Origin of the sequence: Blastococcus sp. URHD0036 (assembly GCF_000701365.1) — a bacterium.
GTDB lineage: Bacteria > Actinomycetota > Actinomycetes > Mycobacteriales > Geodermatophilaceae > Trujillonella.
On the sequence record NZ_JNIK01000016.1, the window covers coordinates 1 to 57,671 of the forward strand.

The window sequence follows — 57,671 nt, forward strand, 5'->3', positions numbered from 1 at the left end:
ATGATCAGCTACGGGCTCTCCGAGCGGGAGGCCGGCTCCGACGCCGCCGCGATGAAGACCCGCGCCCGGCGCGAGGGCGAGAGCTGGGTGCTCAACGGCACCAAGGCCTGGATCACCAACTCGGGGATCTCCGAGTGGTACACGGTCATGGCCGTCACCGACCCGGAGAAGCGGGCCAACGGCATCTCCGCGTTCGTCGTGCACCGCGACGACCCGGGCTTCGAGGTGGGCCCGAAGGAGAAGAAGATGGGCATCAAGGGCTCGCCCACCTGCGAGCTCTACTTCACCGACTGCACCATCCCGGCCGACCGGATCATCGGGGCCGAGGGCACCGGCTTCAAGACCGCGCTGCGGACGCTGGACTTCACCCGCCCGACCATCGGCGCGCAGGCCGTGGGCGTCGCGCAGGGCGCGCTGGACGCCGCCGTGGAGTACACCCGCGAGCGGAAGCAGTTCGGCCGCGCGGTCAGCGACAACCAGGGCGTGCAGTTCATGCTCGCCGACATGTCCATCCAGATCGAGGCCGCCCGGCACCTGGTCTACGTGGCCGCCGCTCGCGGCGAGGCCGCCCACGACGGCGGCAAGGTCGACCCCGACCTCGGCCGTCTCTGCGCCGCCGCGAAGTCCTTCGCCTCCGACGTCGCCATGAAGGTGACCACCGACGCCGTCCAGCTGTTCGGCGGCGCCGGCTACACCCAGGACTTCCCGGTCGAGCGGATGATGCGCGACGCCAAGATCACCCAGATCTACGAGGGCACCAACCAGATCCAGCGCATGGTGGTCGCCCGGAGCCTGCTGAGGTAGCCGTCCCGCACACTGGGCGGATGACCGACCTGCTCGCGCTCAGCAGCGACCTGCCCGTGGCCGACGTGTCCCCGGGCACGGCGCTGATCGAGGAAGGCACCCGGCCGGGTCGGATGTTCGTGCTGGCCTCCGGCGAGGTGGTCGTCGAGCACGACGGCGTCCCGTTCGCCCGGATCGACACCCCGGGGGCGGTCTTCGGTGAGATGTCCGTGGTGCTCGACCGCGCCGCGACGGCGACCGTGCGTGCGGCCGGCGACGTGCGCGTGCACGTGGTCGACGACCCCACCCGCTTCCTCACCGACACGCCCGGGGCCGCCCTCGCGGTGCTGCGCACGACGGCGTCCCGGCTCGACGGGATGACGCACTACCTCGTGGACGTCAAACGGCAGTTCGCCGACCACGGCGGGCACCTCGGCCTGGTCGACCGGATCCTCGACACCCTCCTGCACCACCAGGGGCCGCGGGCCCGGACGGGTTCGGCGCGCGACCCGGAGGGCGACCACGTCCACGACGAGGAGTGACCGGCGCCCGGTCGCCTCCTGCCGCGTCAGCCGAGGTCGATCGTCTGCGACCCGAAGGTGCCGAACCAGTGGGCGGTCCCGGCGTCCGTGTCGAGCGTGATGTGCGGCGGCACCGGGCCGATCTGCTTCCCGGCGTTGAACGCCCACGTGTCGCCGAGCCGCGCGTTCCACGAGCCGCCGGACGCCCACGGGGCCTGGTGGATGTGCCCGCACAGCACCACGTCCGGCCGGTGCAGCGCGATCCAGTCCGCCAGTTCCTGATCCGGGAAGGTGCGGCGTCCGTCGAAGCACAACGCCGTCCCCGCGGGCGGTGCGTGGTAGAGCCACACCCATCGCGACGGCCGGTCGACGGCCGCGGTCGACAGTTGCGCAGCGACCTCGTCGCGGGTCACCGGTCCGTCCCACCACGGGCACAGCGTGAACCGCGTGTCCCCGATGTCGACGCTGGCGCCGTCCACGTGCAGCGCCGCACGGTCCGGTCCGTGCAGCCAGGTCGCCACCTGCTCGCCGTGCTCGCCCGGCCCGTCCAGGTCGTGGTTGCCGGACGAGGCGAGCACCACGGCGCGCTCGGCCAGTCGCTCGAGGTACGTCGACAGCACCACCGTCTGCACCTCGTGCGGCACCGGGCTGACGACGTCGGCGAGGTCGCCCACGATCGCCACCACGTCCACCTCGGCCGCCGCGTCCACCAGCCAGTCCCAGTGCGGGAGCCGGTAGTGGAGGTCGGAGACGGCCAGGATCTTCATGCCGCATGATCGCCCACCGGCGAGGATCCTGCGGTCGGCCGGCGCGTCACCTGGTGCGGGCGAGGGCGACCGTCGGCACGAGGGTCAGGACGGCGATGCCCGCGCCCACCACGACCGGACCGGTCGCGCCGAGCCCCGAGTCGAGGGTGGCGCCGGCGACCCCGGAGCCGACCGCGGTACCCAGGTTGTAGGCCGCGACCGACAGCGCGACCCCGAGCGTGGGGGCCACCCCCGCGAACCGCACCGCGAGCGCCGACAGCACCGGGTTCGCGCTGAGCCCGAGCAGCCCGAGTAGGACCACCAGCGCCACCGTGGGGACGGCGGAGCCCGAGACGAGGCAGAGAGCGACCAGCACGACCGTCGTCGACGCGGCGACGGCGATGGTCGTCGCGTGCGGGCGGACGTCGCCGAGGCGGCCGCCCAGGACCGTCCCGATCAGCGACCCGACGCCGAAGCCGACGAGCACCAGCGGTACCAGGCCCACCGGGATGCCGGCCCGGTCGGTGAGCAACGGGGAGATGTAGGAGTAGGCCGAGAGCACGCCGCCGGTCGTGGTCGCGCAGGCGGCCAGCACCAGCCACAGCGGAACGGACCGCATCGCGCCCAGCTCCGACCGCACCGAGGTCGCCGGCCCGGCGCCGTCGTCCCGCGGGACGTACCGGGCGACCAGCGGGACCGCGACCAGCGCCAGCGCGGCCAGGGCCCAGAAGGGGCCGCGCCAGCCCGACAGCTGGCCGGCGAACGCCCCGATCGGCACCCCGACGACGTTGGCGAGCATGCCCCCGGCGCCGACGAGGCCCAGGGCGCGGGCGCCGGAACCGGGGCCGGCGGCCCGGGTGGCGACGACCGACGCCACCGACCAGAAGGCGCCCGTCGCGAAGGCCGTGACGAACCGCGCGCCGAGCAGCAGCGGGAGGCTGCTCCCGACCGCGACGACGACGTGCCCGGCCGCGAACACTGCCAGCGCGAGCAGCAGCGTCGTCCGGGGAGGCAGCCCGCGGGTGAGCAGCGCCATCGCCGGCGAGCCGACGATCATCCCGGCCGCGAACACCGTGATGAGCAGTCCCGCCTGGGCCACGCCGACCCGCAGGTCGCCGGCGATCTCCGGCAGCAGGCCGGCGACCACGAACTCGGTCGTGAGCATGAGGAACGTGCCGACGGCCAGCACGTAGACGACGAGCGGCAGCCGGGCCGGGGCGGCGACCGACGTCGCCGCCCCGGTCTCGAGCGTCAGGGAGTCCGCGGTCACCGCAGGGTCGCGGCGTCGATCACGAACCGGTAGCGGGCGTCGGAGGCGAGGACCCGCTCGTAGGCCTCGTTGACCCGCTCGGCGGCGATGACCTCGACCTCGGCGCCGATGCCGTGCGCGGCGCAGAAGTCGAGCATCTCCTGGGTCTCGGCGATGCCACCGATCATCGAGCCGGCGAAGGTCCGGCGGCCGCCGATCAGCGACATGGCGTTCACCGCGAACGGGTCGGCCGGTGCGCCGACGTTGACCAGCGCGCCGTCGACGGTCAGCAGCGAGAGGTAGGCGTTCACGTCGATCGAGGCGCTGACGGTGTTGACGATGAGGTCGAAGCGGCCGGCCAGCTCGTCGAAGGTGGCCGGGTCGCCGGTGGCGAAGTAGGCGTCGGCGCCCAGGCGCAGACCGTCCTCCTGCTTCTTCAGCGACTGCGACAGCACGGTCACCTCGGCGCCCATCGCGTGCGCCAGCTTGACCGCCATGTGGCCCAGTCCGCCCAGGCCCACGACCGCGACCCGCCGGCCGGGGCCGGCGCCCCAACGGCGCAGCGGCGAGTAGGTGGTGATGCCGGCGCACAGCAGCGGCGCGGCCGCCGCGGGGTCGATGCCCTCGGGCACCCGCAGGACGAACCCGGCGTCGACGACGACGTGCGTGGAGTAGCCGCCCTGGGTGGTGGTGCCATCCCGGTCGGTGGCGGCGTAGGTGCCGACCATGCCCTGCAGGCAGTACTGCTCGTCGCCGTTGCGGCAGTTGGTGCACTCGCCGCAGCTGTTCACCATGCAGCCGACGCCGACCCGGTCGCCGACGCGATGGGTGCTGACGGCGGAGCCGACCTCGGCGACGACGCCGACGATCTCGTGGCCCGGGACGACCGGGAAGGGCTGCGGCCCCCAGTCGCCGTTGACGGTGTGGATGTCGGAGTGGCAGATGCCGGCGAACTCGATCTCGATGAGGACGTCGTTCGTGCCGACGTCCCGGCGCTCGACGGTGGTGGGGGCGAGGGGGCGGCCCGCGGCGGGGGCGGCATAGGCGTTGACGCGCATGGACCCACCGAACGCCGCCGAGCGCGGGCGTGGGAGGGCGGGTTTGTGGGGGGTAGCGGCTCGACCCCCCTCCCGCGGCGGGCCGTCGTAGCGTCGAGGTCGTGGACAACCGCGCGGACATCCGTGACTTCCTCGCCAGCCGGCGGGCCCGGATCACCCCCGAGCAGGCCGGCCTGCTGCCGGGCGGCGGACGGCGGCGGGTGCCGGGACTGCGCCGGGAGGAGGTCGCCGTCCTCGCCGGGGTGAGCACCGACTGGTACACCCGGCTGGAGAAGGGGCACATCGCCGGCGTCTCCGAGGACGTCCTGGAGGCCGTCGCCCGCGCGCTGCAGCTGGACGAGGCCGAGCGGACCCACTTGTTCAACCTGGCGCGGGCCGCCAGCCGGCCGGCCCGCGCGCCGCAGCGTCGCAGCAGGCCGCAGATCCAGCCCCCGGTGCAGTGGATGCTCGACTCGATGACCGGCTCGGCGGCCTTCGTCGCCAACGGCCGCCTGGACATCCTGGCGACGAACGCGCTGGGCTGGGCGCTGCACTCGCCCCTCTTCGCCGACCCCAGGCGCGCGGCGAACTTCGCCCGATTCCAGTTCCTGGACCCGCAGGCGCACGACTTCTACGCCGACTGGGAGGCCGCGGCGAACGTGACCGTCGCCCTGCTCCGCGCCGAGGCCGGCCGCCGACCGCACGACGCGCAGCTGCGGGAGCTCGTCGGCGAGCTGTCGACCGTCAGCGCGGACTTCCGGACGCGCTGGGCCGCCCACGACGTCCGCATCCACCACGACGGCGTCAAGCACTTCCGGCACCCCGTGGTCGGCGACCTCGACCTGAGCTACCGCACCCTCGAGCTGCCCGCCGGCGACGCCTCGGACCTGCGCCTGACCATCTACACCGCCGAGCCGGGATCGGCGTCGGAGGACGGACTGAAGCTCCTGGCCAGCTGGGCGGCGACCCACGGCGCGCCCGCTCCTGCCGCGCCGGCCACCCCGACGACCGACCGCGGCTGACCCGCGGGGGAGAGACACCCTCGGCCACGGTGACCAACGCCACCCGACCGGTTCGGGTGGGTTACCGACCGATCCGGTCGGTCGGCGCCTACCGTCGACGCCATGGCGCGACCGTTCCGGCAGCAGGTGGACGAGGGCATCCTCGACCGTGCCGCCGCGCTGTTCGCCCGCCGTGGCTTCGCCAAGACGTCGGTGCAGGACGTCGCCGTCGCGGTCGGCCTGTCCAAGGCCGGTCTGCTGCACCACTTCCCCAGCAAGGACGTCCTGTACGCGGCGGTCCTCGCGCACGCCGAGGACATCGGCTCCCGGGTGCTCCGCGAGGTCGCGGCGCTGCCCCTGGGTGCCGACCGCGACCGGCGGGCGATCGAGGCGCTGGTCGACGTCGCGCTGGCCCATCCCGGCATCGTCGCGCTGCTGCTGGCGCCCGCCGCGCAGCTCGGCGGGAACGCCGACGACCCGCCCCCGGCCCAGTCGGAGGCGGCGCTGCTGGCTTTCGGGGTCACCGCCGAGGACGCCGACGAGGAGCGGCTCGTCCGCGTCATCGGCGCGCTGTCCGCGATCGCGGTGCTGACCCTCACCGCCTCCGCCGAGGGCCGCGCCACGGCGTGGCGGCGGTACATCGTGAGCACCTGTCTCGACGCGCTCGGCCACCGCCGCCCCGACGCCGTTCTCCCTCATCCCCACCCGGTGGAGGCCTGATCCGCATGGCAGTCCTGTTGTCCCGACTCGGGGCCTTCTCGCACCGGCACCGGTTGCCCGTGGTGCTCGTCTGGCTCGCCGTGCTGGTGGGCGGCGGCGTCGGAGCCGTCACCCTCTCCGGCGAGACCGCCAGCAGCTTCTCCATCCCCGGCCAGGAGTCGACGACCGCCCTCGAGCGGATCGACGAGGAGTTCGGCTCCGCGGCCGGTGGCGCCACGGCCCGCGTCGTCTTCGCCTCCCCGGACGGCGGGGTCCTCGACCCCGCCGCGGTGCAGGGCGTGGTGGGGGAGCTCGCGGAACTGCCCGGCGTCGCGGCGGCCACGAACCCGTTCGACCCGGCGAACCCGGGGGTGAACTCGGCGCAGCCGACCATCGCCTACAGCACGGTCGTCTTCGACGCCCAGCGCGGCGAGGTGCCCGCGGCGCAGCAGGACGCGCTGCTGGCCGCGGTGGAGGAGGCGGACTCCGCCGACCTCACCGTCGAGGTCGGCGGTGAGGCGGTGCAGGCCCCGCCGCACGTGGGCGGCCCCGCCGAGGTCATCGGCGTCGTCGTCGCCCTGGTCGTGCTGGCGGTGACCTTCGGCTCGCTGCTCGTCGCCGGGATGAACCTGCTGACCGCGGTGGTCGGCGTGGGCATCGGCGTCATGGGCGTCACGATCGCCACGGGCTTCACCGAGCTCTCCTCGACGACGCCGATCCTCGCCGCGATGCTCGGCCTGGCCGTGGGCATCGACTACGCGCTGTTCATCATCACGCGGTACCGGCAGGAACTGCGCCGCGGCTCCGACGTCGGCACCGCGGTGAGCACCGCCGTCGGCACGGCCGGCTCGGCCGTGGTCACCGCCGGCCTCACCGTGGTCATCGCGCTGGCCGGCCTGTCGATCGTCGGCATCCCCTTCCTCACGCAGATGGGCGTCGCCGCGGCCGCGACGATCGTGGTCGCCGTCCTCGTCGCGCTCACGCTCGTCCCCGCCGTGCTCGGCTTCCTCGGCCCGCGGGCCCTTCCCCGCAGCAAGCGCGCCGTCCCGGCCGAGGTGCCGGCCGCGCCGCGGGACGGCGGGTGGCTCGTCCGCTGGGTGGGCGCCGTGACCCGGCACCGGGTGCTGTCGCTGCTGCTGGCCGTGGTGGCGCTCGGCGTCGTCGCCATCCCGTTCGCGTCGCTGCAGACCACGCTGGTGCAGGACCCGCCCGACGGCAGCACCGAGGCCCGCGCCCAGGCGCTGCTCGCCGAGGGCTTCGGTCCGGGCTTCAACGGCCCGCTCGTCGTCCTCTTCGAGGGGGACGGCGCCGCGGACGCCGCCCAGCAGGCCGCCGGCACGGTCGGCGACGTCGGCGACGTGGCGCGCGCCGTCCCGGGGGAGGCGAACGCCGACGGCACGGTCGCCACGCTCAACGTCATCCCGGAGTCCGGGCCCGCCGACCCCGCCACCGAGCAGCTGGTCGGCGACCTGCGCGCCGAGTTCGGCGACCTGGACGGCATCGAGGTGTCGGTGACCGGCCAGACCGCCGTCAGCGTCGACGTCGCGCAGGCCCTCGACGACGCCCTGCCGGTCTACCTCGTGCTGGTCGTCGGCCTCGCCCTGGTGCTGCTCGTGCTGGTGTTCCGCTCGCTGCTGGTGCCGCTGGTCGGCGTCCTCGGCTTCCTGCTCACCGTGGGCTCCGCGCTGGGCGCCACCGTGGCGGTCTTCCAGTGGGGCTGGCTGGGCGGGCTGGTCAACCTCGAGGACACCGGGCCGCTGATCAGCCTGGCGCCGATCCTGGTGATCGGGATCCTCTTCGGCCTGGCGATGGACTACCAGATCTTCCTGGTCTCGCGGATGCACGAGGCGCACACCCGGGGCGCGGAGCCGCTCGCGGCCATCCGCACCGGCTTCCGCCAGGCCGCCCCGGTCGTCGTCGCCGCCGCGCTGATCATGTTCGCGGTGTTCGCCGGCTTCGTCCCGGCCGGTGAGGCGACGATCAAGATGATCGCGTTCGCCCTCGCGACGGGCATCGTGTTCGACGCCTTCGTCGTGCGGATGGTCCTGGTCCCGGCCGCGATGGCGCTGCTGGGGGAGCGGGCCTGGTGGCTGCCCCGCTGGCTCGGCTGGCTGCCGCGGGTCGACGTCGAGGGCGCGGCCCTGGACGCGGGCGCGGCGGCTCCGCAGGACACCCCGGTCGGCGCCGGGGCGCGCTGACACGGCTCAGTCCGGGGACGGCCCCGGACCTGCGCCGGGCCACCACCCCCACCCGCCCACCACGCGGGTGTCGTGCACCAGCTCGTACCCGTCCTGGGCCAGCCGCGGGTCCCAGTGCACGAGGTTGCCCCACGTCGTGTACGGCGAGACCCCGGGCGTGAACCCCACGTACGTGGTCACGTCGCTGACCTCCGGGGCGGTCGAGTAGCTGCCACCGCCGTCGATCACCGTCAGCGGCGGGGTGTCGGCGAAGGTGATGCTCTGCACCAGCCACTCGACCGGCTCCACCATGCCGTCGGCGATCCGCGGCGGCTCCTGGCAGGGCATGGCGAAGCCCAGCGGCCAGTCGACGACGACCGGCTCGTCCTCGGGGAGCAGGTCGCTGAGCGTGCGGCCGACCATCCGGTAGGGCTCGGTCCCGGCCAGCCACCGCTGCCCGGGATCGCCGACCCCGAGGGCGTCGTCGGCGTCGACCAGGCGCAGCCGGACGAGGTCCGTCCCGGCGGGCAGCTCGACCGCCGGACCCAGCAGGACGCGGTTCCACTCCGGCGCTCCGCCGGCCGCGGGGAGGTCGACCGGCCGGGACTCCAGGACCCGCGGTTCTCCGCCGGGAACGGCCGCGGCCAGGTCGACCACCGCCTGGGTGCCGGGGCCCGGGACGCCCGCGACGGTGACCGCGAGGACGTCGCGCTCGGTCAGGCCGGCCGTCTCCCGCCACGGGGTGGCGACCTCGGTGACGGCGGGGTCCGCCGGCGAGGCCTGCCACGTCGACAGCACGGAGACCCCCGCGGGCGCCGTCCCGTCGAGCCGGTCGCCGTCCAGCCCCGGGGGGAGCGTGCCGGCCGCGGGAGGAGGAGCGTCCCCGCCCAGCGGGTCGAGCCGCTCTGCGCCGGTCAGTGCCACCGCGGAGTCGGCGAAGCCGCAGCTCCCGCCCCCGGTCAGGGTGTCGACGGCGTCCCCCGCCATCGACCAGGTGTCCCGCAGCCGCCAGTTCGCCAGCGTGGCACTGCCGACCTGGATCACCAGGCTCGTGACGAGCACCGCGCCCAGGGCGCCGACGACCGCCTCCGGCCAGCGCCAGGCGACGCGATCGGCCCCCGCGGCCCGACGCCGGCGGCGGAACGTGACCGCGGCCGACACGGCGAGCCCGGCGGCGAGCCACAGCGCCGGGTTCCCGAGGACCGCGGGCAGCACCCGGTCCACGCCGTAGGCCGAGTACTCCACCTGGTCGTTCCCGCCGTGGAAGCCCACCGCGGCGGTCACGGCGACCGCGGCGAGCAGGACCACGGACGCCCACCGGTCCGGCCGGCGGCGCACCAGCACCGCCACCCCCACCGTCAGCGCGAGCGCGCCGGCACCGGCCAGGGCACCGAAGTGGTGGCTCCACTTGGTCGGCGTCGGGACGAGCGCGGCGTTGACCGCGAGGAACGCGAGGGCCGGGACCGCCCAGGAGATGCGGCCCGAGGCCCGCCGCGTGACCCGCAGGAGGGCGATCGAGAGCCCGACGACCACGGCGAGGGTGGTGAGCACGACGACCTGGCGGGCGAAGTTCCGCTGGTTGGGGTCGTTGCCGAGCATCAGGTACCAGTAGCGGATCGGCTCCGTCCACCACGGCGTCTGCGGCCCGACCTCGCGGTGCACCCGCAGCGCGGCCAGCGCCGAGGCCAGGCTCGAGTCGGCGAAGACGACCGCCACGGGGATGCTGCCGCAGGCGACCACCAGGGCCGAGGTGGCCCAGACCCCCCACCGGGACGCCGCGAGCACGGGCCACAGCCGGGGGAGCAGGACCACGAGGGTCGCGGCGCAGGCCAGCCCGGACGCGGTGACGGTGACGGCGAGGCCGGCCACCACGGCGGCGAGTCCCACCAGAAGCGGACGGCGGCGGCGGATCGCCTCCAGCGCGAGGACGAGGGTGACGGTCCAGGCCAGGGCGACGAAGGCCTCGGGGCGCGTGCTGGTGTTCCACGGCAGCCACCAGGCGAGCAGCGCGATGCCGGCGACTCCCCGCAGGGCGGGGTGCGGACGCTCGACGAGGAGGGGGACGAGCCGCCGGGTGAGCAGCCACCAGACCGCCAGCCCGGCGAGCAGCGAGGGCAGCCGCAGGACCAGCGGCGCCGCCGAGAGGTGGGCCAGCGGGGCCAGCAGCAGTTGGGTGAGGACGAACGGCACCTCGGGGACGTCGAAGTACCGCACCTGGTTGCCGACGAAGCCGGCCGAGTCGAGGGTCCGCGCCTCGAGGCTGTAGTAGAAGTCGTCGGTCTGGATCGGGGCGATGACCGTCCAGCCCACGAGGGTGAGCACGACGACGGCGTCGGCGAGCCCGGCGACCAGCCGCCACCGGCCCCGGGCGGACGCGGGGGAGCCGGGCAGCGGGTTCCGGTCGGGATCCGGGCCGTCGCGCGGGCGGGCGGCGGCCGGGACGGACCGGGAGAGCAGCCAGAGGCAGCCGGCCAGGGCGGCCAGGTGCGCGACGAGCAGCGCGATCTTGACCGGCGTCGGGGACGACTGGAAGCGGGCGTCGGGATGGGCGACCACCGTGGGGGCGGCACCGTCGGCGGGGACGACGTCGGTGGTGAAGGCGACCACCTCGGGGACCGGGGCCCCGGGGACGTCGGCCAGCACCGTCTCCGCGGCGCCGTCGGAGGCCGTCGACACCCGCGAGCCGGACTGGTCGGCCTGCACGGTCAGCCGGCAGCCGGACCCGGTGGGCACGGGGCCGCTCCACAGCTCGCGGCCCGAGGAGAGCACGCGGACCGAGCCGTCGGCGACCGACACGAACAGCGAGCGGTCGCGTCCCCGTCCGGAGTCGGGCAGCGCCGTGCCGAGCACGACGGCCACGTCCGAGGACTCCTGCCGGTCGGCGACCGAGGCGAGGGTGGCGCACGGGACGGCGACGGCGAGGTCGATCGGCCGGTAGGGCATGAACAGCGCCGTCGTCGACCGCGGGTCGTCCGGGTCGGCCGGCCACCGGACCTCGGGGGTGTCGACGACGATCGGAGCCAGGGGCAGCGCGGCGGCCAGGCCGAGGGTGAGGAGGGCCAGCAGCCACGGCAGCCAGCGCGGCCCGGTCCTCGAGCCGGAGGGCTGCGGGGCGCCCTCAGCAGCGGCCACGGACACCCCGGTCACAGCTGGTCACTCCTTGGGGGCGGCCGGTCACGCGAGGGAGTGTAGGTGCGCTCCCCTCCGGTCACGGGCCGCCGTCAGTCCAGCAGCCGGGAGACCCCCGCCAGGCGCTGGTCACCGGCCATGGCGGCCAGCCAGGCGGCCCAGTCCGGCCGCGCCCGCATCGACTCCAGCGCCGTCCGGGCGGCGGCCCGGTCGCCGCGCCGGGAGGCCGCCAACGCCGCGTAGAGGTCGCGGGAGCCCTCGGGGGCGAACACCGCGAGGGTGTCGTAGTCCCGCTCGGCGTAGGCGCGCTGCAGGTTGCGCAGCATGCGCAGCTGGGCCACCGGATCGGCGGAGTCGTCGACCCGCAGGTCGGCCCGCACGCCGTCGTCCTCCTCGGTCTCCGGCTCGCCCGAGACCACGAGCAGTGCCGCGGACTGTCGTCCGCGCAGGTCACCGCCGGCGGCCTGACCGGCCGAGAGCGCGGCGAGCAGCCGGTCTGCGAGGGCGCCCGCGGTCACGGTGAAGGCGTGCAGCATCGCCGGGAGCACCTCGTCGGAGGCGAGCATGTTGCCCTGCACGCTGACGGCCTCGGCCACGATCTGGCCGCTCACCGGGAAGGCGCCGGGGCCGGTGTCGGCGGCGACGGCCCCGGTCGAGGACAGGACGGCGAGCTGCCGGTCGCCGTCGTCGGCCGCGTGCGCCGCCCGGCGGACCAGGTCGGCCGGGGGAGTGCCGTCGGCGAGGCCCGCCAGCAGCACCCCGCCGATCCCGCGCGGGCTGCGCGCCTGCACGGCCACCACGCCGACCCCCGGCCGGGCGCGGGGGACCGCCCGCCCGACGGCGAGGATGCAGGACGAGACGGCGATCCCCATCTCACCGCTGGCCGGATCGCGGGCGACGATCGAGAAGGTCACCGGGCGCGGGTCAGGCGGTGGCGGGCAGCGACATCGGGCGCACGTCGTCGGCGACGGTCAGCGGCGCACCGGTGGCGGCGACGACCTCGTCGACCTCGACGCCGGGGGCGGTCTCGCGAAGCACGAACCCGGCCGGGGTGACGTCGACGACGGCCAGGTCGGTGATGATCCGGTCGACGCAGGCCTTGCCGGTCAGCGGCAGGGTGCACTCCTGGACCAGCTTCGGGGACCCGTCGCGGGCGACGTGCTCCATCATGATGATCACCTGGCGGGCGCCGTGGACGAGGTCCATCGCGCCGCCCATCCCGTTGACCATCTTCCCGGGGATGAGCCAGTTGGCCAGGTCGCCGCGGGGGTTGACCTGCATGGCGCCGAGGACGGCGACGTCGAGGTGCTTGCCGCGGATCATCCCGAAGCTGGCCGAGGAGTCGAAGAAGCTGGCGCCCGGCAGGATCGTCACCGTCTCCTTGCCGGCGTTGATCAGGTCCGGGTCCTCCTCGCCCTCGAAGGGGTAGGGGCCGACGCCGAGCACGCCGTTCTCCGAGTGCAGCACCACGTGCACGCCGTCGGGCACGAAGTTGGGCACCAGGGTGGGCATGCCGATGCCGAGGTTGACGTAGGAGCCGTCGGTCAGCTCCTGGGCCACGCGGGCGGCGAGCTGGTCGCGGGTCAGGGTCATGCGTCAGGCCCCCTGCGGAGTGGTGGACGGGCGGGGGCGGGTGGTGCGCTTCTCGATGCCCTTGCCGGCGGTGCCGACCTCGACGACCCGGTCGACGAAGACGCCGGGCAGGTGCACGCGGGCGGGGTCGATCTCGCCGGGCTCGACCAGCTCCTCGACCTCGGCGATCGTGATCCGCCCGGCCATGCCGGCCAGCGGGTTGAAGTTCGCGGCGGACTGGTTGAACACCAGGTTGCCGTGCCGGTCGCCGACCGCGGCACGGACGAGGCCGAAGTCGGCGGTGAGCGCGGTCTCCAGCACGAACTGCTGGCCGTCGAACTCCCGGACCTCCTTGGGCTTCGACGTCTGCACGACGGTGCCGTCGGCGTCGTAGCGCACCGGGATCCCGCCGTCGGCGACCATCGTGCCGACGCCGGTGGGCGTGTAGAAGGCGGGGATGCCGACGCCGCCCGCGCGCAGCCGCTCGGCCAGCGACCCCTGCGGGGTGAGCTCGACCTCCAGCTGACCGGACAGGTACAGCCGCGCGAGCTCCTTGTTGCCGCCGACGAACGAGCTGATCGTCTTCCGGATCCGCCCGGCGTACAGCAGCACGCCCAGCGCCTGGTCGTCGACGCCGCAGTTGTTGGAGATCGTGGTGAGGTCCCGGACGCCGGACTCCAGCAGCGCGTCGATCAGGGTGATCGGCACCCCGCAGAGGCCGAACCCACCCACCGCCAGCGTGGCGCCGTCGCCGACGTCCGCCACGGCCTCGCGCGCCGAGGCCACCACCTTGTCCATGCAGGAACCCACCGTCCGTCGCGTGCGGCCGGCCGGCGCCCGCGTCAGGCGGGGCGGCCCAGCTCGCGGATGCCCTCGATCCGGAGGCCGAGCGTAGCCGTGACCCGTTCGTCGGCCGCGCGCCGCGGCAGCCGGGACGGGTCGGCCCCGGTGACCAGGACCATCGAGGCACCGGCGGCCAGCGGCGCCAGGAGCCAGGCGACCGGGCCGGCCTCGGTCGCGGTGCGCGCGTCGACCAGCACCCGGTCCCCGGCCGCGATCCCGAGCTGCCCGGCCAGGGCCGTCGCCGTCTCCACCAGGCCCTCGAGCGTGAGCTCCAGCCCGCCGAGCACCAGCCCGGTCCCGGCCGGGTCCGGCGGCTGCCAGGCGGTGAAGACGTCACCGTGGGTGCGCACCTCGACGGCGAAGTCGCGGGCCGGCCCGGAGTACCCGGTCATGCCCATGCCCAGCGGGTGGAGCGACAGCCCGAGGAGCTCGGGCAGGTCGAGCTCCGCCAGCGGCTCCAGCCGGTCCTGGTCGGCCAGCACCAGGTCGGCGTCGGCGAGGGCGCCGTCGTCCTCGGCGGCGGCCTCGACCACCGTGGCGCCGCAGCTCCAGGCGGCGAGCAGCACCGCGGCGGTCTGCCAGTGGACGGGCAGCACCACCGCGACGCGGCTGCCCGGGGCCACGTCGAACTCCTCCTGCAGCAGGTTCGCGGTCTTGGCGACCCAGTTCGCGAACGTCGTGGCCGACAGCTCCACGCGGGAGGCGGCGACGTCGTCGTAGGCGGTGATCAGCGGGGCGGCCGGAGCGCGGCGCAGCGCCTCGCGCAGGAGGTCGGCAGGGGTGGCGGAGCCGGGAGTACGCACCCGACAAGAGTGCACGTCCGCCCGGGGACCATCCCGTCGAGTGGTTCCGTCGCGGAGCGGGCGGCACGCATCACGGCGCGGTTACAGTTCCCCCCGATGACTTCGACCCATGGTGGCCCCGGCTCCCGGCTGATCCGGGCCGACCACGCGCTGTTGCGTTCCACGCGGCGCACCCTGGGCTCGACCCCCGCCGTCCCGGTGGCCCGCGGCCTCTCGCACCTCGGCGAGCACGCGCTCGGCTGGATCGCCCTGGGGGCCGCCGGCTGGGCATCCGGCCGGCGCCGCCGGGAGTGGGCCGCGGGCACCGTGGGCGTGGTGGCGGCCCACGCCGCCGGCGTCATCGTCAAGCGGGTCGTGCGCCGGGTGCGCCCGCAGCTGGACGACGTCCCCGCGCTCGTCCGGACCCCGAGCCGGCTCTCCTTCCCCAGCGCGCACAGCTGCTCGACGGCCGCGGCCGCGGTGGGCTTCTCGCCCATGGTCGGGCGCCTCCCGATGGCCGGGTTGACCGGCGCGATGCTGGTGTCGCGGGTGCTGCTGGGCGTGCACTACCCCTCCGACGTGCTGTCCGGAGCGGCGCTCGGGGCCGGAACGGCCGTTCTCGTCCGCCGCCGGCTGGTCGGCTCCGACGGCAGGAAGGCGTTCGCGTGACGATCTCCCAGCCGGGCACCCCGGGGTCGGCGGCGCCGTCGCCGGACCCGGGGCCCTCGGTCCCCCAGGTCCTGACCGGGCCGCCGACCGCCCCGCAGCCGGTGCCGGCGGCGCCACCTGCGCTGCCCCCCGTGCCGCCGGCGGCAGCCGTGCCCGCGTCGCCGCCGGCGTCCCCGCCCCTCGCCCCCCGCCTCCCCGGATGGCGGGGCACCTTCGCCTGGGGACTGGTCCGGGCCCTGCGCCCCCGTCAGTGGGCGAAGAACGTCCTCGTCCTGGCCGCGCCGCTGGCCGCCGGGAAGGTGTTCGACCCCGACGTCATCGGCCCGACGGCCGTCGCCTTCCTGCTCTTCTGCCTGGCCGCGTCCGGTGTCTACCTCGTCAACGACACGATCGACGTCGAGGAGGACCGCCGGCACCCGCGCAAGCGGTACCGGCCGATCGCCGCGGGGATCGTGCCCCGGGGGCTCGCCGTCGGCATGGCGGTGGTCCTCTTCGCCGTCGCCCTGGTCGTGGCCGTGCTGCTCACCCGGCCGGCGCTGGCCTGGGTGCTGGGCAGCTACGTGGTGATCCAGCTCGGGTACTGCCTCTTCCTCAAGAACCAGCCGGTCATCGACCTCGCGGTCGTCGCGTCCGGCTTCCTGCTGCGCGGCATCGCCGGCGGTGTGGCCGCCGGCCTCGCGCTGTCGCAGTGGTTCCTGCTCGTCGCGGCGTTCGGCTCGATGTTCATGGTGGCCGGCAAGCGGTACTCCGAGCTCGTGCTCATCGGTGACGCCGCCGCCACCCGCAAGACGCTGCAGGAGTACTCGGCCAGCTACCTGCGCTTCGTGTGGAGCCTGTCGGCCGCGGTGACCGTGACCGCCTACAGCCTGTGGGCGTTCGAGATGGGCGAGGCCCAGGACGGCGTGCCGTGGTCGCTGATCTCGATCGCCCCGTTCGTGCTGGCGATCCTGTTGTACGCCCGGGACGTCGACAAGGGCGAGGCCGGCGCCCCGGAGGACATCGTCCTCGGCGACCGGGTGCTGCTCTGCCTCGGCGTCCTGTGGGCCGTCGCGATGGGTCTGGGGGTCCTGAGTGCCTGACGGAACGACCGCACAGCTCACCGGGTGGGGGCGCACCGCGCCGACCCCGGCACTGCTGGAGAGGGTCCGCGACGAGGCCGACGTCCGGAAGGTCCTCGCCGAGTCGCGGGGGCGCGGGGTCGTCGCGCGCGGCCTGGCCCGCAGCTACGGCGACGCGGCGCAGAACGCCGGCGGGCACGTGCTGGACATGACCGGCGCGGACCGGGTCCTGGACGTCGACCTCGCCGCCGCCGAGGTGGAGGTGGAGGCCGGCATCTCGCTGGACCGGCTGATGAACCTCTTCGTGCCGCTGGGGATGTTCGTCCCGGTCACCCCCGGCACCCGCTACGTCACCGTCGGCGGCGCGATCGCCGCGGACATCCACGGCAAGAACCACCACGTCGCGGGCAGCTTCGCCCAGCACGTGCGCTGGCTGGACCTGCTCACCGCCGACGGCCAGGTGCGCCGCGTGGGCCCGGACGCCGACGCCGACCTGTTCTGGGCCACGGCCGGCGGCATGGGCCTGACCGGCGTGATCCTGCGTGCCCGCGTCCGGATGAAGCCGATCGAGACCTCGCAGACGCTGGTCGACACCGACCGGACGCCGGACCTCGACGCGCTCCTGACGATGCTGAGCGAGGGCGACCACCTCTACGACTACTCGGTGGCCTGGATCGACTGCGTCACCAAGGGCGCCCGCATGGGCCGTTCGGTCCTCACCCGAGGCCGGTTCGCCCGCCGCGACGAGCTGCCGGCGCGCAAGCAGGCCGACCCGCTGCGCTACGGCCAGTCGGTCAAGGTCTCGGTGCCCGACGTCTTCCCGCCGGGGCTGCTCAACGTCGCCACCGTCTCGGCGTTCAACGAGCTCTGGTACCGCAAGGCCCCCAAGCGCAAGCGCGACCAGTTGCAGAGCATCCCGACGTTCTTCCACCCGCTCGACGGGGTCGGCGCCTGGAACCGCATCTACGGCCCCCGCGGCTTCGTGCAGTGGCAGGTGACCGTGCCCTTCGGCTCCGAGGAGACGCTGCGGCACGTCCTCGAGCGGATCAGCTCCTCGGGCCACGCCTCCTTCCTGGCGGTGCTCAAGCGCTTCGGGGAGGGGAACCCGGGCATGCTGTCCTACCCCTCGCCGGGCTGGACGCTGGCGCTGGACATCCCGGTGGTCTCCGGCCTCGCCCGGCTGCTCGACGAGCTCGACGAGCCCGTGGTCGACGTCGGCGGGCGCACCTACCTGGCCAAGGACTCCCGCGTGCGGCCGGAGGTCTTCGCCCGCATGTACCCGCGACTCGACGACTTCCGCGCCGTCCGTGCCCGCGTCGACCCCGACGGCGTCTTCACCTCCGACCTGGCCCGCCGACTGGAACTGTGAGGCTCTCCCTGTGATCGACGCGCTCGGCTCGGTGGGTTCCCTGCTCCTGGTGGGGGGGACGTCGGACATCGCCGTCGCCACCGCCCACCGCTACCTGCAGGAGCGGCCGCTGCGTGTCGTCCTGGCCGCGCGGGACAGCGCCCGGCGCGCCACCGTGGCCGAGGAGCTGCGGGCCGCCGGCGCGACCGTGGAGGTCGTCGACTTCGACGCCGAGGACCCGGCGTCGCCGGAGCGGATGGTCGCCGCGGCCACCGCCGGCGGGGACGTCGACGTGGCCGTGGTCGCGTTCGGGCAGCTCGGGGAGCAGGAGCAGCTCGCGCACGACCCGGCTGCCGTCGCCGCACTGGCCCGGGTCAACTACGTGGCGCCCGTCGTCGTCGGGACCGTCCTGGCCGAGCGCATGCGCGCCCAGGGCCACGGGTCGATCGTCGCGTTGTCCTCCGTGGCGGGGGAGCGGGCCCGGGCGTCGAACTTCGTCTACGGCTCGACCAAGGCCGGGATCGACGCCTTCTACAGCGGCCTGGCGGACTCGCTGGCCGGCAGCGGCGTCTCCGTGCTCGTGGTCCGGCCGGGCTTCGTCCGGTCGAAGATGACCGAGGGCCTGCCCGACGCGCCCCTGGCGACGACCCCCGAGGCCGTGGCCGAGGCCATCGTCACCGGCGTCCGCAAGGGCCGGCACACCGTGTGGGTGCCCGGCGCCATGCGCTGGGTCATGAGCGGCCTGCGGCACACCCCGCGAGCCATCTTCCGGAAGCTCCCCATCTGACTTCCGCCCGTCGGCCCCCTCGCAGGGGCCCGCGCCGAGCCTGCGAGGCGTGGGGGGCGAGGGGGTCCTTCGTCAGTTGATGCAGGTCTGGTCCTGGGCGGTGCGCACGTCCTCACCGGCCACCTGGGCCGGCGGCGGCTGGACGGTGGTGGCGACGCCGACGCCGTTGAAGTCCGAGCCCAGGATCAGCTGCACGGTGCCCGAGGTGAGCGTGTCGTCGACCTCGACCGTCGCGCCGGGGATCTGGGCGGCCACGGTCGCGGCGAGGGCCTCGTCGCCGGCGGCGTGCCGGACGACGGTCTGGGAGTAGTCGCTGTTGTCGGCGTTGCCGGTCTCGGCGACGACGAACCGGGCGGCCGTCAGCTCCTCCGCGGCGCTCCGCGCCAGGCCCGACGTCCCGGAGCCGTTGAGCACGTCGACGGTCACCACGGCGGGGTCGACGGTCGCCGGCGGCGCGGGGGCCTCCTCGGCCGGCGCCTCGGGCTCGGCCGACAGCTGCGCGAAGAACTGGTGCAGCACGTCCTCGTCCTCGAGCCGGATGATCGAGCGGCCCTGGTCGTCGCGGTCGTCGGCGTCGACGTACGGGATGGTCTGGAACACCACGTTGTCCAGCTCCACCGCCTGCATCTGCTGGGCGAGCTGGAACAGGTCCAGCCCCTGGTCCACGGTCAGGGCGCTGGAGGCGGCCTCGACGAGCTCGCGCTGCCGGCCGGGGTTCAGGAGCACGTCGTTGGACAGCATGTTGCGCAGCACGCCGGCGATGAAGACCTGCTGGCGCTTGATCCGGTCGAAGTCGGTGCTCGTGTTGCCGATGTTGTGCCGCTGGCGGACGAACTTCAGCGCGTCCGCGCCGCTGATCGTCTGCACGCCCGCGGGGAAGAAGGCGCCGGACCACTGGCGGTCGTCGACGGCCTGGCACAGGTTGACCTCGACGCCGCCGACGACGTTGGTCAGCTCGAAGAAGCCCAGCAGGTCGACCTCGGCGTAGTGGTCGATCTGCAGGCCGGTGAGGTCGTGGATGGTCTGGACGAGCAGCTGCGCCCCGCCCGCCTGGCGCTCGCTCTCGGGGAGGCTGTCGTCGACCTCCTGGTAGCCGTAGGCGTAGGCGGCGTTCAGCTTGTCCCACCCGTACCCGGGGATCTCCACGTAGGAGTCGCGCGGGAAGGAGACGAAGGACGCGCCCGACCCGTCGGCGGGGACGTGCACCAGCATGACGGTGTCGGTGTTGAGGCCGGAGTCCTCGCCCGCGTTCAGCTCGACGAGCTGTTCGGGGGTCAGGTCCGCGCGGCTGTCGCTGCCGACCAGCAGCATGTTCATCGCCTCGCCGCCGTTGCCCTCGTCCTCGTTCCCGCTGTCGGGGATGGCGTCGGTGCGGTTGACCGACGCCTCCGCGAGCTGGCCGAGGTACCAGCCCCAGCCGGTGGTGGCGAGCAGGACGGCGGAGACGATGCCGGCGACCACGCGGGCCAGGACGGTGCCGCGGTGCGTGCGGCGTCCGGGGGGACGGGTGCCGCCCCGCCGCTCGTCGGCCGGTCGGTCCGACCGGGACGTGCGACCGGAGCCGGGCCGGCCCAGCCGGGGGTCCAGGCGGGCCGGCAGCTGCCGGTCGCCGGGCTCGCCGGGTGGAACGGGGTTCTTGGGGCTCACGGAGGCGTCCTTCCCTTTCAGGCCACGCGCGCTGTCGGTGGCTGCCCCTGCGTGGGGACCCCTCCGTCACCTGGCGCGGCCGTCGGCCACCCCGGGGGCGCATCTGCGAGGGTAGGTCGTCGGGCCGGTCGGGCCACGGAGGCGACGGACCGACACGAGGCGGGTGGGACGAACGGGACCTGGCTGCTCAGCGGGGAACCCGGGGCCCGCCGGCCGTCCTCGCGGCGGACCTCCACCGCGTCCCCCCTTCTCTACAGTGCACCGCAGACACCGGCCCGGCGAGGGGGGAGACAGGAGTGAGCACCGACACCGGCTCCCGTCCCGTCCGCGACCGGACGGTGCCGGCCGATCCCGCGCAGCCGGACCCGGGGGCGTCCCGCCCCCGTGCGGCAGGACCGCGGGAGGGTCGCTGGCTGCTGGGCGGGCTGGCCGCCGTCGTCCTCGCCGTGCTCGTCAGCGTCGCGGTCCAGGTGGTGGTCGACCGGGTGCCGGTCTCCCCGAACACGAACGTGCCGGTGGCGCTGATGGACTGGGCGACGGTGGCCGGGCTCGCCGTCGCCGCGGTGCTGCTCCTCCGGACCCGGATGCCGGCGCTGGTCCGCGAGGGTCTGGCGGTGGCGGTGCTGGCCGCCCTGGGGACGACGGCCGTCGCGCTGTCCCTGACGGCGACGGACTACTACCTGATGGGACTCAGCGAGGACCAGCTGTTCCGGACGCAGTACCTCACCCGGCTGACCGACAGCGCCGCCCTCGCCGACATCAACTACGCCGACATCTCGCCCTTCTACCCGCCGGGCTGGTTCTGGCTGGGGGGCCGCCTGGCGGACCTGTTCGGCGTACCGGCGTGGCTGTTCTACAAGCCGTGGGCCCTCACCACGCTGGGCGTGGTCCCCGTGGCGGCCTACTGGGTGTGGCGCCGGCTGGTCGGACCCCGGCTGGCGCTGTGCATCGGGCTCGTCGTCGTCGCCGCGGGCCTGGGCGAGGCCGCCACCGAGCCGTACTCCTGGGCGATCGCCGCCCTGCTGCCCGCCGCCGTCGTCGTCTTCTGGCGGTCGGTCGCCCCGGGGGCCCGCCGGCGGTGGCCGCACCTGGTGGGGCTGGGCGTGTTCATCGGCGCGTCGCTCAGCGTCTACACCCTGCTCGGCGGCTTCGCCGCCGCCGTGCTCGCCGGGCTCGCGGTCGCCGGCGCGTGGCTGGACGGGCCGGGGAACCGGCGGGCGGGCCTCGCCCGGACGCTCCCGGCGCTGGCCGTGGTGGCGGGAACGGCTGCGGTGGTGGCCGCGCCGGCCTGGGCGCGCTACGTCCTCGCGGTGCTCCAGGGCGAGGGCGGGGACAACGCGGCGGCGCGCTTCCTCCCGCTGCAGGGCGCCCAGCTGCCCGCGCCCATGCTGGAGCCCTCCGTCTGGGGGGCGTTCCTGGCGGTCGGACTGGTCTACGTGGTGTGGCAGGGGGTCGTCGGGACGGGTCGCGACGCCGCGATCTGCCGGCCCCTCGCGCTCCTGGTGGGCGGCGTCTACGCCTGGTTCGGCCTGTCCACCCTCGCGCTGGGCCTCGACACGACCCTGCTGGCCTTCCGCACGGAGCCGGTGCTGGAGACGGCGCTGGCCGCGGCCGCGGTCCTCGCGCTCCGGCGCGCCTGGGAGCTCGCCCGGCGCCGGTGGCCCGTCCGGTCCGACGGGCAGGTCCGCGGTGTGTTCGCCGTGCTCACGGTCCTGGGGATCCTGCTGGGCACCGTCACGCTCCGGGACAACGTCCGCGAGCTCGACCCCCAGGTGGCGGTGGCCCACAACGACCCCTACCCGAGTGGGCTCAACGCGCGGGGCCTGGCCGTCCCCGACGCCGACGAGGGGTGGATCGACGGCCTGGCCGCAGCGATCGACACGGGGACCGGACAGCCGGCCGACGAGCTGGTGGTCCTCACCACGAACTACCCCCTGCTGGCCGTGTACCCCTACCGCGGCTTCCAGGCCAACGCCCCCCACTACGCCAACCCGCTGGCCGACTACACGGAGCGGTCGCAGTTCGTCGAGACGCTCGCGACGAGCTCCTCGCAGGCGGAGTTCCTGGCCCGGCTGGACGCCGCCCCGTGGCGGGCTCCCACGGTCTTCGTGCTGCGTCCGGAGGACGACGGGCTGCACCTCGAGCTGCGGTCCGACACCTTCCCCGGCAGCCCGAACATCCACCTCTACGACGTCGTCTTCGACCCCGCGGTGTTCGCGGGCTGGTACCGCCAGGACGTCGGACCGTTCGCCGTCCTCGTCCGCCCCGGGAGCTGAGGACCGGCGTCCTCCCGCCCCTCCCGGGAGGCGCGCGGCGAGGTCGGTGGGACTCGTGTGGGCGACGGGAACAGGGGGGCGGCGGACCGGACCGGTTCACCCCGTGCGCCTGGCGCCGTGGTTACAGTCGATCCCGCTCGACCCGCCGATCACGACCCCGGCCCGGACCCGGGAACGCGGCGTCGGTGCCGGGGCCCGGTCGGCATGACTGTCCTCGTCGGACGAGACCGAGAAGGCCGCCTCCTCCATGACCGCATCCACCGGCTCGCGTGCCGCCGTCCTCGACCGGGATGCCGAGCCGCGGGTCGACGCCTCCGCTCCCGCCGGCGCCCCGTCCCGGGCCCGCCGCGGGGTGCGCGGCATCGCCCTCGCCTTCGGCGCCTACCTGCTCGTGCAATGCCTCCAGCTGCTGCTGGTCCGGCACTGGGCGCCGCGCTTCTTCTGGTTCGACGACTCGCAGGCGCAGTTCGGCCCCATGACGTGGTGGCTGGGCGGCAACGCCGACGGCGGCCGGCCCCCGCTCATGGACCCGGACCTGGGCATGGGCGGGAACTTCGTCGCCGACATGCAGTACGGCGTGCTCGACCCCCTGCACTGGCTGGCCCAGGCGCTCCTGTCGCGCTCGGACGACTTCCTCTTCATCTCCTGGGCCTACGGCGCCGGGATGGTCCTCGTGCTCGGCGCGGGCGCGCTGGCCGTGCTGCTGCAGCACCGCGTCGCGCCGGCGCTCGCGGTGGCCGGCGCCGTCGGCATCGGCTCCAGCGGCTTCCTCCTCTGGTACGGCAGCTCCTGGTGGCCGCTGCTGTGGGCGACCGCCTGCCTGCCCTGGCTGTGGTTCGGGCTGCGCAGCCGCTCCGCGGCCGGCGTCCTGGTGACCGGCCTGGCCACCTGGGCGCTGCTGACCTCGGGCAACCCGTACGCCTTCCCCTTCGCCGCCCTGCTGATCGTCGGGCAGCTGCTGGAGTACCGGGCGGAGGCCGGCTCCTGGCGGGCCGCGCTGCTCACCCCTCGGGCGCTGTCCCGGGCGGCGGCCTGCGTCGGCGGCCTCGTCGTCGCCCTGCCGACCTTCCTCTCCACCCTGCAGATGTCGGCGGTCATGGGCCGGCCCGAGGCCGACCCGCTGGTCGGCAACGCCGGCTTCGCCGTGCCGAACCTCGCCGACGTCCTCCTCGGCGGCACCACCCTGCTCGGCCAGACGAACGCCTGGACCGGTGACATCGGCCTCGCCCCGGCGCTGGCCACCGCGCTCGTCGCCCTGCCCGCGGCGGCCCTGGTCGACTGGCGCACCGCATGGCGCCGGCCCGGGGTCGTCACCGCCGGCCTGGTCTGGCTGGCCGCGGTGGTGGCCACCCAGCTGCCGACGACGGTAGCGGTGTTCCGCTACCCGCTGCGCTACGTCGTCTACGTCGAGGTCTTCCTGCCTCTGCTCGTGCTCATCGCGCTGACGGTGGCGCCCCTGCTCACCCGGCGCCGGGTGATCGCCGCCGCGGGCATCGCCGGCGCCCAGGCGGCGCTGTCGCTCTCCCGCGCCCCGGCGCTCGTCGGCTGGCACGTCCTGGGGCTGATCGTCAGCCTCGTCGCCCTGGCCGCCCTCGTGGTCGTGCTCCGGTCCCGTCCCGCCCCGGTCGCCGCCGACGGCCCGCCGTCCGACGACGACCGGCAGCCGGACCCGCCGCAGGAGTCCGCTGTGCCGCCCCGGGCGGACGCCGTCCCCGGGCGGCTGCGGGCGCTCCCCTCGCTGGCCGGGGCCCTCCTCGTGCTGGCCGTCGCCACCGGCTTCCCGATCGGCGAGCAGATGATGGTCGCCGTCCAGGACCGGGACGAGGCGATCAAGGCGCAGCCCGACGCGAACGGCGCCCCGCTGCGCGCCCTGGACCCGGGCCGCGACGTCGGCACGACGGTCCAGGCCTACCGCGACCGGTCCGTCGCCCCGGACGAGACGCTCACGGTCGTCACCTGGGGCTTCGACGCCGATCGCGGCTGGGCCGACGGCGTCGTCAACGGCAGCGGCAACGTCGTCGCCGGGATGAAGCCCGGTTTCGCCTCGCTGGCCGTCTGGCAGTCCGCGCTCAACGACCACTGGTGCCGCACCGTGTGGGGCGCCACGTGCTCCGGACCCGAGCAGCTGCTCGCCGAGGCGGGCGACACCGGGGTGACCTGGCTGGACCTGATGTCGGCGGACACGGTGCTGCTGTCGGCGGACGCGCCCGAGGAGGTGCGCCTGCACCTCGAGGAGAACTGGCGACAGGTCGCCGGCAACGACACCTGGCTGCGGTTCGAGCGCGGCGACGCGCTGCCCGGCCGGGTCACGGCCGTCACCGGCGACGTCACGGTGTCGCCCGAGGACTGGACCTCCGGTCTGGCGCGGGCCGGCGAGCCGATGGACCGCTACGTCGTCTCCACCGGGGACGCCGGCGGCACGCTGGCCACGCGCATCCCGTACTACCCGGGCATGACCGCGACGCTGGACGGCGCGGAGGTGCCCGTCACCTCCGTGGACGGTGCGGCGCTCGCGGTGGACCTGCCCGGTGGCGTGGACGGCGGCCGGCTCGAGCTCGCCTACGCCCCGGCCGGTGCCGGGCTCGTCGTCCCGGCCACCGTCGTCGGGGTCGTCCTCATCGGGCTGGCCGCGCTCGGGGGTGCGCTGCTCTCGCGTCGTGCGGAGGCCCGCGGATGAGCGACCGTCGCCAGCTCCTGCACCAGCTCGTCCGGTTCCTGCTCGGCTCGGGTCTGGGGCTGATGGTCGACCTCGGGGTCTTCGCCACGGCCGTGGCCCTGAGCGCTCCGCCGTGGGCGGCCAACGTGCTCAGCGCGGGGTGTGCCGTCGTGGTCGTCTACCTGTTCGTCACGCGGTACGCCTTCCAGAGCGGCCGGTCGCGGACGTCGTTCCTCCTCTTCGTCGGGTGGTACGTCGTCTCCATCGCCGTGTTCTCGGTGTTCATCGAGGTCCTGCACGAGCAGACCGGGTGGGCTGCCTTCATCTGTAAGTTGGCCTCGTTGCCGCCGTCGTTCGCCGCCAACTTCGTCTTCAGCCGCCTGCTGTTCCACCGGGCGGCCACGGAGCCGGCCGGACACGCGGAACCGGGGCCCGACCGTCGTCCGGTGGGCGCGTGAGGCGCGGAGCCGCCGGGTGGGGACGCCCGGCGCGGCGCGAGGGGGAGAGCACGTGATCGGGAGGGACACCATGGGGGAGCCACGCTCGGCCACGACGGCGCCGGGGACCGTCGAGGCCCTCCTCTTCGACCTCGACGGGACCCTCGTGGACACCCGGGAGGCCAACTACCAGGCCTACCGCGACGCGTTCGCGGCGTCGGGACACGACCTGAGCCCCCAGCAGTTCGCCACCACGTGGGGCCGTGACTCGCGGGACTTCATCCCCGACCTGCTGCCCGGCATCGACCGCGCCGGGATCGACACGATCCGGGCCGACAAGAGCCGCCGGTACGCCGACCTGCTGGACCGCACCACGGCCAACGACGCGCTCATCGCGTTCCTGCGGCTGGTGGCGCCGACGCACCGGACGGCGCTGGTGAGCACGGCGAAGTCGGTCAACGGCCGGCAGATCCTGGAGACCCACGGGCTGACCCCGCTGTTCGACGTCGTCGTCTGGGGCGACGAGGTCGAGCGCAGCAAGCCCGACCCGGAGGGCTATCTCCGGGCGCTGGGGGTGCTGGGCGCCGATCCCGCCCGCAGCCTCGCCTTCGAGGACTCCGAGACCGGCCGGCAGGCCGCGCTCGCCGCCGGCATCCCCGTCCTCGAGGTGCCGCACTTCTGATGGCTCTCCCTCGCTACTCCCGCGGCCGGCTCGCACTCATCGTCGTCGCACTGGTCGCGCTCGTCGTCTTCGCCGCCCTGTGCTGGTCGGTCCTCGAGTCGATGTGGACGCTGCTCCGCGAGAACCTGTCCGGCGGCGAGTGGGTCGTGCTCGGCGTCGCGGCGCTGGTCCAGCTCGTCGGGCACGTGCTCCGGGCGGCGCGGACGAAGGTCGTCATCGACAACGTGCGCAGGGGCAGCCTCGCCGGGCAGTTCCGGCACCTGTCCATCGGCTACCTGTTCAACGTGGTCTTCCCGTTCCGGGTCGGCGAGGTGGTCCGGTCCTACCTGATCGCCAAGACGCTGCGGATCAGCTTCCTGTACACGCTGCTGGCGGTGGTCCTGGAGCGGCTGATCGACGTCGTCCTGGTGTCCGTGGCGTTCCTCGTCTTCCTCGCCGTCATCGGCAACCCCGGCTCCGGGGTGCTCGCGCTCACGGCGGCGTCCGCGTTGGTCGTCGCGCTCGCGGCCGTCGTCGCCTTCGCGGCGTTCGTGCGGGAGAACCGCTTCCTCATGCGGATGGCCTGGCGGGCCTCCAGCTGGCTCAACACCGATCTGGAGAACCGCGCCCGCTTCAAGCTGTGGTCGGTCATCTTCGGCTTCCAGCGCTTCTCCCGGCAGCGTCGCCAGGTGGCCCGCTACGGCGTGCTGGCCCTCGCCTCCTGGGCCTGCTACCTCGCCGCCGCCCTGTTGGTCGGTGCCGTGGTCTTCACCGGGCTGGGCGGCAGTGACGCGATCGCGGCCGCCGCCGCGCCGGCCGCTGCGGTCAGCTCCGGCGTCGGCAACGGCGAGCCCGGCGGGTACCTGGAGGACATCCAGGGCTTCCTCGACGGCAGCACCGACCTCGAGGCGACGCAGGTGATCGTCTTCGCCGCGGCCACGTGGGTCGTCTCCAACGTGCCGGTCATGGTGGTCGCCGTCGTCGCACTGTTCGTCAACTGGGCCCGCCGCACGAGCGCCCCGCTGGCGGGCGCCGAGCTGGCGCCCTCGGACCGGTACGTGAACAAGCTCGGCCGCGACCAGGACATCTCCGGCTCGATGACGCACTTCCTGGACTCGTACTTCCAGCGCCAGCACCTGAGCACGGTGATGCACCGGCTGGAGGTCGAGGGCAACGTCAGCCTGGTCCGCTTCTTCAAGGGCGGGTCGAACGCCGTCACCCTCCTGGCGACCAACGGGTCGGGGGAGCTCTTCGTCAAGAAGATGGTGCCCACGGAGTACGCGCACCGGCTGAAGAACCAGCACGACTGGCTCGCCGAGCGTGGCGACCACGACCAGCTGGTCACGGTGCTGCGCGAGGAGCAGTCCACCGACCACTACGCCATCGACCTGGAGTACCGGCCCAGCAGCGTCCCGCTGTTCGAGTACGTGCACGAGCACCAGCTCGCGGCCGGCCAGGCGAAGATCGCCGAGGTCTGGGACTACATGTACTCGCGCGTCTACCAGATCGGGGCGCTCGAGCACCGGCCGGACGTCCGCGACGAGTACGTCACCGAGCGGTTCGTCCTCCGGGTGCGGACCGCCGCGGAGTCCCACCCCGCGCTCGCCGAGGCGCTCAAGGGCGACCGGATCGAGGTCAACGGGATCGAGCTGGACAACTTCGACCGCGTCCTCGCCCGCATCCAGGCCCACCCCGACGCGTGGGAGGACCTCGCGACGTTCCGCTCGTCGTCCAACATCCACGGCGACCTCACGGTGGACAACATCCTCGTGGACCTGCCCACCGACCGGGTCCTGGTCATCGACCCCTCCGACGACAACCAGATCCGCGGGCCGGTGATCGACTTCGCCCGGCACATGCAGTCGCTGCTCTACGGCTACGAGTTCCTCAACGACGACGAGGACCCGGTCCTGCTGGGCGAGTCCGAGGGCGGCGTCCCGGAGATCACCTACCGCGACGCCCGCTCGGCGCGCTACGCCGAGCTGGCCGACTTCGTGTCCACCGAGATCATGCCGCGCCGGCTGCTGCCCTCGGAGCAGCGCGCGGTGCTGTTCCACGTCGGGCTCTTCTACGGCCGGATGCTGACCCACCGGGTGGCGATCAACTCCGGCACGGTGCTCAAGTACTACGGCGCCTGCATCCAGGCGCTGAACCGCTTCCTGGACCAGTACGAGCTCCCCGCCGTCGCGGTCCAGGACGACGACGTCTTCGGCGACGCGCCGGTGGACGAGGAGGTCCTCGTACGGTGAACGCGGTCCCGCAGAAGGTGGTCGTCGCCATCCCGGCGTACAACTGCGCACCCCAGATCGGCCGGGTCCTCGACGAGATCCCCGACGAGGTGGCCGCCCGGGTCCAGGAGATCTGGGTGATCGACAACCGCAGCACCGACGACACCCTCGAGCGGGCCCTGGAGTACCAGCGCTCGGGCCGGCTGCCGAACCTCCGGGTGTTCCGGAACCGGCAGAACAACAGCCTCGGCGGCACGCACAAGGTGGCCTTCGAGCACGCCCGGGCCGCGGGGATGACCCACGTGGTGATCCTGCACGGGGACAACCAGGCCAAGAGCGACGAGCTCGCGCTGCTGCTGGACCACGCGCAGGCCCATCCGGAGACGCAGACCGTGCTCGGCTCACGGTTCAGCCGGCACTCCCAGCTGGCCGGTTACGACGCGAAGCGGGTCTGGGGCAACCGGGTGCTCAACGGCGTCTACAGCGTCGTGACGCTGCGCTCGCTGCAGGACCTCGGCTCCGGGCTGAACCTCTTCGCACTGCGCGACCTGGACCCGGCGACGTACCTGCGGTTCGCGAACCAGCTGACGTTCAACTACGAGCTCATCCTCGACCTGGTCCGCCGGAAGGTGCGCTTCGCCTACCTCCCGATCTCCTGGCGGGAGGAGGACCAGGTGTCCAACGCCCGGAACTGGAACATCTTCCGGACGGCGCTGCGCAACCTCGCCCTCTGGCGCCTGGGCCGGCCGACGTCGCAGCCGGCGACCGACCGCGACTACGAGTGGGACGAGGTCCGCTGATGGCCACCCTGCAGGTGCTCATGCCGATGGGGGGTCTGGGCACGCGTTTCCGCAAGGTCGGCATCAGCACGCCCAAGCCGCTCATCGAGGTCGACGGCGGTCCGATGTTCCAGCGCGCGCTGCGCTCGTTCGACCCCTGGGTGGGGGAGAAGACGGTGACCGTCGTGGTCCGCGCCGACGACGACGCCGAGCACGGGCTGGCCGACCGGGTGCTGGCCGCCCAGCCCGACGCCCGCATCGTGCTGCTGGACCACGACACCCGGGGTGCGGTGGAGACCTGCCTCGTGGCCCGCGAGGCCCTCGACCCGGACCAGCCGCTGGTCATCATCGACTGCGACATCGCCTTCGACAGCGCCGAGTACTTCCGGGTGCTGGCCGACGCCGTGGCGCAGGAGAGCCTCGACGGGCTGCTGCTGTCGTTCTCCTCGGTGCTGCCCCGCTACAGCTTCGCCGAGGTGGGCGCGGACGGCCTCGTCGTCCGCACCGCCGAGAAGCAGGCGATCTCCTCCGACGCGCTCATGGGCGTCTACTCGTTCACCACGGCGCGGGTCTTTCTCGACGCCGCCGACCGGCTGATGGCCCGGCAGATCGACGCCGCCATGCCCGAGTACTACGTGTCGCTGGTGTTCAACGAGCTCATCTCGTCGGGCCGGCGCGTGGGCCTGGTCCGCGGGGACTTCTACTGCTTCGGCACGCCCGAGGAGCTGGCCGCCTACCAGGCCACCGGCCTGCCGGTCTGACCACTGGACCGTGGGGGCCTAGCGTCTCTGGGTGCTGCCGGGAGGAACGGGGGTTCGAGCTGAGGCGTCAGTGACACATGGTGTTTGCTTCGTTACGGACCGGTCCGGAAGATGCCACGATGGCAGGCGATGGACACGACGACGAGGCCCATGCCCCCCGTGGCACAGCCGGCCATCGACACCTCCCGCGCCTCCCGCCTGGTTGCGACGCCGCCCCTGCCGCCTCGGCCGCGACTGGCCGCGTCGAAGCCGGGGACCGGCCACCACCCGCAGCGGCACGACATCCAGGGGCTCCGAGCCCTGGCGGTGCTGCTCGTGGTCGCTTATCACCTCCAGCCCGACCGGTTGCCGGGTGGCTTCGTCGGCGTGGATGTCTTCTTCGTGATCTCGGGCTACCTGATCGTCGGGTCGCTGTCGCGTGAGGCGATCAAGACGCAAACGATCCGACTCGGCCAGTTCTACGCCCGTCGTGTCCGGCGGTTGCTGCCGGCGGCGACGGTCGTCCTGCTGGCGGTCGTCGTAGCGACGGTGCTCCTCATGCCCGTCAGTCGGTGGCGGGCGACGGCGCTGGACGTCATCACCTCCGCGTTGCAGGTCCAGAACTGGGCCTTAGCGTTTGGTGCCGGCAGCTACGCCGAGGCCACAGCCGCAGTCTCCTCCGTCCAGCACTTCTGGTCGCTCGCCGTGGAGGAGCAGTTCTATCTATTCGTCCCGGTGCTCCTGCTTGGCACGGTTGCCGCGGCGACCCGGCTACGTCGTGACCCGCAGGTAGCGATCGTCTGGGTGCTGTCCGGCGTCGCGCTGCTGTCCTTCGTGCACTCGATCACCTATTCGGCCAGTAACCACGACGTCGCGTACTTCGCGACGACAACCCGGATCTGGGAGCTGGCCATTGGCGGGCTCGCGGCGGTGGGCGTCCTCAGGGCGCCCGGGCGTCAGTCTGTGCGTTGGGCTGCGGGGTGGGCCGGCGTCCTCGCCATTGGCGCCTCGGCGCTCCTGCTGAACACGACGATGGCCTTCCCCGGCTGGCTGGCTGCGATTCCGGTGCTCGGCACGCTGGCGGTGGTGTGGATGCCGCACTCGCCGGTCGACTCCACGCGTCCGGGCGACTTCTGGCACCGCGTGAGCGTGACGGCCCTGCTCGGGCTGCGTCCCGCGCGCTTCATTGGGGACGTCTCCTACTCGATGTACCTCTGGCACTGGCCGGTCATTGTCTTCTTCATCCATCTGAGCGGCCACGAGCCCACCGCCGTGGAGGGAGTCGCCCTTGTCGCGGTGCTCATCGCGTTCTCGTGGGCCTCGACGCAATTCATCGAGGCCCCGTTCCGCTCTGCCCGACCGCGACCGGGGCGTAGGGAGCGGTCCAGCGGTTCACGTTCCGCGGCCCTGCTGGCCGGCGGCCTCGTAGCCACGTCGGTCGTCGTAGCCGCCGTCCCGCTGGCCTACGTCTCGATCCGGGCGGCTTCCGCTTCAACCGCCGGCCTGGACGCCGACCACCCCGGTGGCCGGGACGAGCTCCCCGAGGACCTTCCCGCCTTCTCTGAAGGCGTCGAGGTTGTGCCGGACCCGATCGTGGCCGCCGATGACCGCTCCATCACCATGTCCGGCGTCTGCGACAGTTACGAGCCCGGGGTGACTGATCCGGCGGCCTGCACGTTCGGCGACGTCGACAGCGACCAGGTCGTGGTCCTGGTGGGGGACTCGCACGCCAGCCAGTTCAGCACCGTCCTGGCCGACGCCGGCTCCGACTATGGCTGGCGCGTCCAGGCCATGGTCCGGGCTGGCTGCCCGTTCAACGCCTCACCGCTGGTGGTCGATGGCGCGCGTCCCACGGGCTGCGTCGATGCCGATGCGCGCATCCTCGACGAGGTCTTGGACCTGAACCCCGACGTCGTGGTGACCTCGGCGATGACCCCGCGGGGCTACGCGGACGCGCTTGGCTGGACATGGGACGACACCGGCGAACTGGTGGAGGGCTACCGCTCTCTGTGGCAGCCGATCGTCGACGCCGGTATCCGCTTGGTCGTGATCCGGGACGTGCCATTCCCGACCTACGACGGGCCCGACTGCGTTGCTGAGCACGGTCCCGAGAGCACCGAGTGCTCGATGACCCGGGCGGAGGCCCTGCCCGAGGGCAGCGACCCGCTCCTGCTGGCGGCTGAGGGGATGGACGGCGTCTCGGTGGTCGACCTCAGCGACCACCTGTGCAACGACCGGGTGTGCCCGGGGGTCGTCGGGAACGTCTTGGTCTACAGAGACAACCACCTCACCGACACGTTCGCCCGCAGCCTCGGACCGGTGCTCAGTACCGAGATCGGCCTCATCTAACCCGTGGCTCCATTGACGAGCCGTCCCCACGTCCGGCCCGCGTCGGGATGGCTGGCCTGATCGGGGGGACACCGGCCTGCGACCGTTGGCCGGCCCCTGAGTCGACGCCCCGACATCTCGCCCGGTGCGGCCGACCGGCACAGGTGGTTACGGCTCGTCCGAATATGCCTCGTGTCCCGAGGACATCGCGGCTCGCGGGTCGAAGCCCTTGCCCACCGCGCCGATCGGCCGGCGACCGGCTGGCGAGGGCTGCCGCCTCGTCCCCGCCGACGTACTTTGCGCCGGCCATCGCCACGCCCTCGTGACCAAGCCCATCCGGCAATGGGCGGGCTCCCGAGCCCGGTGGGATAGGCGCGACGCATGGGGCGAGGTCGACATGTTGACACGCGTTCCTCGACTCAAGATCCGGCCGGTGGTTGCCGATGCTGCCCTTGGAGAGATGTGCCCTTTGCAGGGCACGCCGCCCACGATCCACCGGAGGACCCCCTCGTGCGCCGCCTCATCGCGGGATCCCTCGCCTCGGTCGCCTTCACCGGCACCTTCCTGATCCTCCCCGTCTACGCCGATCCCGGACCGGAGCCGGTCCCGGTGGAGGCCTCCTCCCAGGAGATCGAGCTGGGCTCGGTCGAGGAGCCGGCCGCGGCCGCCGACGTGCAGGAGGGCACGACCGACCCGGTCGCGGGCGTGAGCGACGCCGCCCCGGTGCTGACGGTCAACCGGACGGGCGTCGACGAGTTCTCGCTCGTCGGTGTGACGTGGGCCTACGACGCCGCCGTGACCGACGTCCTCGTCCAGGTACGGGTGCAGGACGCCGCCGGCACGTGGGGCACGTGGACCGAGGTCGGCACCGAGGACGCCGGCCCGGGGTCGGACGAGCACGCGGCACCGGAGACGCTGCGCGGCGGCACCGCCCCGCTGTGGACCGGCCCGAGCACGGGCGTCGAGGTGGAGCTGGTCACCCGGTCCGGCGCGGCGCCCACCGACGTGCAGCTCGACCTCATCGGCAGCGAGCAGAGCCCGGCCGACACGAACCTCGGGACCCCCGACATCCAGGACACCGCCGACGCCGCGATGGCGATGCCCGACGTGTACTCCCGCGAGCAGTGGGGTGCCGACCCGAACATCCGCACCTGGGACCCCGAGTACGCACCGACGATCAAGGCCGCGACGCTGCACCACACCGCCGACTCGAACAACTACACGGCCGACCAGGTGCCGCAGATGCTGCGGAACATCTACACGTATCACGCCCAGAAGCTGGGTTGGGGCGACATCGGCTACAACGTCGTCGTCGACAAGTTCGGCCGGCTCTGGGAGGGACGGGACGGCGGGCTCGCCTCCACCGTCATCGGGGCGCACGCGGGCGGGTTCAACACCGGGACCTTCGGTGTCTCGATGCTGGGCAACTACGACGCCGTCAACACGACGCAGCCGATGGTCGACGCGGTCGCGGCGATCATCGCCTGGAAGTTCTCCCTGTACGGCGTGAACCCCAACGGCCGCACCACGCTGGTCTCCGGTGGGGGAGGGACCGCCCGGTACGCCAAGGGCGTCGCGGTCGACCTGCCCACCATCTTCGGCCACCGCGACGTCGGCAGCACCGCCTGCCCCGGTCAGTACGGCTACGCCCGGCTGGGGGAGATCCGGTCGAAGGTCTCCGGGATGCTCGGCTCGGCGGTCCCCCTGGTGCAGCAGCGCTACGACACCGACTCCGCCGTCCGCACGCTGCTGGGCGCGGTCTCGACCCCGCCGACCCGGTTGCCCGACGGCATCGGTGCGTACGCCCACTACGCCGGCGGCTCGATCTACGCGACGAACGCGACCGGGGCCCACGTGCTCCGCGGGCCCATCCGGGACAAGTGGGCGTCGCTCGGCTGGGAGCGCAGCTCGCTGGGCTACCCGACCACCGACGTCACCCCGCTCGCCGGCGGCGGCCTGTTCGCCCACTTCCAGAACGGCTCCATCTACTGGTCGCCGGCGACCGGTGCGCACACGGTCGGCGGCGCGATCCGGGACCGCTGGGCGGCGCAGAACTGGGAGAACGGACCGCTGGGCTACCCGGTGTCTGACTGGACGACGACGCCGAACGGCCGGGCGCAGTACGTGCACTTCGCCGGCGGCTCGGTCTACTGGTCGCAGGCCACGGGTGCTCGGATCCTCCAGGGCCCGGTCATGGAGGCCTGGGGTCGCGCCGGATTCGAAAACGGCTCCCTGGGCCTTCCGCTGACCGACGTGGCCGCGACCCCGGGCACGCCCGGCCGTTTCGCACACTTCCAGAACGGCTCCATCTACTGGTCTCAGGCGACCGGCGCGCACACCGTCGGCGGCGCCATCCGTGATCGGTGGGCGGCGCAGAACTGGGAGAACGGACCGCTGGGCTACCCGGTGTCTGACTGGACGACGACGCCGAACGGCCGGGCGCAGTACGTGCACTTCGCCGGCGGGTCGATCTACTGGTCCCAAGCGACCGGCGCGCGCATCCTCACCGGCGCCGTCTACAGCGCCTGGGCCGCGACGGGCTGGGAGAACAGCCCGCTGGGCCTGCCGGTGAGCGACACGGGGACCACCCCCGACGGCCAGGCCCGGTACGCCCACTTCCAGAACGGCTCGGTGTACGCCACCACGGCCTTCGGCACGTCGGTCCTGCCCGCGGCCGTGGTCGAGGCCTGGGGACGGACCGGGTGGGAGGGCGGCCCGCTGGGTTACCCGACCGCGCCCGCGCCCGGCGCCGGGACGGCGGCCGGCTCGAGCGGCACGACGGAGGTCCGCTTCCAGGGCGGCGTCGTCGTCACCGGCCCGGGCGGCACGCATGCCGTCAGCTCCGCCTTCCAGGCCGCGGTGACCGCCGCCGGCGGGACCGCGGTCCTGGGCGCACCGACCACCGACGTCGCCACGACCCCGGACGGGCGCGCCTCGTACCAGCACTTCACCGCGGGGTCGATCTACGCGACGGCGGCGACGGGGGCCCACGCGGTCCGCGGGGCGGTCTACGACCTGTGGGCCCGCCGGGGCTGGGAGAACAGCTCGCTCGGCTACCCGGTGTCGACCACCGGGGCCACGCCGGACGGGCTCGGCCTCTACTCCCACTTCCAGGGCGGCTCGATCTACTGGACCCGGGCCACCGGCGCCCACCAGCTCGCCGGGCCGGTGTACGACGCCTGGGCGCGGACCGGCTGGGAGCAGGGCGTGCTGCGCTACCCGACCACCGACGTCACCTCCACCCCGGACGGCCGCGGCCAGTACGCCTACTTCCAGGGCGGCGCCGTCTACTCCAGCCAGGTCGGGGGAGCGCGCGTGCTCCGCGGCGCGGTCCTCGACGCGTGGGCGTCCACCGGCTGGGAGCAGGGCCGCCTGGGCTGGCCGACGTCGGACCCGGTCGCGGTCTCCGGCGGCACCCGCACCGACTTCGAGCACGGCTCGATCACCGTCTCCACCAGCACGGGCGCGGCCACCGTCACCGTCCGGTGACCCACGCTGCCGCCCCGTCCCGAACGACCGACCGGCTCCGCCCGGTCCTGAGGAGCTCGCCATGACCGTCCGTACCCGTTCCGCTCTCGTCCTGGTCGCGGCCGCCCTGCTCCCGCTCGCCGGCTGCTCGTCCGACGACCCCGACACCGACACCGCGGCCGCCGAGGGGCCGGCCGCGACGTCGTCGTCCTCGTCGGCCCCGGCGTCCGAGGAGACCGAGCCCCCCGCCGGGGAGACGGCCGCCACCGACCCGCCGCGGCCGGCGACCACCGACGTCGTCCTCACCCAGGCCGAGTGGGACCCCGCCGAGGCCGCCCTCCTGGGCTCCGGCTACATCAGCCCGGTCGTCGAGGACGGCGGCACCTGCACCCTCGAGGTCTCCCGGGACGGCAACGTCGTCCGCGCGACGACCGAGGGCATCGCCGACGCCACGACGACGGTCTGCGACGGCCTGGCCCTGCCCGGCGACGAGCTGCGGTCCGGTACCTGGACGGTGGTCCTGCGCTACGAGTCGGAGACCACGTCGGGCGAGTCCGCGCCGGTCGAGGTCGAGGTGGCCCCGTGACCCGTCTGCGCCGCCTCCTGGCCGTGGTGGCCGCGGGCGTCGCCGTCGCGGCGGCCGGCACCGCGGTGCTGACGGCGCCCACGCCGGCTCTGGCTCCGCAGCTCGAGGAGGCCGCGGACCCTAGTCAGTTCCGCCCGGGCAACATCATCAGCGACCAGCTGTTCTTCGACGGCAACGCGATGTCGGCCGCGGCCGTGCAGACGTTCCTCAACCAGAAGAACCCGAACTGCCGCCCCGCCGCGGACGGCACGCCCTGCCTGAAGAACGCCCGGCAGACCACCTACACGCGTCCGGCGGACGCGTACTGCCGCGGCGCCTACGTCGGTGCTCCCGACGAGACCGCGGCGACGATCATCGCGAAGGCCGGCCAGGCCTGCGGGATCAGCCAGCGGGTGCTCCTCGTCCTCCTGCAGAAGGAGCAGGGGCTGGTCACGCTCAGCGGTAACGACCTGAACGGGACTCGGTACCAGAAGGCCACGGGGTACGCCTGCCCGGACACCGCACCCTGCGACAGCGCGTACTTCGGTATGTACAACCAGGTCTACATGGCCGCCTGGCGGTACAAGTGGTACGCGGGCAACCCGGGGTACCTGGGTCGCCGGGTGGGCGCGACCGTCCAGATCCGCTACGACACCGAGCCCGAGTGCGGGTCCTCGCCCGTGTTCCTCGAGAACCAGGCCACCGCGGGCCTGTACAACTACACGCCCTACCAGCCCAATGCGGCGTCGCTGTCCTCCTACCCGAGGACGGGTGACGGCTGCTCGAGCTACGGCAACCGCAACTTCTGGTTCCAGTACACCGACTGGTTCGGCTCGACCCAGGTGCCGGGTGCCAGCGAGGTGACGGGCCGCTACGCCCAGACCGGCGGGGAGACCGGACCGCTCGGCGCGACCCGGGGCAACGTCATCTGCGGCCTGCGCAACGGTGGTTGCCTGCAGTCCTACGCGCAGGGCGTCATCTACTGGTCGCAGGGCACGGGGGCGCGGATCGTCTGGTACGGCGCGGTCCGGGACAAGTGGGGCACGGGCTACTGGGAAGCCGGTCAGATGGGGTACCCAGTGGGCGACGGCTTGTGTGGGCTGGCGGGCGGGGGCTGCTTCCAGGCCTTCGAGGGCGGTTCCATCTACTGGTCGCCGGCCACCGGTCCGCATGTCGTCGCCAGCGCCATCCGCGACAAGTGGGGGTCGCTCAACTACGAGTTCGGAGCACTGGGCTACCCGGTGTCGGACCAGACGACGACGCCCAACGGCGCGGCGCAGTATGCGCACTTCCAGCGGGGCTCGATCTACTGGTCGCAGGCGACCGGTCCTCATGTCCTCTCCGGTCCCGTCTACGACCGCTGGGCGGCCAGCGGCTGGGAGAACAGCCCCCTGGGGTTGCCTCGCACCGACGTCGGCACCACGCCCGACGGGCGGGGCACGTTCGCTCACTTCCAGAACGGGTCGATCTACCGGACCGAGATCACAGGTGCTCGCATCCTCATGAGCCCTGTCGTCACCTCGTGGGGCGGCACGGGCTGGGAGAACGGGCCGCTTGGCTACCCGGTGTCGGACCAGACGAGCACGCCCAACGGCGCGGCCCAGTATGTGCACTTCGAGCGAGGCTCGATCTACTGGTCCCAGGCGACGGGCGCGCACGTCCTCTCGGGGCCCGTCTACGACCGGTGGGCGGCCAGCGGTTGGGAGAACAGCCCGCTGGGCCTTCCCGTCACCGACGTTAGGGCGACGCCGGACGGGCGTGGCACGTTCGCGCACTTCCAGAACGGGTCCATCTATCGGACGGCATCGACGGGTGCCCGCATCCTCATGAGCCCGATCGTCGCCAAGTGGGGCGCCATGGGCTGGGAAAACGGGGCGTTGGGGTACCCGGTGGCTGACCAGGCAGGGGTCGACGGCGCAGGCCAGGCCGTGCAGTTCGAGAGGGGTTCTGTCTACTGGTCCCAGGCGACCGGTGCCCACCGGCTCGCCGGCCCGGTCCTGTCCGCTTGGAGCATCGGTGGTGGAGCGGGTGGCCCCATGGGGCTGCCGACCAGCGACGTCGGCCGGACGCCGGACGGGCTCGCCGACTACGGCCACTTCCAGCGCGGGTCGATCTACGTGACCGCGTCGGGCACCTTCCCGCTGCCGTCGGCCGTGGCCGCCGCGTGGGGGCGGACCGGCTGGGAGCACGGGCCGCTGGGCTATCCCGCGACGGTCGGCGGCGGAGCGGCCGCCGAGCCGCTGCCGGCCGGAGCGACGGTGCAGCCGTTCCAGGGCGGCGCGGTGTACGCCGCGTCCAGCACCGCAGCCCACGCCGTCCCGGCCGACCTGCTCGCCGCCTACCGGGCGGCCGGGGGAGCGACCGGCGTCCTGGGGCTGCCGACGACGGACTCCGGGCGGACGCCCGACGGCGTGGCGAGCTACCAGCACTTCGCCGGGGGCTCGATCTACGCGACCGCGGCGACGGGCGCCCGGGTGCTCCCGACGGTGTTCCGCGACGCCTGGGCCGGCAGTGGCTGGGAGCGCGGCCCGCTGGGTTACCCCGTCAGCGGCGTGTCGACCACCCCGGACGGGCTGGGGCAGTACGTGCACTTCCAGGGCGGGTCGGTCTACTGGACGCGAGCCACGGGTGCCCACGTGCTCGCCGGCCCGGTCCTGGACGCCTGGGCGCGCGGTGGCTGGGAGACCGGCCCGCTCGGCTACCCGACCACCGACGTGACCGCGACGCCGGACGGCCAGGGCCGGTACGCCTACTTCCAGGGCGGTGCGATCTACTCCAGCCCGGCCGGTGGCGCCCGTGTCCTGCGCGGGGCGGTCCTCGACGCGTGGGCGGGCACGGGCTGGGAGCAGGGCCGGCTGGGCTACCCGACCGGAGACCTGCAGACGGTGCCGGGTGGCACGCGGCAGTCGTTCCAGCGCGGGTCGATCACGGTGTCGGGGGACACCGGGACGGCGAGCGTGCAGTACTCCTGATCCAGGTGTGGCGGAAGGGTCCGGCCCGACGGTGTGCCGGACTCCGACCCCCCATCCCGCAGGTAGCGTGGGGCGCATGACTGCGACGGCTGCACCCGGCGTGCGGAGCTGGCGCAGAGCCGTCGACGACCTCGTCGGCGGCTGGGGCCAGCGCCAGCTCTGGGGCCACCTCGGCTGGCAGGACATCCGCCAGCGCTACCGCCGATCGGTCCTCGGACCGGTCTGGATCAGCATCAGCATGGCCGTCACGGCCATCGCGCTCGGTGTGCTGTACGCCGGTCTGTTCGGCAACGACCTGTCGGTCCAGCTGCCCTACATCCTCGTCGGGTTCATCGTGTGGGCCTTCATCAGCGGGTGCATCAGCGAGGGCTCCGAGGTCTTCATCGCCAACGAGGGCCTCATCAAGCACCTGCCGGCACCGCTGTCGGTGCACATCTACCGGCTCGTGTGGCGCCAGACCCTGTTCTTCGGCCACAACCTCGTGGTCTACGCGGTCATGCTGATCGTCTTCCCGCAGGACCTCACGTGGCGCAGCCTCACGGCGATCCCCGCGTTCGGCCTGCTCATGCTGAACGGTGCGTGGGTGGCGCTGCTGCTGGGCATCGTGACCACCAGGTTCCGCGACCTCACGCCCATCACCCAGAGCCTGGTGCAGCTGCTGTTCTTCCTCACGCCGATCGTCTGGATCTACGAGGACCTGGTCAACAGCCCCAACACGGCGATCGCGGAGCGTGCGCGGCTGGTGGAGTTCAACCCGCTGCTGCACTTCCTGGAGATCATCCGCCAGCCGATGCTCGGCCACGAGCAGCACCTCCGGCACTGGATCGTGGTCCTGGTGATCACCGTGGTCGGCTGGGCACTCACCCTGTACGCGCTCCGGCGCTTCCGCTCCCGCGTCTCGTACTGGGTCTGACATGTCGGAGGACAGTTCGCTGGTCAGCATCACCACCCGGGACGCCTGCGTCGACTTCCCGATCTTCGACGCCAAGAGCCGTTCCCTGAAGAAGACGGTCATGGGACTCGTCGGCGGCAACATCGCCAGCGACACCAAGGTGCCGATCATCGAGGCGCTCCGGGACATCACCCTCGACCTCCGCCACGGGGCCCGCGTCGGGCTCGTGGGGCACAACGGCGCCGGGAAGTCGACCCTGCTGCGGCTGCTCTCCGGCATCTACGAGCCGACCCGGGGCCAGGCGGAGGTGCGCGGCCGCGTGGCCCCCGTGTTCGACCTGGGCGTCGGCATGGACCCCGAGGTGACCGGCCTGGAGAACATCGTCGTCCGGGGCCTGTTCCTCGGCATGACGCGCAAGCAGATGGAGTCGCGGATCGACGACATCGCCGACTTCACCGAGCTCGGCGACTTCCTGCGCATGCCGCTGCGCACCTACTCGACCGGCATGCGGGTGCGCCTCGCCCTGGGCGTGGTCACCAGCATCGACCCGGAGATCCTGCTGCTCGACGAGGGCATCGGTGCCGTCGACGCGGCGTTCCTGGAGAAGTCGAAGAAGCGGTTGTCCGAGCTCGTGGAGCGTTCCGGTCTGCTCGTCTTCGCGTCGCACTCCGACGAGTTCCTCCGCGAGCTGTGCGACACCGCGATCTGGATGGAGCACGGCCAGATCCGGCAGCACGGCGAGCTCGAGGACGTGCTGCGGGCCTACAAGGGCGACCGCGCGTGACGCCGCCGACGGCCGTCGAGCGGGTCGTCGCCGTCGTCGTCACCCGGCACCGGCCGGAGCTGCTGCGGGCGAGTCTCACGGCCCTCGCCTCCCAGAGCCGGCCGGTCGACCACCTCGTCGTCGTCGACAACGGACCCGACCAGCCGGCCGAGGAGGCCGTGCGGGCCTGCGGCCTGCCGGTCACCTACCTGCCCAGCGAGCGCAACCTCGGCGGTGCCGGTGGCTTCGCCCTCGGGATGCTGCACGCCCTCGCGCTGGGCGCGGACTGGGTGTGGTGCGCCGACGACGACGGCCGTCCCGCCGACGACACCGTGCTCGCCACGCTGCTCGACGCCGCCCGCCGGCACGGGCTGGCCGAGGTGTCCCCGCTGGTGACCGACATGGCCGACCCCGACCGGCTGGCCTTCCCGCTGCGCCGGGGCCTGCGCTGGCGCCGCAACCGCAGCGACTTCCGCGGCATCGAGATCCTGCCCAGGTACGCCTCGCTGTTCAACGGGGCGCTGTTCCGCGCGGACGCGCTCGACGCGGTCGGCGTGCCCGACTACCGGCTGTTCTTCCGCGGCGACGAGACGGAGATCCACCGTCGGCTGCTGCGGTCCGGGCTGCCCTTCGGCACCTGCACGCAGGCGGCCTACCTGCACCCGGAGGGGACGACGGAGTTCGAGCCCATCCTCGGCGGCCGGCTCTCCGCGCAGTACCCGGGCAACGAGGTCAAGCGCTTCTTCACCTACCGCAACCGCGGCTACCTGATGGCCCAGCCCGGCATGCGCTGGTTGTGGCCGCTGGAGATCGTCCGCTTCACCTGGTTCTTCCTCGTCACCCGCCGCGATCCGGCCGGCTGGCGGGAGTGGCTGCGGCTCACGCGGGCCGGCCGCCGCGAACGCCTGACCCGCGCCTGACGGCCCCGGACACGACGACGCCCGGACGGGATCCCCCGTCCGGGCGTCGTCGTGCGTGGGGTCACACGCGGGTGTAGCCCCACTCCTCGAAGGCCTGGCCCCAGCGGTCCACGCTGGTCAGCTCGCCGGCCGCCTCGCGGTAGCGCCGCTGGATCTCCGGCCACTCGCGGGACAGCCGCCGCAGGAGCTGGCCGGACTGGGTGAACAGCCGGCGGAAGGCCTGCGGGTCGCGCTGGCGGAACGTGACGCCACGCCCGTCCGCGGTGCCGACGGTGGCGCTGTCGAGCCGGGAGAGCAGGAACCACTGGGCGTCCTGGAACGACAGGTTCAGCTGCGGGACCTCCCGCGAGCCCTCGTCGACCGGCCGCACGTTGCGCGCGATGGCCGAGACCAGCGTCCGGCCGATCTGGACCGGGGAGACCGGGATGGTGCGGAACCGGATCGCCTCGGCCGCGCTCATCGACGGGAGCGGCAGGTCGCCCGAGTTGGGGATGACCCGGCCGTCGGTCCAGCCGGCCCGCTTCTCGCGGGCCCGGCCCACCGAGCCCGGCATGCCCTCGAACAGACCCTCCGGGCCGGCCAGCAGGTCGCGGTAGGCCGTCTGGTGCAGCTCGACGGTCGAGTACTGCAGCGTGATCAGGAACCGCAGGTCGGCCTTGAGCATCTCCTTGAAGAGCCGGCCGCCGTGCTTGTGCGGCGAGTGCAGCGCCGCCGCGATCAGCCGGTTGCGGATGTGGAAGTACGCCTGCCAGTCGCTGGCGTCGTCCTTGTCGCCCCAGGAGAGGTGCCAGATGGCCGTCCCGGGCAGAGAGACGGTGGGGAAGCCGGCGGCGAAGGCCCGCAGGCCGTACTCGGCGTCGTCCCACTTGATGAAGACCGGCAGCGGCATGCCGATCGCCTCGAACACCGGGCGGGGGATGAGGCACATCCACCAGCCGTTGTAGTCGACGTCGATCCGGCGGTGCAGCTCCGGCGACTTGCGCAGCGAGTGCTCCCCGAAGTCGTGGAAGTACTCGGTGTGCGGGGCGTTGCGCCAGAAGAAATTCGACCGGTCGACGATCTCGCCCATCGTGTGCAGGACCGACCGGTCCTGCAGGGCGAGCATCTGACCGCCCACGAGCATCGGCTGGCGGGCGTACGCCGCGAAGGCACGGGCCCGCAGGATGCTGTCGGGCTCCAGCTGGATGTCGTCGTCGAGCAGGATGTGGTGGGTCACGTCGCTGCGGGTGAACGACTCGTGCATCGTGCGGGCGAACCCGCCGCTCCCGCCGAGGTTGGGCTGTTCGACGATCCGCAGCCGGTCCCCGAGTGCCGCGGCGACGTCGGCGTAGGCCGGCACGTCCTTCACGTTGTTGTTGCCCTGGTCGGCGACGGTCACCAGGTGCAGCGCGTCGCGCACGGTCGCGTCCTCGACCAGTGCGGTCAGCGCCGCCACCGCGTCGACGGGCCGGTTGTACGTACAGATCCCGATGCCCAGGCGCGGCTGCTCCACCGGCGCGACGGGGGCGTACCAGCCGGCGTCGCGCACGGTCGTCTCGTCGTCGGTCGTCAGGTCGAACCAGTACCAGCCGCCGTCGATGAAGGGGCCGAGGTCGAGCTCGAACTCCAGCGTCCGCTCGTCCCCGCCCTCGTGCACCGCGCCGGTGACGTGCATCGACTCGCCGTCGGCCTTGGAGCGGTACACGTCCACGCGGCAGGTGCCCGAGACGGTCACCCGCAGCACCACGGACTCCAGCACGCTCCAGCGCCGCCAGTAGCTGGCCGGGAAGGCGTTGAAGTAGGTGGCGAACGAGAGCTCGGCCGCGGCCGGCACCTGCACGGTGAAGCGGTCGGCGCACCGCACCCGCGGCGAGTTGACCTCGTCGAGGTACAGGCTGCGCACCTTGAGCTGGTCGGCCGGGCGCGGCATCAGGACGCGCTGCAGCAGCTCGACGGCCTTGCCCGGCAGCAGGTCCTCGGGAGCCGGTTCGCTGACCACCTCGGGCGAGACGGGAGCGTCGGGGTCCACGGTCAGGTCGGTCGTCGTCATGAGGCGGGTCAGTCCTCCAGGCGGCCGTCGAGAGAGCCGCCCTCGTCGAAGAAGGGACGGATGCGGTTGTCGAACATGCTCAGCGCCGAGCCGATGGCCATGTGCATGTCCAGGTACTTGTAGGTCCCGAGCCGGCCGCCGAACAGGACGCGCTTGTCCGCCGCCTCCTTCTTGGCCAGCTCGCGGTAGCGCTCCAGCTTGGCGCGGTCCTCGGGGGTGTTGATCGGGTAGTACGGCTCGTCACCGGTCTCGGCGGACCGCGAGAACTCGCGGACGACGACCGTCTTGTCCGTGGGGTACTCCCGCTCCGGGTGGAAGTGCCGGAACTCGTGGATCCGGGTGTAGGGCACGTCCTCGTCGGCGTAGTTCATGACCGGCGTCCCCTGGAAGTCACCGATCGGGAGCACCTCGGTCTCGAAGTCGAGGGTGCGCCAGCCCAGCTCGCCGGCCTCGAAGTCGAAGTACTTGTCGATCGGGCCGGTGAAGACGGTCGGCACGTCGGCGGGCAGCTCGTCCCGGACGTCGAAGTAGTCGGTGGACAGCCGTACCTCGATGTTCGGGTGCTCGGCCATCCGGGTCAGCCAGGCGGTGTAGCCGTCGACCGGCAGGCCCTCGTAGGTGTCGTTGAAGTACCGGTTCTCGAAGTTGTAGCGGACCGGGAGTCGCGCGATGACCGCGGCGGGGAGCTCGGTGGGGTCGGTCTGCCACTGCTTCTTGGTGTACCCGCGGACGAACGCCTCGTAGAGGGGGCGGCCGATCAAGGAGATCGCCTTCTCCTCGAGGTTGGTCACGTTGTCGGCGTCGATCTCGGCCGCCTGCTCGGCGACGAGCGCGCGGGCCTCGTCGGGCGAGAAGCTCTTGCCGAAGTACTGGCACAGCGTCAGCAGGTTCATCGGGAACGAGTACGTCTGCCCCGAGTAGGTCGTGAAGACCCGGTGCTGGTAGCTCGTGAACTCGGTGAACTGGTTCACGTACTGCCAGACCCGCTCGTTGGACGTGTGGAACAGGTGCGCGCCGTAGACGTGCACCTCGATCCCCGTCTCGGGCTCGGGGGCGGAGTAGGCGTTGCCGCCGATGTGGTCGCGGCGGTCGATGACGAGCACCCGCTTGTCGAGCTGGGTGGCCACGCGCTCCGCCACGGTCAGTCCGAAGAAGCCGGAACCCACGACGACGAGGTCAGGTCTCGCTGAGGTCACGGGAACCGACGGTACCTTGGACGGGGCCGTCGACCACCCCCGGCGCGGGTCCCACGGGCCTGCTGTGACGGCCGGGGACTGCGGGGCGCCCGCGACCCGCCCGGAGGATGGGGACGGGTTCGTCACGGGCTGTGCAGGGCGAACGACCCGGCCCCGCGCCAGGGCGAGCCGACCGGCCACCGGCCCGCGCCGGGCGGGAACCAGTCGAGGGCCACGTCGGGCACGGCGGCACCGACGTCGCGGTCGAGGTTCACGAAGTTGAGGTCGAGCAGCGCCCGCATCACCGGGCCCGCCTCGTCCTCGCGCTGGGTGATCTGGGGCAGCAGCGTGCCGCGGTCGGCGAACAGGTCGACGATGTCGCACCGGCAGGCGTAGGCGATGGTGCCGATCTCCCCCGGACTGCGCACGACGTCGTCGCCGACCTCGTCGCGCAGGTCCTCGCCCATGGCCAGGTACTGCTCGGCACTGGCCCAGTTGGTCGTGATCGGTGCGTAGTCCCAGACGGGCGCGCGCCGGACCAGGAACGCCACCTGGACGAGCAGCGCTGCACCGACCAGCGCCAGGCCCACGAGCGCCGGCAGCCGGACACCTCCCGGCAGGCGGCGACCGGGCCGGTCCGCGTCCGCAATCGGGTCGCCGGCCGGGTCGAGGGCCTTCGCCGGGCGGCGGGCGAGCGCGCCGGCTGCCAGCGCGGCGACGATCGTCAGCGCGCCCACCGAGGGTGCGTAGTACCAGTGGTAGGGCGGCGGGGCCAGGACGCTGTAGGCCGCGTAGTGCCCGACCCCGCCCAGTCCGAGCGCGGCCACCGGACCCAGCCCCTGCCAGCGCGGGTACCGCCAGGCCCGGGTCACGGTCCAGACGACGAGGGCGAGGAGGCCCGCCAGCGCCGGGACGGCAGCCAGCACGACCGGCGTGGGATAGCGCTCGAGGTAGAGATCCCAGCCGTTGCCGAACTCCCACGGGCCCCAGGCGGAGGAGGACACCGTCTTGATCACCAGGGTGTCGGGCACGAGCGCGCCCAGGGCGAACCAGCTGAAGACGTACCAGGGGGCGGCGGTCAGCAACGCGCTCGTGGCGACGGCGAGCGACCGCCGCCGGAGCGTGCGCGTCGTCAGCCACAGGACCAGCGGGAACACGGCCAGGTCCACCCGCGTGAGGACGAGCAGGGCGGCGAGGACGCCGAAGAGCACGGGCCGGCCCTCCGCGGCGGCCACGGTCGCCCAGACCACGAGGGTGAGCGCGAGGGTCATCTCCATGCCGACGATGGCCAGCATGAGCGGGCTGAGGAGGGCCATGAGCGCCGCGCCCAGAGCTGCCCAGGCCGGCAGGCGCAGCGCCCGGGTCAGCCGCAGCAGGCCCCACGCCTGCAGGCCGGACAGCACCACGAGGACCACGCCGAGGCCCCAGACCGCGTCGCGGACCACGAAGGCCGCGGCGCCCAGCACGAGCACGTTGAGCGGGGACGTGGCGCTGTTGGCCGTCCGGTACGGCGTGAGGCCCCAGTGCAGGTGCTCGGCGAGGTTCCGGGCGTAGGACAGGGTGATGTAGGCGTCGTCGATCAGCGCCCCGCGGACCACGAGGAACACGACGGCGGCCACGAGAGCCGTGATCCCGATGACCGCCGCGTCCGCCGGCCGCCTCCGGGCGGGAGGGGACGGGAGGGTGCCGCGGGCACGGTCCTGCTCCAACGCCCCCACCGGTCGAACGGTACTGCCTGGGGAGACGGCCCGGGTCGGGCCCCGACGTCAGCCGATGCGCTCCAGGTACAGCGTGCCCGGGCCGGTGGCGGGGGAGTCGGTGGGCCAGGTGGTCACGCCCGCCGGGACCGCGCCCTGCGTCCACCGCAGGCGCCACTGGGCCGTCAGCGGCTCGTCGTCCCGGTCGAGGCGGGCGAAGTTGGCGTCGAGCAGCGCCCGCATCACCGGGCCGGCCTCCTCCGTGCGGTCGGCCACCAGTTCGACGGCGATGCCGCGGTCGGAGAAGTAGTCGACGATCGTGCAGTCGCACGTGTAGGCCAGCGTGCCGACCTCGCCGGGCGCCTCGACGACGTCCTCGCCGACGAGGGCGCCGACCTCGGCACCGATCTCCCGGTACTCCTCCGGCAGGGCCCAGGAGCCGAAGTACACCGGGCGGTCCCAGGGCAGGGGGCGGTCGCCGGAGGTGACGGCGAACAGGGCGCCGGCAAGGACCGCCACGCCGACCGGGACGGCGGACCCGACGGCGAACGGTCGTGGCGCGGGCAGGAGCAGGGCGCCACCCAGCACGCCGGCGATGCCCAGCGCGACCGTCGTCGGCACGTAGTACCACTGGTAGGGCGGCACCCCGAGCAGCGAGTACGCGCCGAACCAGGCCAGCCCACCGACCACCAGCCCGACCAGCGGCCCCGCCGCGTCCGGGTACCGGCGGCGCACCCGTGGCACGGCCAGGGTCACCGCGACCGCGAGCCCCGCGACCGCCGGCACGAGGGCCACCGCCAACGGCAGGAGGCCGCGGTCGAGCCAGAGGGTGACCAGGCCGTTGGCGAAGGTCTTGTCGCCGAACCCGCGCTGCAGCGTCTTGATCACGAAGGTGTCGGGGATCGCCGAGCCGAGTGCCCACCAGCTGACGGCGGACCAGGGCAGCGCCACGGCGGCGGCGATCGCCGGTGGCCGCCAGCCGCGCACCGCCGGGCTGAGCAGGAAGACCGCCGCGACGACCAGGCCCAGGTCCAGGCGGGTGAGCACCAGGAGCCCGGCGAGCAGCCCGAAGGCCCCCGGCCGTCCCGCCACGGCGGCCCAGGTGAGCCCGGTGAGCAGCGCGGCGATCGGCAGCACCTCCAGACCGATCGCGGAGTTCACGAACGGGTTGGCGAGGACGACCGCCAGCAGCGCGGCCGACCACGCGCCCGAGCGCCCCAGCCGCCGCGCCGTCGCGGCGGCCCACCCGGCGAGGAGCGCGCACCAGACCACGGTCGCGACGGCCAGGCCGAGCACCGGTCGCACCCCGCCAGGGCCCAGCGAGAGCAGCCAGGTCACCCCGGCGAGGGAGAGCACGTTGAACGGTGACGTCGCGCTGTTCGCCGTCTCCGGGGCGATCAGACCCCAGTGCAGGTGCGTGACGACGTTCCGGACGTACCCCAGCGTGATGTAGGCGTCGTCGATCAGCGCCCGGTGGACGAGGAGGAAGACCCCAGCGCCGACGGCCGCGCCGACCGCGGCGGCCACCGCCGGCGTCCACCGGGAGGTGCGGGCGATCGTCGGTTCCGGTGGGTCGTGGACGGCGGCACGGCTCACGGCACTCCCCCCGGCACCGGGCGTCCCCGCCCCGTGCTCCTGGACCACCCCGTGGCCTCCGCGATGGTACGGCCGCCCGTAGGGTCGCTCCCGTGTCCGAGCACCCGGCCCCGCTGCGCGTGGTGGCGGTGACGTACTCCCCGGGGGAGTCGCTGGAGGGGTTCGTGCAGTCGCTGGCGGCCGCCACCACCCGGCCCACCGAGGTCGTGCTGGCCGACAACGGGTCCACCGACGGCGCCCCGGAGGCCGCGGCGGCCGCGCACCCGAACGTGCGGCTGCTGCCCACCGGCGGCAACGTCGGCTACGGGGCCGCGGCCAACGCGGGCCTGGCGGGGGTCCCCGACGGCTACGCCCTCGTCGCCAACCCCGACCTCCGGTTCGAGCCCGGCTCGGTCGACGAGCTGCTCGCCGCGGCCGCGCGCTGGCCCCGCGCGGCGACGCTGGGCCCGGCCATCCGCACGCCGGAGGGCGAGCTCTACCCCTCCGCCCGTGACCTGCCCCGGCTGTCCACCGGGATCGGGCACGCGGCGCTGGGCTGGGCCTGGCCGGGCAACCCCTGGACGGCCCGCTACCGGCGGGAGCGCGAGGAGCCGCGGGAGCGACCGGCGGGCTGGCTGTCGGGCTCCTGCCTGCTCGTCGACGTCGCCGCGTTCCGGTCGGTCGGCGGGTTCGACCCCGGCTACTTCATGTACTTCGAGGACGTCGACCTCGCCGAGCGGCTGGGCCGCCGGGGCTGGCTGCACGTCTACGTCCCGAGCGCCGTCGTCGTCCACGAGGGCGGGCAGGCGACCAGCCGCGAGCCGCACCGGATGGCCCGCGTGCACCACACCAGCGCCCTGCGCTACCTGTCCGCGCGGCACCCCGGCCGGCGCAACGCGCCGCTGCGGGCGGCGTTCCGGGCGGGGCTGGGTGCCCGGATGCTGGTCTCCTACGTCAGCGGGCGGGTGGCGGCCGGCGCGCCGTTCCAGCGCCGGGCCGAGGGTGTGGGCCGCGCCCGCGTGCCCGGTGCCGCCAAGCTCGCCAAGCCGGGTCGGGCCGCCCGCGGGGGAGCCGCCCGATGAGGCACGCGGTGATCATGGCCGGCGGGTCCGGGACACGGCTGTGGCCGCTGTCGCGCGCGGCGCGGCCCAAGCAGCTGCTGGACGTCGTCAGCGACGGCGACGGGCGGGGTGCGCACAGCCTGCTGGCCGAGGCGTTCACCCGGCTGGAGTCGGTGCTGCCCGCCGAGCGGATCTGGGTGTGCACCGCCGCGCGGTACGGCGACCAGGTACAGGCCGCGCTGCCCCGGCTGCGGCCCGACCGGCTGGTGCTCGAGCCCGTGGCCCGCGACACCGCCAACGCGGTCGGACTGACCGCGGCGCTGGTCGCCGACGCCGACCCGGACGCCGAGCTGGCGGTGGTCAGCGCCGACCACGTGATCCGCCCGGTCGAGCGCTTCGCCGACGTCCTGCGCACCGCCTACGACGCGCTCGCCGCCCGGCCGCGGTCGCTGGTCACCCTCGGCATCCGGCCCACCTCGCCGGCGACGGGCTTCGGCTACGTGCGCCGCGGCGGGCCGACGGAGGTGGCCGGGGTCGCCGAGGCCGCCGCCTTCGTGGAGAAGCCCGACCGCGCCACCGCCCAGGGGTATCTCGCGTCGGGGGAGTACCTGTGGAACTCGGGGATGTTCGTCTGGCGGGCCCGGACCGTGCTGGACGCGCTGGCCGACCACCTGCCGGAGAGCGCCGAGGGGCTGGCGCGGATCGTCGCCGCGCCGGCGGGCGCCCAGCGGGACGCCGTCCTCGCCGAGGTCTTCCCGACCCTGCCGAAGATCAGCGTCGACTACGCCGTCCTGGAGCCGGCCGCGCGCGAGCCGGGGCGGGTCCTGGTCGCCGACCTCGACGTCGAGTGGCTCGACGTCGGGTCCTGGCCGGCGCTCGCGCAGACGCTGGAGACGGTCGGTGACAACGCCGTCCGCGGTCTGGCGGTGACCCTCGACTCGGCGGGCAACATCGTCTTCAGCGACGACCCGGAGCACCTCGTCGCCCTGGTCGGCGTCCGCGACAGCGTGGTCGTGCACACCGCCGACGTCACGATGGTCTGCCCCATCGGCGAGGCGGAGCGGGTCAAGCAGCTGCTCGCCGAGGTCGAGTCCGCCCACGGTCCGCGCTTCTCGTAGCGGTCTGGTTAGCCTCGGGGCATGAAGAGCTTCGAGGTCGCCGCCGTCGTCTCCGGAGGGGCCTCGGGCCTCGGTGCCGCCACCAGCCGCGCGCTGGCCGCCCGCGGTGCCGCCGTCACGATCCTCGACCTCAACGAGGACGCCGGGACGGCCCTCGCCGCCGAGCTCGGCGGGCACACGACGTTCGTCCGCACCGACGTGACCGACGAGGCGAGCGTCGAGGCCGCGATCGCCGAGGCCACCGGCAAGGACCGCCCGCTCCGCATCGCGATCAACTGCGCCGGCATCGGCTGGGCCGAGCGCACGGTGAACCGGGACGGCTCCGCGCACGGCCTGCCGCAGTTCACCAAGACGGTGATGGTCAACCTGGTCGGCACCTTCAACGTGCTGCGCCTGGCCGCCGCCGCCATGGCGCGGACGGAGCCGGGGGAGGACGGCGAGCGCGGAGTCGTCGTCAACACCGCCTCGATCGCCGCCTACGACGGTCAGATCGGGCAGATCGCCTACGCGGCGTCCAAGGGTGGCATCGTGGGGCTGACCCTCCCGGCGGCGCGGGACCTGTCCAGCGTCGGCGTCCGGGTCTGCACGATCGCCCCCGGGCTGGTCGACACGCCGCTGCTGGGCAGCCTGCCCGAAGAGGCCCGCACGGCGCTGGCCTCCGGCATCCCGTTCCCGCGGCGGCTGGGCCGGCCCGAGGACTTCGCCGAGCTGGCGCTGGCCATCGTGGAGCACGGCTACCTGAACGGGGAGGTCATCCGCATGGACGGCGCGCTCCGCATGGCGCCGCGCTGAGCCCCCGTCCACCGTCCTGGGCGAGCACCGCTTCCCCCGCACCCCGGAGCACGCCGTGAGCACCCCCACACTTCCCCGCAGCACCGCCGCGCCGGCCTTCGAGTCGGCGTTCCGGCCGGACTGGCCGCTCGACGTCCGCCGCAGCCTGTCGGTGCACCTGCGCGGGACGGGCGACCCCACCCTGCGCTTCGAGCAGGACGGGACCTGGCGGGTGACCACGACCCCCGACGGCCCCGCGACCGTGCGGATCACCGTGGTCGGCGGCGAGGTCCGGGTGGCGGCCTGGGGCGCCGGGGCGGAGTGGGCCGGCAGCCGGGTGTCGCTCTGGCTGGGGGCCGACGACGACCCCTCGGCCCTGGACTGCCGGGACCACCCGCTGGTCGCCCGGCTGCACCGCACCACCCCGTGGCTGCGCCTGGGCCGCACCGAGCGCACCTGGGACTGCCTGGTCCCGGCGGTGCTGGAGCAGAAGGTCACCACCACCGAGGCGCACCGCGTGTGGCGGGCGCTGCTGCGGCTGGCCGGCGAGCCGGCGCCCGGTCCCGCACCCGAGGGCATGCGGGTGCCGCCGTCGCCCCGGCGGCTGCTCGAGGTGACCGACTGGGAGTGGCACCGCTGCGGCCTCGACGGTGCCCGCCGCCGCGCGCTGCGCGCCGTCACCTCCGTCGCGTCCCGCATGGAGCCGCCGGAGGCCGTGGACTCCGCGGACCTGCAGCGCCGGCTGCGCACGGTGCCCGGCATCGGCGTCTGGACGGCGGCCGAGGTGGTGCAGCGGGTGTTCGGCTGCCCCGACACGGTCAGCTACGGGGACTACCACCTGAAGAACCAGGTCGGCTTCGCGCTGACCGGTCAGGCCCGCACCGACGACGACGGGATGATGGCGCTGCTCGAGCCCTGGACCGGCCAGCGGCACCGGGTGGTGCGGTTGCTGCTGACCAACGGGGTCGCCCGGGCACCGCGGTTCGGCCCGCGGAACGCGCCCACCGACCACCGCCGCATTTAGCGTTCAGCTCTTCGGCCTCGCTGCAGGGGCCCGCGCCGAGCTTGCGAGGCGTGGGGGGCAGCGAGGTCCTTCATTCGACCGTGACCGACTTCGCGAGGTTGCGCGGCTGGTCGACGTCGTGGCCGCGGGTGTCGGCGATCTCGCAGGCGAGCACCTGCAGCGGCACGGTGGTCACGACCGGCGCGAGCAGGGTGGGTGTGCGGGGCACCCGGATGATGTGGTCGGCGTAGGGGACGACGTCGTCGTCACCCTGCTCGGCGATGACGATCGTCCGGGCGCCGCGGGCGCGGACCTCCTGGATGTTGGAGACGACCTTGCCGTGCACCGACTCCCGGGCCCGGGGCGACGGGACGACGACCACGACGGGCGTGCCCTGCTCGATCAGCGCGATCGGGCCGTGCTTGAGCTCGCCGGCGGCGAAGCCCTCGGCGTGGATGTAGGCCAGCTCCTTGAGCTTCAGGGCCCCCTCGAGGGCGACGGGGTAGGCCACATGCCGGCCGAGGAACAGGATCGTGCCGGCCGAGGCGAGCGACCGGCCGAGCGCGCGCACCGGCTCCATCTGGAGCAGCACCTCGGACACGGCCTCCGGCAGCCGACGCAGGTCCTCGACGATGGCGCCCACCTCGTCGGCGTACTTCACGCCGCGGACCTGGGCCAGGAACAGCCCGACCAGGTAGCAGGCCACGATCTGGGCCAGGAAGCTCTTGGTCGAGGCGACCGCGATCTCCGGGCCCGCGCGGGTGTAGAGGACGGCGTCGGACTCGCGCGGGATGGTCGACCCGTTCACGTTGCAGATCGCCAGCGTGCGGGCCTCCTGCGCCCTGGCGTGCCGCAGCGCCATCAGCGTGTCCATCGTCTCGCCGGACTGGCTGATGACGATGACCAGCGTCGAGCGGTCCAGCACCGGGTCGCGGTAGCGGAACTCCGAGGCCACCTCGACCTCGACCGGGATCCGCGTCCAGTGCTCGACGGCGTACTTGGCGATCAGCCCGGCATGGAACGAGGTGCCGCAGGAGACGACGAAGATCTTGTCGATGTCGCGCAGCTCCTGGTCGGAGAGGCGGACCTCGTCGAGCACGAGCTCACCGGCGTCCCCGATCCGGCCGAGCAGGGTGTCGGCGATCGCCTGCGGCTGCTCGGCGATCTCCTTGAGCATGAACCAGTCGTGGCCGCCCTTCTCGGCGGCGGCGGCGTCCCAGTCGACGGTGTAGGCGGTCGGCTCGACGACCGTCCCGGCGAAGTCGGTCACGGTCAGGCCCCGCTCGCGGTGGATCTCGACGACCTGGTCCTGGCCGAGCTCGCGCGCCTCGCGGGTGTGCGCGATGAACGCGGCGACGTCGGACCCGAGGAAGTACTCGGGGACGCCGTCGGCGGTCTGCCCGACGCCCACGACGAGGGGGCTGTTGCGGCGCGCGGCGACGACCGTGTGCGGCTCGTCGGCGTGGGTGGCGACGAGGGTGAAGGCTCCCTCGAGCCGCCGGCTGACGGCGCGCATGGCCTCGGCGAACCGGTCGGGGCCGGCCGGCAGGTCGTCGTAGGCGGCGGCCAGCAGGTGCGCGGCGACCTCGGTGTCGGTGTCGGAGCCGAACTCGATGCCGCGTGCCTCGAACTCCTCGCGCAGCGCGGCGAAGTTCTCGATGATCCCGTTGTGCACGACCGCCACCCGCGCGTCGGTGGACAGGTGGGGGTGGGCGTTGCGGTCGGTCGGGCCGCCGTGCGTGGCCCAGCGGGTGTGCCCGATGCCGATCGTGGAGGGCGGCAGCGGCTGGCCGGCCAGGGCCTTCTCCAGGTTGGCCAGCTTCCCGGCCCTCCGGGCGGTGGCCAGCTCCCCGCCGGCCGCCGGGTCGCCGATCCGGACCGCCACGCCCGCGGAGTCGTAGCCCCGGTACTCCAGCCGGCGCAGGCCCTCCAGCACGACGCCCAGCGCCTCCTGCGGACCGACGTACCCCACGATGCCGCACATGGAGGCGGAGACTAACCGTCCCGACCCCTAGGGTCCGTGCGGCAGCAGGACCGGAGCTGGGGAGGGCACGTGGCAGGCGCGGCGACGGATCCGACCGTGGTGGTGGAGCGGATCGGCGCGGTCTGCTCCGTGCAGCTGGCCCGGCCGGACAAGCTCAACGCCGCGAGCCCGCAGCTGCAGGCGGAGTTCAACGAGGCCCTGCGCGCGGCGGCGGCCGACGACGACGTGCGGGTGGTCGTGCTCAGCGGTCGCGGTCGCGCGCTGTCGGCCGGCGGGGACACCGACGTCCTGCAGCAGCTGGTCACCGGGACGGCCGCCGCGGCGTTCCAGCGGCAGCTGGCCGACCTCACCGAGGAGCGGCTCCGGCTGGCGTTCGAGGACCTCGGCAAGCCCCTGGTGGTCGCGCTGCACGGCTTCGCGATCGGCTGGGGTGCCGAGCTCGTCGCCATGGCCGACGTCGTCGTGATGGACGACGACGCCTACCTCCAGGAGCCGCACGCCCGGTACGGCATCGCGCCGGCGCCCGCCTGCGAGCTCGTGTGGTCGCGGTTCGTGCCGCCCGGCGTCCTCACCGAGATCCTCGCCCTCGGCCGCCGGGTGACCGCGGCGGAGGCGCTGCGCTGGGGGCTCGTCACCCGGGTGGTGCCCTCGGGGCAGGCGCGGACGGTGGCGCTGGACCTGGCCGCCGAGCTCGCCGAGGTGCCCGCCGGTGGACTGGCGGCGGTGAAGCGTGCGGTGCACGGCGACGTCGCCGCCCGGTTGCGGGAGGCGAGGGGTCAGCGGGGTTCGGCGAGCAGCCCCAGCAGGTAGCTGCCGTACCCGCTCTTGGCCAGCGGCTCGGCGATGGCCTGCAGCTGCTCGTCGGAGAGCCACCCCTGCCGCCAGGCGACCTCCTCGATGCAGCCGATCTTCAGGCCCTGGCGCTCCTCCACCACGGAGACGAACTCGGTGGCCTGGCGCAGCGACGCGAAGGTCCCGGTGTCCAGCCAGGCGGTGCCGCGGTCCAGCACCGTGACCGTGAGCCGGCCCTGGTGCAGGTAGTGCTCGTTGACCGCGGTGATCTCGAGCTCGCCGCGGGCGCTGGGCGTGATGCCGCGGGCGACGTCGACCACCGACGACTCGTAGAAGTAGAGGCCCGGGACGGCGTAGGAGCTCTTGGGCTCGGCCGGCTTCTCCTCGATGGAGAGGACGCGGCCGCCGTCGTCGAACTCCACGACGCCGTACTCGGCCGGGTTGGCCACGTGGTAGGCGAAGACGTGGCCGCCGTCGGGGTCGGGCAGCCGGCCCAGGGCGGTGCCGAGGCCCGCGCCGTAGAAGATGTTGTCACCCAGGACCAGCGCCACCGACTCGCCGCCGATGAAGTCCGCGCCGATGAGGAAGGCCTGGGCCAGCCCCTCGGGCCGCTCCTGGACGGCGTACTCGATCCGCATGCCCAGCTGCGTGCCGTCGCCCAGCAGGGCCCGGAAGGCGGCCTGGTCGCCAGGGGTGGTGATCACCAGCACCTCGCGGACGCCGGCCATCATCAGCGTCGAGAGCGGGTAGTAGACCATCGGCTTGTCGTAGACCGGCATGAGCTGCTTGCTCACGGCCTGCGTGATGGGGAAGAGCCGACTCCCCGTGCCCCCGGCCAGGATGATCCCGCGCATGGGACGGACGCTAACGGGTCCGTGCAGGTCAGGTGCCGTCGGAGCCGACCCACATCCTCCCGACGAGGGAGGAGCCGCCCGGTGTGCCCACCGGCTCCCAGCGGGTCGCCCAGCCCTCGGCGTGCAGCTGGACGACGACCGCCCCGAGCACCGCGCCCAGGTTCAGCGCGGTGGTGACCGTCGCCCGCTCCGGCAGGTGGACGTCGACCACGCCGTCGCCGCCGCCGTAGCGCAGCACCACCGGGAAGTCCGGCAGCGCGGCGGCCGCGACGCGGAACGCCTCGGCCACGGCGTCGAGCTCCCCGGGGCGCGGGACGACGTCGTCGGCCGGCCGGCGGCTGGGGACCAGGTCGCGGGTGCCGAAGCGGAACAGGTCGCCGGGGCCGAGGCGGACCAGCGGGCGGGTGCCGGTGTCCTCGGTCGGGGGGGCGGCCGGCCAGCCGCGGACGACGGCGACGGGCAGGCCGGCCAGCTTGCCCTTCACCAGGTCGGCCGCCGCGGCGAGCTCGTCGACGACGGCGACCTGGGTGGTCTCCAGCTGGTTGCCGTGCGCGTCGACGGCACCGCGGAGGTCGGTGAGCGCCGAGATCCCGGCGGCTCCGACGGCGACGTCGGTCAGCCCCTCCCGCCAGGTCCGGCCGAAGGTGTCGCTGACCACGACGGCGACGTCCACGCCCAGGAGCTCGGCCAGCCGGGCGCGCAGACCGCGGGCGGAGGCGTCCGCGTCCTCGGGGAGCAGCACGAGGGCGTCGCTGGCGACGTTGGAGGCGTCGATGCCGGCGGCGGCGACCACCCAGCCGTGGCGGGTCTCCACGATCCGCAGCGGTCCGCGGCGGGCCACCACGCGCACGGTCTCGCCGTCGATGGCCCGCTGCCGCGCGGCCTCGCGGTCCTCGCCCGGCGGCACGGCCACCAGCCGGCCCTCCACCTTGGCGACGACCTTGGAGGTGACGACGACGACGTCGCCGTCGGCCAGCCAGGGCGCCGCGGCCGCGACGGCTCCGGCCAGGTCGTCGCCGGGGGAGAACTCCGGCAACTCCGGCACCGGGTGCACGGAGATGCCGGGCGGCGGCTCAGACACCCGCGGCGTCCAGGGCGGCGCGCGCCAGCGCGGCGGTCGCCTCGGGGTCGGTCATGAGCAGCGGCACCTGCCGGACGTCGACGCCCGGCACGTCGGCCGCGTCACCGGGGGCGATGAGCCAGGCGTCGAGCAGGCCGCCGTCGGAGCGGGCTCCGTAGTGCCGCCCGACGCCCTCGGCGCTCACCTCCACACCGACCACCGGCAGGCACCGGTCGGCCATCCCGCGCACCGGACCGCCGCCGACGATGGGGGAGACGCCGACGACCTTCCCCGGCGCGGCCAGCAGCGCGTCGCGCAGCCCCGGCACCCCGAGCACGGTGCCGATCGACACGACCGGGTTGGACGGCGCCAGCAGGACGGCGTCGGCGCGGGCGAACGCCTCGGCGACACCGGGTGCCGGGCGGGCGTCGTCGACGCCGACCTGGACGAAGCCGGTCGCGGGCAGCTCCGCACGGTGGCGCACCCACCACTCCTGGAAGTGGATCGCGGCGGGGCGCCCGGAGTCGGGGTCGGTGACCAGGACGTGGGTCTCCACCCGCTGGTCGCTCATCGGGACCAGGTCGACGCCCGGCTGCCAGCGGTCGGCCAGCGCCGTGGTGATCTGGGAGAGCGGGTAGCCGGCGTCGAGCATGCGGGTGCGGATCAGGTGCGTAGCCAGGTCCCGGTCGCCGAGGCCGAACCAGGTGGGCTCGGCGCCGTAGGCGGCCAGCTCCTCCTTGACCCGCCAGGTCTCGCCGGCCAGGCCCCACCCGCGTTCGGGGTCGATCCCGCCGCCGAGGGTGTACATCACCGTGTCGA

The 57,671-nt window shown here is 73.7% G+C and carries 45 protein-coding genes (1 of these 45 running past the window's edge); 28 read left to right on the top strand and 17 right to left on the bottom strand.

The features are described from left to right. Positions 1–804: acyl-CoA dehydrogenase family protein (locus N555_RS0116380; protein WP_029432579.1), on the top strand; the 804-nt coding region annotated here is incomplete at its 5' end. A gap of 20 nt (positions 805–824) precedes the next feature. Beyond that, positions 825–1,325, top strand: coding sequence for a cyclic nucleotide-binding domain-containing protein (locus tag N555_RS0116385; RefSeq protein ID WP_051684158.1), 501 nt, complete (start codon positions 825–827; stop codon positions 1,323–1,325). A 26-nt stretch (positions 1,326–1,351) separates the two neighbouring features. Here N555_RS0116385 and N555_RS0116390 read toward each other — a convergent pair whose 3' ends face one another. The 3 genes from N555_RS0116390 to N555_RS0116400 are packed head-to-tail and all read right to left on the bottom strand — an operon-like array spanning position 1,352 to position 4,357. After that, positions 1,352–2,071, bottom strand: a complete 720-nt coding sequence (locus N555_RS0116390) for a metallophosphoesterase family protein (protein ID WP_029432581.1) — start codon at positions 2,069–2,071, stop codon at positions 1,352–1,354. A gap of 46 nt (positions 2,072–2,117) precedes the next feature. After that, the gene (locus N555_RS0116395) at positions 2,118–3,320 is read right to left on the bottom strand and encodes an MFS transporter (protein WP_034511171.1); all 1,203 of its coding nucleotides are present in this window, start codon (positions 3,318–3,320) and stop codon (positions 2,118–2,120) included. Then, entirely contained in the window at positions 3,317–4,357 is a 1,041-nt protein-coding gene (locus N555_RS0116400) for an NAD(P)-dependent alcohol dehydrogenase (protein WP_029432583.1), read from the bottom strand. The genes N555_RS0116395 and N555_RS0116400 overlap by 4 nt, the downstream gene beginning before the upstream one ends. A gap of 101 nt (positions 4,358–4,458) precedes the next feature. On the opposite strand from N555_RS0116400, the gene N555_RS0116405 reads away from it, so the two are divergent. The 3 genes from N555_RS0116405 (at position 4,459) to N555_RS0116415 (ending at position 8,234) form a co-directional block, all read left to right on the top strand. Then, positions 4,459–5,358, top strand: coding sequence for a helix-turn-helix transcriptional regulator (locus N555_RS0116405; RefSeq protein ID WP_029432584.1), 900 nt, complete (start codon positions 4,459–4,461; stop codon positions 5,356–5,358). A gap of 102 nt (positions 5,359–5,460) precedes the next feature. Next, on the top strand, positions 5,461–6,057 hold the full coding sequence (locus N555_RS0116410) for a TetR/AcrR family transcriptional regulator (protein WP_029432585.1): 597 nt from the start codon (positions 5,461–5,463) through the stop codon (positions 6,055–6,057). Between the two features lie 5 nt (positions 6,058–6,062). After that, positions 6,063–8,234 carry an MMPL family transporter gene (locus tag N555_RS0116415; RefSeq protein ID WP_029432586.1) on the top strand — a complete coding sequence of 724 codons (2,172 nt, stop codon included), beginning with the start codon at positions 6,063–6,065 and terminating at the stop codon, positions 8,232–8,234. 6 nt (positions 8,235–8,240) lie between these two features. On the opposite strand, the gene N555_RS0116420 is transcribed toward N555_RS0116415, so the two are convergent. From N555_RS0116420 to N555_RS0116440, 5 genes are all read right to left on the bottom strand, one after another. After that, positions 8,241–11,360, bottom strand: coding sequence for an arabinosyltransferase domain-containing protein (locus tag N555_RS0116420; protein WP_029432587.1), 3,120 nt, complete (start codon positions 11,358–11,360; stop codon positions 8,241–8,243). Positions 11,361–11,434: 74 nt separating this feature from the next. After that, positions 11,435–12,256: a DUF1028 domain-containing protein gene (locus tag N555_RS0116425; RefSeq protein ID WP_029432588.1), complete on the bottom strand. Its 822-nt coding sequence runs from the start codon at positions 12,254–12,256 to the stop codon at positions 11,435–11,437. A gap of 10 nt (positions 12,257–12,266) precedes the next feature. Then, positions 12,267–12,935, bottom strand: a complete 669-nt coding sequence (locus N555_RS0116430) for a CoA transferase subunit B (RefSeq protein WP_029432589.1) — start codon at positions 12,933–12,935, stop codon at positions 12,267–12,269. Positions 12,936–12,938: 3 nt separating this feature from the next. After that, the gene (locus tag N555_RS0116435; RefSeq protein WP_029432590.1) at positions 12,939–13,712 is read right to left on the bottom strand and encodes a CoA transferase subunit A; all 774 of its coding nucleotides are present in this window, start codon (positions 13,710–13,712) and stop codon (positions 12,939–12,941) included. Positions 13,713–13,756: 44 nt separating this feature from the next. Continuing rightward, positions 13,757–14,560: a TIGR03089 family protein gene (locus tag N555_RS0116440; protein ID WP_029432591.1), complete on the bottom strand. Its 804-nt coding sequence runs from the start codon at positions 14,558–14,560 to the stop codon at positions 13,757–13,759. Positions 14,561–14,656: 96 nt separating this feature from the next. Here N555_RS0116440 and N555_RS0116445 point away from each other — a divergent pair, with 96 nt between their 5' ends. The 4 genes from N555_RS0116445 to N555_RS0116460 are packed head-to-tail and all read left to right on the top strand — an operon-like array spanning position 14,657 to position 18,401. Further along, entirely contained in the window at positions 14,657–15,208 is a 552-nt protein-coding gene (locus N555_RS0116445) for a phosphatase PAP2 family protein (RefSeq protein ID WP_051684159.1), read from the top strand. Next, positions 15,205–16,287: a decaprenyl-phosphate phosphoribosyltransferase gene (locus N555_RS0116450; protein WP_231502866.1), complete on the top strand. Its 1,083-nt coding sequence runs from the start codon at positions 15,205–15,207 to the stop codon at positions 16,285–16,287. Before N555_RS0116445 ends, N555_RS0116450 begins: the two co-directional genes overlap by 4 nt. Continuing rightward, the gene (locus tag N555_RS0116455; protein WP_029432594.1) at positions 16,280–17,635 is read left to right on the top strand and encodes an FAD-binding oxidoreductase; all 1,356 of its coding nucleotides are present in this window, start codon (positions 16,280–16,282) and stop codon (positions 17,633–17,635) included. The genes N555_RS0116450 and N555_RS0116455 overlap by 8 nt, the downstream gene beginning before the upstream one ends. Positions 17,636–17,645: 10 nt before the next feature. Further along, entirely contained in the window at positions 17,646–18,401 is a 756-nt protein-coding gene (locus N555_RS0116460; RefSeq protein ID WP_029432595.1) for a decaprenylphospho-beta-D-erythro-pentofuranosid-2-ulose 2-reductase, read from the top strand. A 72-nt stretch (positions 18,402–18,473) separates the two neighbouring features. On the opposite strand, the gene N555_RS0116465 is transcribed toward N555_RS0116460, so the two are convergent. Then, on the bottom strand, positions 18,474–20,048 hold the full coding sequence (locus N555_RS0116465; RefSeq protein WP_029432596.1) for an LCP family protein: 1,575 nt from the start codon (positions 20,046–20,048) through the stop codon (positions 18,474–18,476). A gap of 296 nt (positions 20,049–20,344) precedes the next feature. On the opposite strand from N555_RS0116465, the gene N555_RS0116470 reads away from it, so the two are divergent. The 14 genes from N555_RS0116470 to N555_RS0116540 all read left to right on the top strand — a co-directional run bounded on the left by N555_RS0116470 (position 20,345) and on the right by N555_RS0116540 (position 41,733). Further along, positions 20,345–22,324, top strand: a complete 1,980-nt coding sequence (locus tag N555_RS0116470) for an arabinofuranosyltransferase (protein ID WP_029432597.1) — start codon at positions 20,345–20,347, stop codon at positions 22,322–22,324. A 247-nt stretch (positions 22,325–22,571) separates the two neighbouring features. Then, positions 22,572–25,001 carry a hypothetical protein gene (locus tag N555_RS0116480; RefSeq protein WP_029432598.1) on the top strand — a complete coding sequence of 810 codons (2,430 nt, stop codon included), beginning with the start codon at positions 22,572–22,574 and terminating at the stop codon, positions 24,999–25,001. After that, positions 24,998–25,438 carry a GtrA family protein gene (locus N555_RS0116485; RefSeq protein ID WP_029432599.1) on the top strand — a complete coding sequence of 147 codons (441 nt, stop codon included), beginning with the start codon at positions 24,998–25,000 and terminating at the stop codon, positions 25,436–25,438. Before N555_RS0116480 ends, N555_RS0116485 begins: the two co-directional genes overlap by 4 nt. 70 nt (positions 25,439–25,508) lie before the next feature. Continuing rightward, positions 25,509–26,099 carry an HAD family hydrolase gene (locus N555_RS0116490; RefSeq protein ID WP_029432600.1) on the top strand — a complete coding sequence of 197 codons (591 nt, stop codon included), beginning with the start codon at positions 25,509–25,511 and terminating at the stop codon, positions 26,097–26,099. After that, positions 26,099–28,327 (top strand): lysylphosphatidylglycerol synthase transmembrane domain-containing protein, encoded by a 2,229-nt coding sequence (locus N555_RS0116495; protein WP_029432601.1) that lies wholly within the window; start codon positions 26,099–26,101, stop codon positions 28,325–28,327. Before N555_RS0116490 ends, N555_RS0116495 begins: the two co-directional genes overlap by 1 nt. Next, complete coding sequence (locus tag N555_RS28390; protein ID WP_051684160.1) at positions 28,324–29,106, top strand: glycosyltransferase family 2 protein; 783 nt, start codon at positions 28,324–28,326, stop codon at positions 29,104–29,106. The genes N555_RS0116495 and N555_RS28390 overlap by 4 nt, the downstream gene beginning before the upstream one ends. Continuing rightward, positions 29,106–29,846 (top strand): glycosyltransferase family 2 protein, encoded by a 741-nt coding sequence (locus tag N555_RS0116505; RefSeq protein WP_029432603.1) that lies wholly within the window; start codon positions 29,106–29,108, stop codon positions 29,844–29,846. The genes N555_RS28390 and N555_RS0116505 overlap by 1 nt, the downstream gene beginning before the upstream one ends. A gap of 129 nt (positions 29,847–29,975) precedes the next feature. Continuing rightward, entirely contained in the window at positions 29,976–32,174 is a 2,199-nt protein-coding gene (locus N555_RS0116510; protein ID WP_051684161.1) for an acyltransferase family protein, read from the top strand. Between the two features lie 489 nt (positions 32,175–32,663). Beyond that, on the top strand, positions 32,664–35,642 hold the full coding sequence (locus tag N555_RS0116515; RefSeq protein ID WP_034511181.1) for an N-acetylmuramoyl-L-alanine amidase: 2,979 nt from the start codon (positions 32,664–32,666) through the stop codon (positions 35,640–35,642). A 61-nt stretch (positions 35,643–35,703) separates the two neighbouring features. Beyond that, a complete protein-coding gene (locus N555_RS0116520; RefSeq protein ID WP_029432606.1) occupies positions 35,704–36,207 on the top strand; it encodes a hypothetical protein in 504 nt (167 codons plus the stop codon). Then, the gene (locus N555_RS26970; protein WP_029432607.1) at positions 36,204–39,158 is read left to right on the top strand and encodes a hypothetical protein; all 2,955 of its coding nucleotides are present in this window, start codon (positions 36,204–36,206) and stop codon (positions 39,156–39,158) included. The genes N555_RS0116520 and N555_RS26970 overlap by 4 nt, the downstream gene beginning before the upstream one ends. 76 nt (positions 39,159–39,234) lie before the next feature. Then, the gene (locus tag N555_RS0116530) at positions 39,235–40,071 is read left to right on the top strand and encodes a galactan export ABC transporter permease subunit Wzm/RfbD (protein WP_029432608.1); all 837 of its coding nucleotides are present in this window, start codon (positions 39,235–39,237) and stop codon (positions 40,069–40,071) included. Between the two features lies 1 nt (position 40,072). After that, entirely contained in the window at positions 40,073–40,834 is a 762-nt protein-coding gene (locus N555_RS0116535) for a galactan export ABC transporter ATP-binding subunit Wzt/RfbE (RefSeq protein WP_231502874.1), read from the top strand. Continuing rightward, entirely contained in the window at positions 40,831–41,733 is a 903-nt protein-coding gene (locus N555_RS0116540) for a galactofuranosyltransferase GlfT1 (protein WP_029432610.1), read from the top strand. The genes N555_RS0116535 and N555_RS0116540 overlap by 4 nt, the downstream gene beginning before the upstream one ends. 61 nt (positions 41,734–41,794) lie before the next feature. Here the strand turns inward: N555_RS0116540 and N555_RS0116545 are convergent, their stop codons facing one another. From N555_RS0116545 to N555_RS0116560, 4 genes are all read right to left on the bottom strand, one after another. Next, entirely contained in the window at positions 41,795–43,762 is a 1,968-nt protein-coding gene (locus tag N555_RS0116545; protein ID WP_029432611.1) for a glycosyltransferase, read from the bottom strand. Positions 43,763–43,770: 8 nt separating this feature from the next. Continuing rightward, entirely contained in the window at positions 43,771–44,958 is a 1,188-nt protein-coding gene (glf, locus tag N555_RS0116550; protein ID WP_029432612.1) for a UDP-galactopyranose mutase, read from the bottom strand. A gap of 122 nt (positions 44,959–45,080) precedes the next feature. Next, the gene (locus N555_RS0116555; protein ID WP_156036397.1) at positions 45,081–46,655 is read right to left on the bottom strand and encodes a glycosyltransferase family 87 protein; all 1,575 of its coding nucleotides are present in this window, start codon (positions 46,653–46,655) and stop codon (positions 45,081–45,083) included. Between the two features lie 48 nt (positions 46,656–46,703). Next, positions 46,704–48,230 (bottom strand): DUF2029 domain-containing protein, encoded by a 1,527-nt coding sequence (locus N555_RS0116560; RefSeq protein ID WP_051684163.1) that lies wholly within the window; start codon positions 48,228–48,230, stop codon positions 46,704–46,706. A gap of 92 nt (positions 48,231–48,322) precedes the next feature. Here N555_RS0116560 and N555_RS0116565 point away from each other — a divergent pair, with 92 nt between their 5' ends. Genes N555_RS0116565 through N555_RS0116580 form a run of 4 tightly spaced genes read left to right on the top strand, consistent with a single transcriptional unit; the run spans position 48,323 to position 52,183 of the window. Next, positions 48,323–49,291, top strand: coding sequence for a glycosyltransferase (locus tag N555_RS0116565; RefSeq protein ID WP_081866298.1), 969 nt, complete (start codon positions 48,323–48,325; stop codon positions 49,289–49,291). Further along, the gene (locus N555_RS0116570) at positions 49,288–50,388 is read left to right on the top strand and encodes a mannose-1-phosphate guanylyltransferase (RefSeq protein WP_029432616.1); all 1,101 of its coding nucleotides are present in this window, start codon (positions 49,288–49,290) and stop codon (positions 50,386–50,388) included. The genes N555_RS0116565 and N555_RS0116570 overlap by 4 nt, the downstream gene beginning before the upstream one ends. Positions 50,389–50,409: 21 nt before the next feature. Next, positions 50,410–51,180: an SDR family NAD(P)-dependent oxidoreductase gene (locus N555_RS0116575; protein ID WP_029432617.1), complete on the top strand. Its 771-nt coding sequence runs from the start codon at positions 50,410–50,412 to the stop codon at positions 51,178–51,180. 55 nt (positions 51,181–51,235) lie between these two features. Continuing rightward, a complete protein-coding gene (locus tag N555_RS0116580) occupies positions 51,236–52,183 on the top strand; it encodes a DNA-3-methyladenine glycosylase family protein (protein ID WP_029432618.1) in 948 nt (315 codons plus the stop codon). A gap of 70 nt (positions 52,184–52,253) precedes the next feature. On the opposite strand, the gene glmS is transcribed toward N555_RS0116580, so the two are convergent. Next, positions 52,254–54,146, bottom strand: coding sequence for a glutamine--fructose-6-phosphate transaminase (isomerizing) (glmS, locus tag N555_RS0116585; protein WP_029432619.1), 1,893 nt, complete (start codon positions 54,144–54,146; stop codon positions 52,254–52,256). Positions 54,147–54,215: 69 nt separating this feature from the next. On the opposite strand from glmS, the gene N555_RS0116590 reads away from it, so the two are divergent. Next, positions 54,216–54,956 (top strand): enoyl-CoA hydratase/isomerase family protein, encoded by a 741-nt coding sequence (locus tag N555_RS0116590; RefSeq protein WP_029432620.1) that lies wholly within the window; start codon positions 54,216–54,218, stop codon positions 54,954–54,956. Here N555_RS0116590 and rfbA read toward each other — a convergent pair. The 3 genes in view from rfbA to cofD are tightly spaced (at most 28 nt apart) and all read right to left on the bottom strand, a layout consistent with a single transcriptional unit that may run on beyond the window. Beyond that, entirely contained in the window at positions 54,923–55,792 is an 870-nt protein-coding gene (gene rfbA / locus N555_RS0116595) for a glucose-1-phosphate thymidylyltransferase RfbA (protein ID WP_029432621.1), read from the bottom strand. The genes N555_RS0116590 and rfbA overlap by 34 nt on opposite strands. Positions 55,793–55,820: 28 nt before the next feature. Continuing rightward, positions 55,821–56,873: a coenzyme F420-0:L-glutamate ligase gene (locus N555_RS0116600; protein ID WP_029432622.1), complete on the bottom strand. Its 1,053-nt coding sequence runs from the start codon at positions 56,871–56,873 to the stop codon at positions 55,821–55,823. After that, positions 56,866–57,671 carry the 3' portion of a 2-phospho-L-lactate transferase gene (gene cofD / locus N555_RS0116605; RefSeq protein ID WP_231502876.1) on the bottom strand. 154 nt of this gene lie beyond the right edge of the window, so 806 of the gene's 960 nt are visible here — the last part of the coding sequence; the start codon falls outside the window, past its right edge; its stop codon occupies positions 56,866–56,868. Before cofD ends, N555_RS0116600 begins: the two co-directional genes overlap by 8 nt.

Bases quoted from the DNA above. Each gene is read 5' to 3' on its own strand.
- N555_RS0116385 (WP_051684158.1), top strand. From the start codon at position 825: ATGACCGACCTGCTCGCGCTCAGCAGCGACCTGCCCGTGGCCGACGTG.
- N555_RS0116390 (WP_029432581.1), bottom strand. From the start codon at position 2,071: ATGAAGATCCTGGCCGTCTCCGACCTCCACTACCGGCTCCCGCACTGG.
- N555_RS0116400 (WP_029432583.1), bottom strand. From the start codon at position 4,357: ATGCGCGTCAACGCCTATGCCGCCCCCGCCGCGGGCCGCCCCCTCGCC.
- N555_RS0116410 (WP_029432585.1), top strand. From the start codon at position 5,461: ATGGCGCGACCGTTCCGGCAGCAGGTGGACGAGGGCATCCTCGACCGT.
- N555_RS0116415 (WP_029432586.1), top strand. From the start codon at position 6,063: ATGGCAGTCCTGTTGTCCCGACTCGGGGCCTTCTCGCACCGGCACCGG.
- N555_RS0116430 (WP_029432589.1), bottom strand. From the start codon at position 12,935: ATGACCCTGACCCGCGACCAGCTCGCCGCCCGCGTGGCCCAGGAGCTG.
- N555_RS0116435 (WP_029432590.1), bottom strand. From the start codon at position 13,712: ATGGACAAGGTGGTGGCCTCGGCGCGCGAGGCCGTGGCGGACGTCGGC.
- N555_RS0116445 (WP_051684159.1), top strand. From the start codon at position 14,657: ATGACTTCGACCCATGGTGGCCCCGGCTCCCGGCTGATCCGGGCCGAC.
- N555_RS0116480 (WP_029432598.1), top strand. From the start codon at position 22,572: ATGACCGCATCCACCGGCTCGCGTGCCGCCGTCCTCGACCGGGATGCC.
- N555_RS0116485 (WP_029432599.1), top strand. From the start codon at position 24,998: ATGAGCGACCGTCGCCAGCTCCTGCACCAGCTCGTCCGGTTCCTGCTC.
- N555_RS0116490 (WP_029432600.1), top strand. From the start codon at position 25,509: ATGGGGGAGCCACGCTCGGCCACGACGGCGCCGGGGACCGTCGAGGCC.
- N555_RS0116495 (WP_029432601.1), top strand. From the start codon at position 26,099: ATGGCTCTCCCTCGCTACTCCCGCGGCCGGCTCGCACTCATCGTCGTC.
- N555_RS0116505 (WP_029432603.1), top strand. From the start codon at position 29,106: ATGGCCACCCTGCAGGTGCTCATGCCGATGGGGGGTCTGGGCACGCGT.
- N555_RS0116510 (WP_051684161.1), top strand. From the start codon at position 29,976: ATGGACACGACGACGAGGCCCATGCCCCCCGTGGCACAGCCGGCCATC.
- N555_RS0116520 (WP_029432606.1), top strand. From the start codon at position 35,704: ATGACCGTCCGTACCCGTTCCGCTCTCGTCCTGGTCGCGGCCGCCCTG.
- N555_RS0116530 (WP_029432608.1), top strand. From the start codon at position 39,235: ATGACTGCGACGGCTGCACCCGGCGTGCGGAGCTGGCGCAGAGCCGTC.
- N555_RS0116535 (WP_231502874.1), top strand. From the start codon at position 40,073: ATGTCGGAGGACAGTTCGCTGGTCAGCATCACCACCCGGGACGCCTGC.
- N555_RS0116545 (WP_029432611.1), bottom strand. From the start codon at position 43,762: ATGACGACGACCGACCTGACCGTGGACCCCGACGCTCCCGTCTCGCCC.
- N555_RS0116570 (WP_029432616.1), top strand. From the start codon at position 49,288: ATGAGGCACGCGGTGATCATGGCCGGCGGGTCCGGGACACGGCTGTGG.
- N555_RS0116575 (WP_029432617.1), top strand. From the start codon at position 50,410: ATGAAGAGCTTCGAGGTCGCCGCCGTCGTCTCCGGAGGGGCCTCGGGC.
- glmS (WP_029432619.1), bottom strand. From the start codon at position 54,146: ATGTGCGGCATCGTGGGGTACGTCGGTCCGCAGGAGGCGCTGGGCGTC.
- rfbA (WP_029432621.1), bottom strand. From the start codon at position 55,792: ATGCGCGGGATCATCCTGGCCGGGGGCACGGGGAGTCGGCTCTTCCCC.